Source organism: Modicisalibacter sp. (genome assembly GCF_055145905.1).
In genome coordinates, this window is record NZ_JBSREH010000016.1 from 55,597 (window position 1) to 111,223 (window position 55,627).

54 protein-coding genes (2 of these 54 running past the window's edge) are annotated in these 55,627 nt (G+C 66.8%); 31 read left to right on the top strand and 23 right to left on the bottom strand.

Annotated features, from left to right (window positions below):
* Together gcvP and gcvH are read right to left on the bottom strand one after the other, a co-directional pair.
* Nucleotides 1–1,065: the start of an aminomethyl-transferring glycine dehydrogenase gene (gene gcvP, locus ACTCB7_RS05800; RefSeq protein ID WP_463005904.1), read on the bottom strand. The gene continues 1,830 nt to the left of window position 1, outside the view; only the first 1,065 of its 2,895 coding nucleotides appear in the window; the start codon lies at nt 1,063–1,065; its stop codon lies off the left edge, out of view.
* An 89-nt stretch (nt 1,066–1,154) separates the two neighbouring features.
* Entirely contained in the window at nt 1,155–1,547 is a 393-nt protein-coding gene (gcvH, locus tag ACTCB7_RS05805; RefSeq protein WP_224414988.1) for a glycine cleavage system protein GcvH, read from the bottom strand.
* A gap of 566 nt (nt 1,548–2,113) precedes the next feature.
* Here gcvH and ACTCB7_RS05810 point away from each other — a divergent pair.
* Nucleotides 2,114–3,493, top strand: coding sequence for an alanine/glycine:cation symporter family protein (locus ACTCB7_RS05810; protein ID WP_224414987.1), 1,380 nt, complete (start codon nt 2,114–2,116; stop codon nt 3,491–3,493).
* A 37-nt stretch (nt 3,494–3,530) separates the two neighbouring features.
* Complete coding sequence (gcvT, locus tag ACTCB7_RS05815) at nt 3,531–4,643, top strand: glycine cleavage system aminomethyltransferase GcvT (protein ID WP_224414986.1); 1,113 nt, start codon at nt 3,531–3,533, stop codon at nt 4,641–4,643.
* Between the two features lie 85 nt (nt 4,644–4,728).
* On the opposite strand, the gene ACTCB7_RS05820 is transcribed toward gcvT, so the two are convergent.
* The 4 genes from ACTCB7_RS05820 to ACTCB7_RS05835 form a co-directional block, all read right to left on the bottom strand.
* Nucleotides 4,729–5,349: an alpha-ketoglutarate-dependent dioxygenase AlkB family protein gene (locus ACTCB7_RS05820; RefSeq protein ID WP_224414985.1), complete on the bottom strand. Its 621-nt coding sequence runs from the start codon at nt 5,347–5,349 to the stop codon at nt 4,729–4,731.
* Between the two features lie 3 nt (nt 5,350–5,352).
* Entirely contained in the window at nt 5,353–6,285 is a 933-nt protein-coding gene (locus ACTCB7_RS05825; protein WP_224414984.1) for a LysM peptidoglycan-binding domain-containing protein, read from the bottom strand.
* Nucleotides 6,204–7,103: an acyltransferase gene (locus ACTCB7_RS05830; RefSeq protein ID WP_224414983.1), complete on the bottom strand. Its 900-nt coding sequence runs from the start codon at nt 7,101–7,103 to the stop codon at nt 6,204–6,206. The genes ACTCB7_RS05825 and ACTCB7_RS05830 overlap by 82 nt, the downstream gene beginning before the upstream one ends.
* Before the next feature lie 96 nt (nt 7,104–7,199).
* Entirely contained in the window at nt 7,200–9,149 is a 1,950-nt protein-coding gene (locus ACTCB7_RS05835; RefSeq protein ID WP_463005905.1) for an acetoacetate--CoA ligase, read from the bottom strand.
* 190 nt (nt 9,150–9,339) lie between these two features.
* On the opposite strand from ACTCB7_RS05835, the gene nhaD reads away from it, so the two are divergent.
* The gene (gene nhaD, locus ACTCB7_RS05840) at nt 9,340–10,593 is read left to right on the top strand and encodes a sodium:proton antiporter NhaD (protein ID WP_463005906.1); all 1,254 of its coding nucleotides are present in this window, start codon (nt 9,340–9,342) and stop codon (nt 10,591–10,593) included.
* Between the two features lie 260 nt (nt 10,594–10,853).
* Entirely contained in the window at nt 10,854–12,365 is a 1,512-nt protein-coding gene (locus ACTCB7_RS05845) for an MFS transporter (protein ID WP_463005907.1), read from the top strand.
* Between the two features lie 22 nt (nt 12,366–12,387).
* On the opposite strand, the gene ACTCB7_RS05850 is transcribed toward ACTCB7_RS05845, so the two are convergent.
* The 7 genes from ACTCB7_RS05850 to ACTCB7_RS05880 all read right to left on the bottom strand — a co-directional run bounded on the left by ACTCB7_RS05850 (nt 12,388) and on the right by ACTCB7_RS05880 (nt 18,630).
* Nucleotides 12,388–13,155: a VOC family protein gene (locus ACTCB7_RS05850; protein WP_224421065.1), complete on the bottom strand. Its 768-nt coding sequence runs from the start codon at nt 13,153–13,155 to the stop codon at nt 12,388–12,390.
* 73 nt (nt 13,156–13,228) lie between these two features.
* Entirely contained in the window at nt 13,229–14,407 is a 1,179-nt protein-coding gene (locus tag ACTCB7_RS05855) for an acetate/propionate family kinase (protein ID WP_463005908.1), read from the bottom strand.
* The gene (locus tag ACTCB7_RS05860) at nt 14,404–15,354 is read right to left on the bottom strand and encodes a bifunctional enoyl-CoA hydratase/phosphate acetyltransferase (RefSeq protein ID WP_463005909.1); all 951 of its coding nucleotides are present in this window, start codon (nt 15,352–15,354) and stop codon (nt 14,404–14,406) included. The genes ACTCB7_RS05855 and ACTCB7_RS05860 overlap by 4 nt, the downstream gene beginning before the upstream one ends.
* Before the next feature lie 165 nt (nt 15,355–15,519).
* Nucleotides 15,520–15,795 carry a GrxA family glutaredoxin gene (locus ACTCB7_RS05865; RefSeq protein WP_463005910.1) on the bottom strand — a complete coding sequence of 92 codons (276 nt, stop codon included), beginning with the start codon at nt 15,793–15,795 and terminating at the stop codon, nt 15,520–15,522.
* Nucleotides 15,796–15,924: 129 nt separating this feature from the next.
* Nucleotides 15,925–16,752, bottom strand: coding sequence for an inositol monophosphatase family protein (locus tag ACTCB7_RS05870; protein ID WP_463005911.1), 828 nt, complete (start codon nt 16,750–16,752; stop codon nt 15,925–15,927).
* 36 nt (nt 16,753–16,788) lie between these two features.
* Nucleotides 16,789–17,325, bottom strand: a complete 537-nt coding sequence (locus ACTCB7_RS05875; RefSeq protein WP_463005912.1) for a response regulator transcription factor — start codon at nt 17,323–17,325, stop codon at nt 16,789–16,791.
* Nucleotides 17,326–17,358: 33 nt separating this feature from the next.
* Nucleotides 17,359–18,630 (bottom strand): ATP-binding protein, encoded by a 1,272-nt coding sequence (locus ACTCB7_RS05880; protein ID WP_463005913.1) that lies wholly within the window; start codon nt 18,628–18,630, stop codon nt 17,359–17,361.
* A gap of 193 nt (nt 18,631–18,823) precedes the next feature.
* Here ACTCB7_RS05880 and ACTCB7_RS05885 point away from each other — a divergent pair, with 193 nt between their 5' ends.
* Complete coding sequence (locus tag ACTCB7_RS05885) at nt 18,824–20,413, top strand: peptide chain release factor 3 (protein ID WP_463005914.1); 1,590 nt, start codon at nt 18,824–18,826, stop codon at nt 20,411–20,413.
* A gap of 30 nt (nt 20,414–20,443) precedes the next feature.
* On the top strand, nt 20,444–21,211 hold the full coding sequence (locus tag ACTCB7_RS05890) for a TatD family hydrolase (RefSeq protein ID WP_463005915.1): 768 nt from the start codon (nt 20,444–20,446) through the stop codon (nt 21,209–21,211).
* A gap of 23 nt (nt 21,212–21,234) precedes the next feature.
* Here the strand turns inward: ACTCB7_RS05890 and ygfZ are convergent, their stop codons facing one another.
* A complete protein-coding gene (gene ygfZ, locus ACTCB7_RS05895) occupies nt 21,235–22,284 on the bottom strand; it encodes a CAF17-like 4Fe-4S cluster assembly/insertion protein YgfZ (RefSeq protein WP_463005916.1) in 1,050 nt (349 codons plus the stop codon).
* 137 nt (nt 22,285–22,421) lie between these two features.
* Here ygfZ and ACTCB7_RS05900 point away from each other — a divergent pair, with 137 nt between their 5' ends.
* The 3 genes from ACTCB7_RS05900 to uvrB are packed head-to-tail and all read left to right on the top strand — an operon-like array spanning nt 22,422 to nt 25,107.
* A complete protein-coding gene (locus tag ACTCB7_RS05900) occupies nt 22,422–22,616 on the top strand; it encodes a hypothetical protein (RefSeq protein ID WP_463005917.1) in 195 nt (64 codons plus the stop codon).
* Between the two features lie 12 nt (nt 22,617–22,628).
* The gene (locus ACTCB7_RS05905; RefSeq protein ID WP_463005918.1) at nt 22,629–23,045 is read left to right on the top strand and encodes an OsmC family protein; all 417 of its coding nucleotides are present in this window, start codon (nt 22,629–22,631) and stop codon (nt 23,043–23,045) included.
* Between the two features lie 31 nt (nt 23,046–23,076).
* Nucleotides 23,077–25,107 (top strand): excinuclease ABC subunit UvrB, encoded by a 2,031-nt coding sequence (gene uvrB / locus ACTCB7_RS05910; protein WP_463005919.1) that lies wholly within the window; start codon nt 23,077–23,079, stop codon nt 25,105–25,107.
* 55 nt (nt 25,108–25,162) lie between these two features.
* On the opposite strand, the gene ACTCB7_RS05915 is transcribed toward uvrB, so the two are convergent.
* The gene (locus ACTCB7_RS05915) at nt 25,163–26,959 is read right to left on the bottom strand and encodes a thiamine pyrophosphate-requiring protein (RefSeq protein WP_463005920.1); all 1,797 of its coding nucleotides are present in this window, start codon (nt 26,957–26,959) and stop codon (nt 25,163–25,165) included.
* 48 nt (nt 26,960–27,007) lie between these two features.
* Nucleotides 27,008–28,585 (bottom strand): FMN-binding glutamate synthase family protein, encoded by a 1,578-nt coding sequence (locus ACTCB7_RS05920; RefSeq protein WP_463005921.1) that lies wholly within the window; start codon nt 28,583–28,585, stop codon nt 27,008–27,010.
* A 249-nt stretch (nt 28,586–28,834) separates the two neighbouring features.
* On the opposite strand from ACTCB7_RS05920, the gene ACTCB7_RS05925 reads away from it, so the two are divergent.
* The 3 genes from ACTCB7_RS05925 (at nt 28,835) to ACTCB7_RS05935 (ending at nt 33,033) form a co-directional block, all read left to right on the top strand.
* Nucleotides 28,835–30,340, top strand: a complete 1,506-nt coding sequence (locus ACTCB7_RS05925; protein WP_463005922.1) for a fumarate hydratase — start codon at nt 28,835–28,837, stop codon at nt 30,338–30,340.
* Between the two features lie 190 nt (nt 30,341–30,530).
* A complete protein-coding gene (cls, locus tag ACTCB7_RS05930; RefSeq protein ID WP_463005923.1) occupies nt 30,531–31,949 on the top strand; it encodes a cardiolipin synthase in 1,419 nt (472 codons plus the stop codon).
* 166 nt (nt 31,950–32,115) lie between these two features.
* Entirely contained in the window at nt 32,116–33,033 is a 918-nt protein-coding gene (locus ACTCB7_RS05935) for a LysR substrate-binding domain-containing protein (protein WP_463005924.1), read from the top strand.
* A gap of 22 nt (nt 33,034–33,055) precedes the next feature.
* Here ACTCB7_RS05935 and ACTCB7_RS05940 read toward each other — a convergent pair whose 3' ends face one another.
* Nucleotides 33,056–34,153 carry a bifunctional nicotinamide-nucleotide adenylyltransferase/Nudix hydroxylase gene (locus ACTCB7_RS05940; RefSeq protein WP_463005925.1) on the bottom strand — a complete coding sequence of 366 codons (1,098 nt, stop codon included), beginning with the start codon at nt 34,151–34,153 and terminating at the stop codon, nt 33,056–33,058.
* A gap of 134 nt (nt 34,154–34,287) precedes the next feature.
* Here ACTCB7_RS05940 and ACTCB7_RS05945 point away from each other — a divergent pair, with 134 nt between their 5' ends.
* Both ACTCB7_RS05945 and ACTCB7_RS05950 read left to right on the top strand, forming a co-directional pair.
* The gene (locus tag ACTCB7_RS05945; RefSeq protein ID WP_463005926.1) at nt 34,288–35,193 is read left to right on the top strand and encodes a YihY/virulence factor BrkB family protein; all 906 of its coding nucleotides are present in this window, start codon (nt 34,288–34,290) and stop codon (nt 35,191–35,193) included.
* A 51-nt stretch (nt 35,194–35,244) separates the two neighbouring features.
* Entirely contained in the window at nt 35,245–35,517 is a 273-nt protein-coding gene (locus tag ACTCB7_RS05950; protein ID WP_463005927.1) for an acylphosphatase, read from the top strand.
* Between the two features lie 7 nt (nt 35,518–35,524).
* On the opposite strand, the gene ACTCB7_RS05955 is transcribed toward ACTCB7_RS05950, so the two are convergent.
* The 3 genes from ACTCB7_RS05955 to ACTCB7_RS05965 form a co-directional block, all read right to left on the bottom strand.
* Entirely contained in the window at nt 35,525–36,469 is a 945-nt protein-coding gene (locus ACTCB7_RS05955; protein WP_463005928.1) for a nucleoside hydrolase, read from the bottom strand.
* Between the two features lie 35 nt (nt 36,470–36,504).
* The gene (locus ACTCB7_RS05960; RefSeq protein ID WP_463005929.1) at nt 36,505–37,425 is read right to left on the bottom strand and encodes a ribokinase; all 921 of its coding nucleotides are present in this window, start codon (nt 37,423–37,425) and stop codon (nt 36,505–36,507) included.
* A gap of 109 nt (nt 37,426–37,534) precedes the next feature.
* The gene (locus ACTCB7_RS05965) at nt 37,535–38,479 is read right to left on the bottom strand and encodes a D-2-hydroxyacid dehydrogenase (protein WP_463005930.1); all 945 of its coding nucleotides are present in this window, start codon (nt 38,477–38,479) and stop codon (nt 37,535–37,537) included.
* A 192-nt stretch (nt 38,480–38,671) separates the two neighbouring features.
* On the opposite strand from ACTCB7_RS05965, the gene ACTCB7_RS05970 reads away from it, so the two are divergent.
* The 14 genes from ACTCB7_RS05970 (at nt 38,672) to ACTCB7_RS06035 (ending at nt 50,090) form a co-directional block, all read left to right on the top strand.
* Nucleotides 38,672–38,932, top strand: a complete 261-nt coding sequence (locus ACTCB7_RS05970; RefSeq protein ID WP_463005931.1) for an FmdB family zinc ribbon protein — start codon at nt 38,672–38,674, stop codon at nt 38,930–38,932.
* A 76-nt stretch (nt 38,933–39,008) separates the two neighbouring features.
* The gene (gene aspS / locus ACTCB7_RS05975) at nt 39,009–40,790 is read left to right on the top strand and encodes an aspartate--tRNA ligase (RefSeq protein WP_463005932.1); all 1,782 of its coding nucleotides are present in this window, start codon (nt 39,009–39,011) and stop codon (nt 40,788–40,790) included.
* A gap of 97 nt (nt 40,791–40,887) precedes the next feature.
* Nucleotides 40,888–41,637 carry a YebC/PmpR family DNA-binding transcriptional regulator gene (locus ACTCB7_RS05980; RefSeq protein WP_463005933.1) on the top strand — a complete coding sequence of 250 codons (750 nt, stop codon included), beginning with the start codon at nt 40,888–40,890 and terminating at the stop codon, nt 41,635–41,637.
* 42 nt (nt 41,638–41,679) lie between these two features.
* Nucleotides 41,680–42,219: a crossover junction endodeoxyribonuclease RuvC gene (gene ruvC / locus ACTCB7_RS05985; RefSeq protein ID WP_163648682.1), complete on the top strand. Its 540-nt coding sequence runs from the start codon at nt 41,680–41,682 to the stop codon at nt 42,217–42,219.
* Nucleotides 42,220–42,292: 73 nt separating this feature from the next.
* Complete coding sequence (gene ruvA / locus ACTCB7_RS05990; protein ID WP_163648680.1) at nt 42,293–42,898, top strand: Holliday junction branch migration protein RuvA; 606 nt, start codon at nt 42,293–42,295, stop codon at nt 42,896–42,898.
* A gap of 6 nt (nt 42,899–42,904) precedes the next feature.
* Entirely contained in the window at nt 42,905–43,942 is a 1,038-nt protein-coding gene (gene ruvB / locus ACTCB7_RS05995; RefSeq protein WP_163648678.1) for a Holliday junction branch migration DNA helicase RuvB, read from the top strand.
* Entirely contained in the window at nt 43,939–44,358 is a 420-nt protein-coding gene (gene ybgC, locus ACTCB7_RS06000) for a tol-pal system-associated acyl-CoA thioesterase (protein ID WP_263479148.1), read from the top strand. Before ruvB ends, ybgC begins: the two co-directional genes overlap by 4 nt.
* Complete coding sequence (gene tolQ, locus ACTCB7_RS06005; protein WP_224414954.1) at nt 44,355–45,044, top strand: protein TolQ; 690 nt, start codon at nt 44,355–44,357, stop codon at nt 45,042–45,044. Before ybgC ends, tolQ begins: the two co-directional genes overlap by 4 nt.
* A gap of 13 nt (nt 45,045–45,057) precedes the next feature.
* Nucleotides 45,058–45,498 carry a protein TolR gene (gene tolR / locus ACTCB7_RS06010; RefSeq protein ID WP_224416782.1) on the top strand — a complete coding sequence of 147 codons (441 nt, stop codon included), beginning with the start codon at nt 45,058–45,060 and terminating at the stop codon, nt 45,496–45,498.
* 9 nt (nt 45,499–45,507) lie between these two features.
* A complete protein-coding gene (tolA, locus tag ACTCB7_RS06015) occupies nt 45,508–46,539 on the top strand; it encodes a cell envelope integrity protein TolA (RefSeq protein WP_463005934.1) in 1,032 nt (343 codons plus the stop codon).
* Nucleotides 46,539–47,825 (top strand): Tol-Pal system beta propeller repeat protein TolB, encoded by a 1,287-nt coding sequence (gene tolB, locus ACTCB7_RS06020; protein WP_163648674.1) that lies wholly within the window; start codon nt 46,539–46,541, stop codon nt 47,823–47,825. The genes tolA and tolB overlap by 1 nt, the downstream gene beginning before the upstream one ends.
* Nucleotides 47,826–47,883: 58 nt before the next feature.
* Nucleotides 47,884–48,432: a peptidoglycan-associated lipoprotein Pal gene (gene pal / locus ACTCB7_RS06025; RefSeq protein ID WP_163648673.1), complete on the top strand. Its 549-nt coding sequence runs from the start codon at nt 47,884–47,886 to the stop codon at nt 48,430–48,432.
* Between the two features lie 61 nt (nt 48,433–48,493).
* Nucleotides 48,494–49,297 (top strand): tol-pal system protein YbgF, encoded by an 804-nt coding sequence (gene ybgF, locus ACTCB7_RS06030; protein WP_224414952.1) that lies wholly within the window; start codon nt 48,494–48,496, stop codon nt 49,295–49,297.
* A 31-nt stretch (nt 49,298–49,328) separates the two neighbouring features.
* On the top strand, nt 49,329–50,090 hold the full coding sequence (locus ACTCB7_RS06035; protein WP_463005935.1) for a YciK family oxidoreductase: 762 nt from the start codon (nt 49,329–49,331) through the stop codon (nt 50,088–50,090).
* 22 nt (nt 50,091–50,112) lie between these two features.
* Here ACTCB7_RS06035 and ACTCB7_RS06040 read toward each other — a convergent pair whose 3' ends face one another.
* Together ACTCB7_RS06040 and ubiG are read right to left on the bottom strand one after the other, a co-directional pair.
* A complete protein-coding gene (locus tag ACTCB7_RS06040; protein WP_463005936.1) occupies nt 50,113–50,784 on the bottom strand; it encodes an HAD family hydrolase in 672 nt (223 codons plus the stop codon).
* Nucleotides 50,781–51,512, bottom strand: coding sequence for a bifunctional 2-polyprenyl-6-hydroxyphenol methylase/3-demethylubiquinol 3-O-methyltransferase UbiG (gene ubiG / locus ACTCB7_RS06045; protein ID WP_463005937.1), 732 nt, complete (start codon nt 51,510–51,512; stop codon nt 50,781–50,783). The genes ACTCB7_RS06040 and ubiG overlap by 4 nt, the downstream gene beginning before the upstream one ends.
* A 342-nt stretch (nt 51,513–51,854) precedes the next feature.
* Between ubiG and galU the strand changes: the two genes are divergently transcribed.
* Nucleotides 51,855–52,742, top strand: a complete 888-nt coding sequence (gene galU / locus ACTCB7_RS06050) for a UTP--glucose-1-phosphate uridylyltransferase GalU (RefSeq protein ID WP_463005938.1) — start codon at nt 51,855–51,857, stop codon at nt 52,740–52,742.
* 3 nt (nt 52,743–52,745) lie between these two features.
* Nucleotides 52,746–54,032: a nucleotide sugar dehydrogenase gene (locus ACTCB7_RS06055; RefSeq protein ID WP_163648667.1), complete on the top strand. Its 1,287-nt coding sequence runs from the start codon at nt 52,746–52,748 to the stop codon at nt 54,030–54,032.
* Nucleotides 54,033–54,137: 105 nt separating this feature from the next.
* Here the strand turns inward: ACTCB7_RS06055 and ACTCB7_RS06060 are convergent, their stop codons facing one another.
* Nucleotides 54,138–54,716 carry a superoxide dismutase gene (locus ACTCB7_RS06060; RefSeq protein WP_224414946.1) on the bottom strand — a complete coding sequence of 193 codons (579 nt, stop codon included), beginning with the start codon at nt 54,714–54,716 and terminating at the stop codon, nt 54,138–54,140.
* Nucleotides 54,717–54,911: 195 nt separating this feature from the next.
* Between ACTCB7_RS06060 and ACTCB7_RS06065 the strand changes: the two genes are divergently transcribed.
* Nucleotides 54,912–55,627, top strand: the 5' portion of a protein-coding gene (locus ACTCB7_RS06065) for a hypothetical protein (RefSeq protein WP_463005939.1). 76 nt of this gene lie beyond the right edge of the window; only the first 716 of its 792 coding nucleotides appear in the window; its start codon is at nt 54,912–54,914; its stop codon lies beyond the right edge, outside the window.

Here is a 55,627-nt window from a genome sequence, read left to right on the forward strand (position 1 = left end):
GCCGTGATAGACCGCATAGAAGCCGGCGATGTTGGCCAGCAGGGCCTGGGCGGTGCAGATGTTGGAGGTCGCCTTCTCGCGGCGGATGTGCTGTTCGCGGGTCTGCATCGCCATGCGCAGCGCCGTGTTGCCGCGGCTGTCCTTGGAGACACCGATGATGCGGCCGGGAATCGAGCGCTTGAGCTTGTCGGTGGTGGCGAAGAAGGCGGCGTGCGGTCCGCCGAAGCCCATCGGCACCCCGAAACGCTGGGAGTTGCCGAGCACGATGTCGGCACCCAGGGCACCCGGCTCCTTGAGCAGGGCCAGGCTCATCAGGTCCGCCGCCACGCAGGTCATGGCACGCCGCTCGGTCGCCTGGCCAATCAGTCGGCCAAGGTCGTGAACGCGACCGGTGTTGCCCGGGTACTGGAACAGGGCGCCGAACACGTCATGGTCGGCGACACGTTCGGCGGCGTCGACCACCAGCTCGATATCCAGATAGGCGGCGCGGGTGCGCAGCACGTCGAGCGTCTGCGGGAAGACGTCGTCGGCGACGAAGAAACGATCGCTCTTGACCTTCTTGTTGGCGCGGTGACACAGCGCCATGGCTTCCGCGGCGGCGGTGGCCTCGTCGAGCAGCGACGCATTGGCCAGGGCCATGCCGGTGAGGTCCATGACCATCTGCTGGAAGTTCAGCAGCCCCTCCAGACGACCCTGGGCGATCTCGGGCTGATAGGGCGTGTAGGCGGTGTACCAGCCCGGATTCTCGAGCACATTGCGCAGGATGACCGCCGGCGTGTGCGTGTTGTAGTAGCCCTGGCCGATGTAGGTCTTGAAGACCTTGTTCTGGCGTGCCAGGCGCTTGAGGTAATCGAGTGCCTCGGCCTCGCCGCGTGGCGGGTCCAGGTCGAGCTCGCGTCCCAGGCGGATGCCGGCCGGAATGGTCTTGTCGATCAGCGCCTGCATGGTGTCGGCACCGAGGGTTGCCAGCATGGCTTCGACGTCGGTGGCGTCGGGGCCGTTGTGACGATGGACGAACGCATCATGGCCGGCCAGTTCGGCCAGGCGACGATTGTCTGTAGACATGGAACACCCTGGAAGTGACGGGGCGGTCAGGCCCGTGTGGAATCGGTCGGTGGCGCCGGCGGCACGTGCCGCCGGCATGCCGGTACTGCTCAGTCTTCGGCGTCGGCGATGGCCGCGTAGGCGTCGGCGTCCAGCAGCGACTCGAGCGAGGTGGCGTCGCTGGGCTTGATCCTGGCGATCCAGCCGTCCTCGTAGGGGGACTCGTTGACGGTTTCCGGGGCGTCCTCGAGGGCCTCGTTGACGGCCAGGACTTCGCCGGCGAGCGGGGCATACAGGTCGGAGGCGGCCTTGACCGACTCGATCACGCCGAACTCCTCGTCGGCTTCCAGCTCGCGACCGACTTCCGGCAGTTCCACGAAGACCACGTCGCCGAGCGCTTCCTGGGCGTGATCGGTGATGCCGATGGTGACAGTGCCGTCACCGTTGTCGAGGATCCATTCGTGGCTCTTGGTGTAGCGCAGGTTGGCGGGAATGTTGCTCATGATTTTTCCTATACGAAAAAAGGTTTTCTCTCGGGGAAATCGTAGCGCGATTCTGCCTCAATGACGACCGTCTTGCCATCCTTGAGCGTCAACGCAGTGAGACAGGAGGCGCGCATCAGCCTGACCGTGGAAACAGAGTGGCCAGAAACGCGGGCGCCGTCCAGTCCGCGTGCGCCCCTAACGCGATCCTGCGCGGGACGGGCGGCAGCGGGTCTCGGGCTTTCGGCGATTTTACGGGCTATCCTGCCACTTGAGTGGCGCAGAGAACGTGCTCTCGTGCTTGAGTTGAGGCGGTCGTCTGGGTATGGTGGCGCGAGTTTCGTAAAAGAAACAAGTTTCTCCGCGGGCATGGCAGCATGCCATGCTGATCCCGGGCGCGATATCACGGCTTTTTCGTTCAAGCGGATTCGAGGGCAGTTTTTCCTAAGGTCTACTGGAGCCGGCATGGTGGGTTCCGCTAAGGTACGCGGTTCGACGCCATCCGACGGTGGTCCGGTTCGAGAGTCGGGTGGTACGAATCCATGCACCTGGGTGCATAACAACAATCCGCAAGTGGGAGACAAGACGTGGAAACGTTGACGAATCTATTGAGCGCAATCGAGGGGGTCGTCTGGGGGCCCCTGATGCTGGTGCTGTTGCTTGGCGTGGGGCTCTATCTCCAGGCCGGCCTCAAGGTAATGCCGATCCGCAAGCTGGGTACCGGCTTCAAGCTGCTCTGGCAGGGACGCAGCACGGCCAAGGGCGAGGAAAGCGAGGGTGAGGTTTCACCGTTCAACGCCCTGATGACCTCGCTGTCGGCGACCATCGGCACGGGCAACATCGCCGGTGTGGCCACGGCGATCTTCCTGGGCGGCCCGGGCGCGGTCTTCTGGATGTGGATCACTGCCCTGGTCGGGATGGCCACCAAGTTTTCCGAGGCCGTGCTGGCGGTGCGCTACCGTGAAGTCGATGAGGCCGGTGACCACGTCGGTGGTCCGATGTATTACATCCGCAACGGCCTGGGCAAGAAGTGGGCCTGGCTGGGTGGTCTGTTCGCGTTCTTCGGCGCCGTGGCCGCCTTCGGCATCGGCAACACCGTGCAGTCCAACTCGGTGGCCGACGGCCTGGGCGAATCGATCAACATGCCGCACTGGCTGACCGGCATCGTGATCATGGTGCTGGCCGGCGCGGTGATTCTCGGCGGTATCAAGCGTATCGCCAAGGTGGCGGGCAAGCTGGTGCCGATCATGGCGATCGCCTATTTCGCCTGCGGCGTGCTGGTGCTGATCATCAATGCCGACCAGATCGGCTCGGCGCTCGGCCTGATCTTCGGTCATGCCTTCTCGCCGGCATCCGCGGCGGGCGGCTTCGCCGGTGCAGCCGTGGCCAAGGCCATCCAGTTCGGTGTCGCGCGCGGGGTCTTCTCCAACGAGGCCGGCCTGGGCAGCGCGCCGATCGCGCATGCCGCTGCGCAGACCAAGAACCCGGTACGCCAGGGCCTGGTGGCGATGCTCGGCACCTTCCTGGATACCATCGTGGTGTGCTCGATCACCGCGCTGGCGATTCTCACCACCAACGACTGGACATCCGGCGAAACCGGTGCGGCCCTGACCTCCATGGCCTTCGACAGCACCCTGCCCGGCGTGGGTCAGTACGTGGTGTCGTTCGCCCTGGCGGTGTTCGCCTTCACCACCATTCTCGGTTGGGCGTTCTACGGCGAGAAGTGCTTCGAGTACCTTTTCGGCGTGCGCTCGATCAAGCTGTATCGCGTCGTCTATATCCTCGCCATCCTGGCGGGTGCCGTGGCGCCGCTCAACTTCGTCTGGCTGATGGCCAGCGTCTTCAATGCCATGATGGCGATTCCCAACCTGATTGCACTGGCCCTGCTGTCTCCGGTGGTCTTCAAGCTCACCAAGGACTACTTCGAGGGCAAGACGGTGCTGCCGGGTGAGGATCTGAATCGCTGATGTCTTTCGTTCCGATGACTCAGGGTGGAGCAACCCCATGACCGAACTCAATCGTACCCCCTTGCACGATCTGCACCTCGAACTGGGCGGCAAGATGGTCGAATTCGCCGGCTATCACATGCCCGTTCAGTACCCGCTCGGGGTGAAGAAGGAACACGAACATACCCGTGCCGAGTGCGGCTTGTTCGATGTCTCGCACATGGGGCAGGTCGTGGTGCGTGGGCCGGAACCGGCCCGTGCTCTTGAAAGCCTGGTGTGTGCCGATATCGTCGGCCTCGAGGCGGGGGCACAGCGCTACGCCCTGTTCACCGGAACCGAAGGCGGCATTCTCGACGACCTGATGGTGGTCAACGCGGGCGACCATCTCTATCTGGTGGTCAACGCGGCCTGCAAGGCGCAGGACATCGCGCACCTGCGTACCGGACTGGGTGGCGAGTACAGCGTCGAGGAGCTCGACCGCGGCCTGCTGGCCCTGCAGGGGCCGAAGGCCGCGGCGGTGATGGCGCGGCTGTGCCCGGCCGCCTGCGAACTGGTCTTCATGCAGCATGGCCGTTTCGAGATCGACGGCATGTCGGTATGGGTCAGCCGCAGCGGTTACACCGGCGAGGATGGGTTCGAGATCTCGGTGGCCGCCGAGGACGCCGACCGCCTGGCGCGGCAGCTACTGGCGGAAGCCGAGGTCGAGCCCATCGGTCTCGGTGCCCGGGACTCGCTGCGTCTCGAGGCGGGGCTGTGCCTGTACGGCCACGACATCGACCAGACCACCACGCCCATCGAGGCCGGTCTGATCTGGGCGATCGGCAAGGCACGCCGCACGGGCGGGGAGCGCGAGGCCGGCTTCATTGGCGCCGATATCATCCTGCACCAGCTCCAGGCACGGGATCATCGCCGCAAGCGGGTCGGCCTGCTGGGCGAAGGGCGTGCCCCGGTGCGCGAAGGCGTCGAGCTGTTCGACGAGGCCGGTCATTCCTTCGGCCACGTCACCTCGGGCGGCTTCGGGCCCAGCGTGGGCAAGCCCGTGGCCATGGGCTATGTCGCCATCGAGGCCGCGGAGGTCGGCAATGTGGTCTATGCCGAGGTGCGTGGCAAGCGTCTGCCGATGACCGTCAGCAAGATGCCTTTCGTGACGCCCGGCTACTATCGGGGGTAACGGGATTATACCGTTATCTTGTCTGTCGACAAGACAGTGAGATACGAGGCCGCTTCCCTGGAAGCGGCCTTTTTCTGTCGAGTGTTCAGGACTCGTTCAGCATCACATGCCGGAAGGTCAGGCTGATGCGAAGACCGGGAATGGCGCGTGGCAGCAGGGCGTGCTGAAGTCGGGACTGGAGCCCGGCACCCATCATCAGCAGGCTGCCGTGGGGCAGCGCCACATTGAAGGGCGCGTGCGCTCCATCGCGCCAGCGAAAGCGCAGCGGGCGTTCGGCACCCAGGCTGACGGCGGCAATCACCGGGTCCGGGCCCAGTTCGGGCTCGTCGTCGGCGTGCCAGCCCATGCGCTGTCGGCCGTCCCGATAGCGGTTGAGCAGCACGCTGTTGAAGGTGACGCCGGGCAGCTGCCGGGAAACCAGAGACGCCACGTGATCGCGCAGGGTCAGCACGGCCGGGTGCCAGGGGGCCGGAGAGAAACGCCGGCCGGAATAGCGATAGCGGGCTTCGGCGTCGCCCATCCAGCACTGGGCGCGGGGGATCGGGTGGCGACGCCCGTACAGGGTCAGCGTCGGCGTCTCCCAGGGAATCTCGCGATCGAGCTGGTCGAGCAGGCTGTCGCGGCGGGGCGCTTCCAGTGCTTCATCGAGGCGCCACAGTGGTGGCGAGGCGAGCAGGGTCTGCCAGACGGGCGTTGCTGGAGACATGAATCAGCGCAGCACCTTGTCAGGGTTGATGGGCTTGCCGCCGTGGCGCACGTCGAATAGCAGGTCGTAGCGGCCGGTGACGTCGTTGTGGCTGACGGTGCAGATGGGGGAGCCCTGCTTGACCGCCTGGCCTTCCTTGACACGCAGCTTGCCGCACAGGGCGTAGACGCTCTGCAGATTGCCGGCGTGGTGGACGATCACTACCTTGCCCAGCTGGCGCATGCTGTTGGCGAAGCGCACGTCGCCGTCGGCGACCGCATGCGCGGTTTCCCCCTGACGCGCCGCCAGCAGCATGGGCTGCAGGGTGCCGCGCTTGTCGCGGCCGAAGCGGCGGACGATACGATAGTCATCCAGTGGCCAGGGCCAGGCCTGGCGCTGCTTGATTGGTCCCGGATCAGGCAGCGAGCGAGCGGGAGTCGATTTCTTGTGGGTGACCCGAGGCGGCGTCCGGCGAGGGGCGCTCCCTTTCAAGGGGACCTTGACGACCTGGCCGACACGCAGATCGCTGGGGTGAAGACCGGGGTTGGCGGCGTCGATGCGGCCGGCGGTGGTGCCGAAGTAGCGGGCGATACCGACATAGGTATCCCCGGGGCGCACCTGGTAACGGTAGGGCCCGCCGCCGGGGGCGCGCTCGCGATGGCTGGGTACCAGGATGCGCTGGCCGACGCGCAGGTTGCGGGCCTGGACCCCCGGATTGAAACGCTCCAGGCGTACCAGCGGCACGCCGGCCTGACGGGCGATGGCCCCCAGCGTGTCGCCGGGGCGGATGGTGACCCAGTTGCCGGCCATGACCCTGCTGTAGCCGTTGCTGACGTACGGCGAACCGGCACAGCCGGCCAGCAGCAGGAGCAGTATCAGGGGGCCGAGGTGGCGCAGGCCGGTGGTGCCGACGGCTCCAGCCGACGATCCTTTTCCTGCCACAGTGCATTCAGCCATCGTTGGAAGCGTTCCTTGTACTCCGGATCCTGATGGTAGTCTCCCTCGCGCATCCAGTCGGGCAGGGAGCGACGCTGGACATCCAGTCTGACCGGCCCTTCGCGGCCGCACAGGAAGTCCCAGAAGGTCGGACGCTCCCGGGCGTAGGCCAGGGTCACGTCGAGAATCCCGCTGAGCCGGTTGCCCAGCAGGTTGACCACCTGGGCACAGCCGCCGGCCTTGGGGCGCAGCAGATGGGCATAGGGGCTTTGCTGGGCACGCTGTTTCCTGGCCGTGAAGCGGGTGCCCTCGACGAAGTTGTAGATCGCCATGGGCATCTGCCGGGCCTGTTCGCACAGCCGCTGTGTTGCCTCGCGATCCCGCCGCGCCAGCGCCGGGTTGCGGGCGAGGGCGTCACGGGAATAACGGCGCATGAAGGGGAACTCGAGCGCCCACCAGGCCAGGCCGATCACCGGTACCCAGATCAGTTCACGCTTGAGGAAGAAGCGTGGCATGGGGATGCGGCGATGCAGCGCCATCTGCAGCAGGAAGATGTCCGTCCAGCTGCGATGATTGGCGATGACCAGCCACCATTGATCGGGCGACAGGCCCTCGGGCAGGTGGACCTCCAGGGACGGGCGCAGCCAGCGACGCATCCACCAGAGGTTGGTGCCGATCCAGGCCAGGGCGATGCGGTTCAATCCCCCCAGCACGCGCCGCCGCAGACGCCGCGAGGGGGTGACGAGCTTGACCAGCGCCAGGGCATAGAGCGGCACGCACCAGAAGAGCGTGCCGGTGATGAGCAGCAAGAGGCTGACGAGTCCCTTGAGGGTCGACATGCCATTCTCCGTCAATGACTTGCCGACCATGCTACTGGAACCGGGAAAGCCTGCCCAGCGCCGGTGACTCACGCCGCGACACCGGGCGGGCGAGGATCAGTGCTGCAGTTCGGGCAGGTTCTCGTAGAGCTCGAGAGCCTCGGGGTTGGCCAGGGCGTCCTGGTTCTTGACCGGCCGGCCGTGGACCACGTTGCGCACCGCCAGCTCGACGATCTTGCCGGACAGCGTGCGCGGAATGTCGCTGACCTGGATGATCCGCGCGGGCACATGGCGCGGCGTGGTGTTGGCGCGAATCGTGCGCTTGATGGTGTCGCGCAGGGCGTCGTCGAGCGTCAGGCCGTCGCGCAGGCGCACGAACAGCACCACGCGGATGTCGTCCTGCCATTCCTGGCCGATGCACAGCGACTCCAGCACGCCGTCGACCTTTTCCACCTGGCGGTAGATCTCCGCCGTGCCGATGCGCACGCCGCCGGGGTTGAGCACCGCATCCGAGCGGCCGTGGATGATCAGGCCGTCTTCCGGCGTGATCTCGGCATAGTCGCCGTGGGCCCAGATCCCCGGGAAGGTCGCGAAATAGGCCTCATGGTAGCGCTGGCCGTCCGGATCGTTCCAGAAGCCGATGGGCATCGAGGGGAACGGCCGGGTGCAGACCAGCTCGCCCTTCTCGCCGCGCACGGGATGGCCCTGGTCATCGAACACGTCGACCGCCATGCCCAGACCACGGCACTGCAGCTGGCCGCGATAGACCGGCCGGATCGGGCAGCCCAGGGCGAAGCAGGAGACGATGTCGGTGCCGCCCGAGATCGAGGCCAGCAGCAGATCGCTCTTGATGTCGCGGTAGACATAGTCGAACGATTCGTGGGCCAGCGCGGAGCCCGTGGAGAGAATCGCCCGCAGAGCGCCGAGGTCATGCTCCCGGCCGGGAATCAGGTCGTGCTTCTCGCAGGCGGCGATGTACTTGGCACTGGTGCCGAACACGCTGACGCGCTCCTCGGCGGCCATGCGCCACAGCGAGCGCGGGTCCGGCGCGAACGGCGAGCCGTCGTAGAGTACCAGGGTGGCTTCGCAGGCCAGTCCCGACACCAGCCAGTTCCACATCATCCAGCCGCAGGTGGTGTAGTAGAAGAGCACGTCATCACGACTCAGGTCGGTGTGCAGCCGGTGTTCCTTGATGTGCTGGAGCAGGCTGCCGCCGGCCGAGTGGACGATGCACTTGGGCGCTCCGGTGGTGCCCGAGGAGAACAGGATGTAGAGCGGATGATCGAAGGGCAGTGCCTCGAACTCCAGGGTGCATGCTTCGTTGTCGAGGTAGTTCTCCCAGGTCACGGCCTTGTCGATGCCGCGGGTGTCCGGCGTGTCATTCAGGAACGGGAAAACCACCACTTGATTGAGGGAGTCGATCGCCCGGCTGATCTCGCCGACCCGTTCACGGGTATCGATGTGCTTGCCGTTCCACGTGTAGCCGTCGGTGGCGATCAGTACCTTGGGCTGGATCTGGCCGAAGCGGTCGAGCACGCCGTTGAAGCCGAAGTCGGGGGAGCAGGAGGACCAGACGGCCCCCAGACTGGCCGCGGCGAGCATGCCGATGATCGCATGTTCGCTGTTGGGCACGAAGCCGGCGACCCGGTCCCCGGGAGTGACACCGCTGGCGCGCAGGGCATGGGCTAGTCGTGCAACCTGCTCGTACAGTTCGGCGTAGCTCAGCACACGGCGGCGTTCCCGCTCGTCGCGCATGACCAGGGCCGGCTTGTCGTCGCGGCGGCGCAGCAGATTCTCGGCGAAATTGAGCCGTGCCTCGGGAAACCAGCGTGCCCCGGGCATGGCGTCCGGGCGCGACAGAACGGTATTGCCGCGCTGCTCGGCGATGACCTCACCGAGTTCCCAGACCATCGGCCAGAAGGTCTCGAGGTGATCGACGCTCCAGGTGTGCAGATCGGCATAGTCGTCCAGTGACTGGCCGTGTTCGCGGTTGATGCGCTGCATCAGGGCATGCATCTGCGTCGCTTCGATGGCCGCTCGAGAAGGCTGCCAGAGTGGCGTGGACATGCTCCCCTCCTTTTTCTTGTCCGGGATGGTTATGATGACGCGCCTTGGGGTCGGGCCGTGGCCGATCCCGCTTTGCCGGGGCGCGGGCCCGGCGCGTCCGGCTGTCTTTGTGCAGCGCAAAACAATAGCATTCAAAACCGGTACCGGGAATTGTCGCGGTGGCCCGGGCCGGTAACAAGGAGCCTTTTGGATGACGTGGTTGTCGGTAGTTCTGGTGGCATTGGCCCTGCTGGCCTTTCTTCTCGTGGCGCTCGAGGACGTCATTCATCTCAACAAGGCCAAGTCGACGCTCCTTCTGGGGACTCTGAGCTGGCTGCTGTTGTTCATCTTTTCCGGACGCGACAGCGGGTTGACCCTGGAGGCGCTCAACGAAAATCTGCTCGAGATCGCCACCCTGTGGCTGTTCCTGATGGCGGCGATGACCTTCGTCGCCTATCTCAATGCCAAGGGCATGATCGCCAACCTGATCTATCGAGTGCTGCCGCAACGCATCGGCGAGCGGGCTCTGCTGCTGCTGACCGCGGCCTTTGCCTTTGTGTTTTCCTCACTGGCCGACAACATCACGGCCTCCCTGGTATCGCTGACACTGGTGCTGTCATTGCAGCTGCCACCGGAAAAGACACGGCGCTTCGCGGTGATGACGGTCTTTGCCGTCAATTCCGGCGGGGTGGCGCTGATCACCGGCGACGTCACCACGTTGATGATCTTCATCAGTGACAAGGTCGCCATTCCCGACCTGATGCTGCTGGCGCTGCCGTCGCTCATCGCCGTGCTGGCGCTGGCCCTGATGCTGATGCCCGGCCTGGGCGGCACGGTGACGATCCCGCGGGAGCGGCGGCAAACCCGGCGTTCCGATCGCCTGATCGCGGCCATCTTTCTGGTCACCATCCTGGCCACCCTCAGCGGCAACGTGCTGTTCGGCATTCCGCCGCTGCTGACCTTCCTGTTCGGGCTGTCGGTCATGTTTCTGATCGGCCATTTCGTCGAGCGGCGTTCCGAGGCCGAGGAGCGCCGCGTGCTCGATTACATTCGCGTCATCGAGTACGACACCCTGCTGTTCTTTCTCGGCATTCTGCTGCTGGTGGGGATGCTCAAGGAGATCGGCGTCCTCGATGTGCTGACCCAGGGGTATCGGGTGCTGCCGGTGGAAGGCGCCAACTACGTGATGGGGCTACTGTCGGCACTGGTCGACAACGTGCCGTTGACCGCGGCGCTGTTGAAGTCGGGCATCGTCATGGCGCGGCCGGACTGGATGGCGCTGACCTACGCGGCCGGCGTGGGCGGCTCGCTGCTGGTGATCGGCTCGGCGGCCGGCATCATCGCCCTGGCCAAGGTGCGTGTGCTATCGTTCACGGGATATCTGCGTTTTCTGCCGGCCCTGCTGGTAGCCTACAGTCTGGGCTTCGGTGGGGCCTACGCCATCGCCTTGGCAACCGGGGGTTGAACAAATCCTGATCAGCCGTGCCGATTGCCGTCCTGGCGGCACCGGCGCGGCCTGTCCCCTCATCGCACACAGGGTTATGCACAGTTTCTGTGCATAACCCGAGCCGGCGAAAGCGGACGGATGCGGCTGGTCGTCGCGCCGTCCAGCGACTAGAATCTAGCCACACCTGAAGCCTGTTGAATTACCGCCTGGCCGAATCGCGAGATTCGGCCAGGCGGTTTTCCTGTTTGCCCTGCCGATAGTGAATGGAGGAGACGGCGTTGCGCAGTCTGCCGGCGACCCTGCCGATACTTTTCGTGTGCGAGATCAGCTTCCTGCTGGGCCATGGTCTGATCATGACCCTGCTCGGGGTACGGATGTCCCTGGAAGGCTTTCCATCGCAGATGGCCGGTCTGCTGATGTCGAGCTTCTCGCTGGGCTTCGTGCTGGGCAGTTACTTCCTGGAAAAGCGCATTCGCTCGGTGGGGCACATCCGTGTCTTCGCCGCCTGTGCCGCCATGCTGGCGGTCACCGCCATGCTGCACGGGCTGTGGGTCAACCCCTGGGCGTGGCTGGTCTGGCGCGTGGCGGGCGGGGCCTCCACGGCGGGACTGTTGATGGTGATGGAGTCGTGGGTCTCCGGGGAGTCGACCAACGACAACCGCGGCAAGGTGCTGGGCTGGTATCTGGTGATCTCCACGCTGTCGCTGGCCGGCGGGCAGTGGATGCTCAACCTGGCCGACCCGGCGACGATGGTGCTCTTCTCGGTCTCGGGGATGCTGTTCGCGCTGTCGCTGGTGCCGCTGTCGATCCACCGTATTCACGGGCCGACGCACTCGAGCCATGACACCGCCCACAAGATTCGCTTCAAGGAGCTCTACCGGCGCGCGCCGGTGGGGCTGGTGGGGGCCTTCACCGCGGGGCTGATGGTCCAGGCCTTCTTCGCCATGACGCCCTATTTCGGCCAGGAGATCGGCCTGTCCACGGCGCAGACGGCCCAGTTCATGGCCACCACCACGCTGGTGGCGCTGTTCGCCCAGTGGTTCCTGGGGCGTGTCTCCGACCGGCTCGACCGGCGCAAGGTGATTCTCTGCATGGCCGGGGTGATGGCCATCACCGGGGCCTTCATCTCGGCGGCGGCAGGACACAGCTATCTCGTCCTGCTGGTGGTGGCCTGCTTCCACACTGCCATGCTGCATACGCTCTATTCGCTGAGTCTGGCGCATACCAACGACTGGCTGGAGCCGTCCGAGATCATCGCCGCGAACTCCAAGCTGATGATCTGGTACGGGGTCGGGTCGATTGTCGGGCCGTTCAGCGCGTCGCTGGTGATGCAGGTCGTGGGGCCCGAGGGGCTGTGGCTCTTCCTCGGCTCGGCCGCGCTGGCGCTGGCGATGTTCGTCATGGTGCGCCTGCACGGCACGCAGACCGACAAGGCGCCCGAGGTCGAGCAGGAGCCCTACGCGCCCATGCCGATGATGGAAACGCCGCACTATCACAGCGAACTCGACACCCGCTATGACCCCCAGCAGCTCGAGTTCGACTTCGAGTTCTACGAGTATGAGCTGGAGGATGTGCCTGACGCCGAGGTGGAGACCACGGCGTCAGCCGACGAGGCCGAGTCGGCTGACGCGGCGGACGAGACCGGCACGTCGGAGGACGAGTCGATGGGCGAGGAGCCGGCCCACGAGGACGAGGAAGGCGACGAGGCGATTCAGCAGCGCGGCGAGTCGTGGCACGAGAACGAACACGAGCCGGCCTCGGCGGCGCCTTCGGCACCCCGGGCGGGGTGACCGGGGACGCGTCGAGCGTGGCTCAGGCGATCTCGCAGCGGGTATGCTCGGGCAGCAGCAGTTCGGCGGCCCTTTCCTGGTGTCCCGGCAGGCTGCGCTGGACCAGTGCCAGGCCGCCAGGCACGATTCGATGCTCGTCACCCTCGGCGAAGGCCAGGCGTCGCGAGGCGGCGGTATAGTAGCGGTAGTCCAGCAGCGGCGAGACCGGAAAGAGCCCGTGGCGCCGGTCGTCGCTGCCCGGCAGGCCGGCCTGCCGCAGCTGCCGGTCGAGTCCCGCCAGCGGCTGGCCGAGCCGTTCGCAGTCGAGCCCGGCGTGATGCAGGCGTGGGCCGAGCGCCGCGATCCAGGCGGCCAGCGGATGGGCTCGGAGCAGTTGCTGGTAGGTGGCCCAGTCGGGCATCGGCCAGGGGCGGCCGCGGCACAGCAGGTTCTGGCCTCGGCAGTCGGCGGGGTGGGCGGCACCGATCAGGGCTTCCAGCTGGCGGCGCGGCTCCCGGGTCAGGGCGCCGGGCTGCAGCTCCACCAGCAGCAGCCAGGCGCCGTCGTCGTCCGGCGTCAGGCAGGAGACCAGCACGCCGCGATCGGCCATGGCGTACTGGCCGGCCCGCCGGTAGCCGAAATGCGCGAGCGTGGGCAGCAATGCCTCGGAACTGAAGGGGCCGTGGTTGAGTGTCACGATCGCCAGGTATTCGGCGCTCGGTACCCGTGACCAGAGGTCCAGGGCGGCCAGGTCCGGGTTCAGGTGAACGTAGTCCAGCCACAGCTGCTGCAGAAACTCTTCGCGTTGCATGATCGGAGGTCTCCCTGTGATGCCTCCGAAGTATAGGCAGTGCCGCCCGGGGGCCATTCAACGCCCCGCCTCGTCAGGCGGGGGCGGCGGGAGAGGCCGGCAGGCAGGCCAGCGTTGAACGTCGAATTTCCGCTTCCTCGTCGGCCGCGACGATGCCGATGGCCGGCCCGCCGCCGCGGTCCAGCCGTGGCGCATGACGCGCATTGGCCGCGTCGTCGAGCTTGATGCCCAGCCAGGCGAGGTCGTGGCACACGGCCTGGCGGATCGGCGCGGCATGCTCGCCGATGCCGGCGGTGAAGATCAGGGCGTCCAGGCCGCCGAGCAGGGCGACCAGCCCGCCGATTTCCCGGACCACCCGACGCACGAAGAGCGCGACCGCCTCCGCGGCGGCCGGGGCGTCACTGGCCAGCAGATCACGCATGTCATCGGACAGTCCCGAGACCCCGTAGAGCCCGCTGTCATGGTAGAGCAGGTGCTCGATCTCGTCGGCGCGCCAGCCCTTCTGCTGCAGCAGGTAGAGAATCACGCCGGGGTCGAGGTTGCCCGCCCGGCGCCCCATCATCAGCCCGTCGAGCGCGGTGAAGCCCATGGTGGTGGCCTGACTTTGCCCATCCGCGAGGGCGCACAGGCTGCAGCCGTGACCCAGGTGGGCGATGATCACGCGGCCCCGATGGCGCTCGCCGATCAGCTCGGGCAGCTGGCGCACGGCGTGGGCGTAGGACAGTCCGTGAAAACCGTAGCGCAGAATGCCCTCCTCGGTCAGCCGGCGCGGCAGCGCGAAGCACTGGTTCAGCCAGGGCTGGCTGCGATGGAAGGCGGTGTCGAAGCAGGCCACCTGCGGCAGGGTGGGCCAGTGAGCGTGCAGGGCGTCGATCAGCGCCAGCGCCGGTGGCTGATGCAGGGGCGCCAGCGGGATCAGTTCGCGCAGCTCGTCGACCACGGCCGGTTCCAGCAGGCAGGGCGCGGCGTGGTGGCGACCGCCGTGCACGACGCGATGTCCCACGGCGCTCAGCGGCACGTCGCCGAACTGCGCCTCGAGCCAGTCAAGCAGCGGCGCAATCACGGCGGCGTGCCCGGTTCCCGTCAGGCGGGGCAAGGCGTCACTGGGCGTCGTGGCGCCGTCGAGCACCAGATGCGGCGCCTCGTTGATGCGCTCGATGGTACCGCGGACCCGGCAGCGCTCGTCATGGAAGAGCGCGACCTTCAGCGACGACGAGCCGGCGTTGAGGGCGAGAACGGCGCGCGAGGTCATGGTGTGCGCCCCCGATGCACCACCAGGCAGGCCAGCGCGGCGGAGGCCAGCCGGCTGGCAGTGGTGTCGCTGCGGCTGGTCAGCATGATCGGTACCCGCGCGCCCATGACCAGCCCCGCCGCCTGGGCACCGGCCAGGTGGATGAGCAGCTTGGCGATCATGTTGGCGGATTCGAGGTCGGGGCACATCAGGATGTCGGCATGGCCGGCGACCGCCGAGGTCAGGCCCTTGGTGCGGGCGGCCTGCTCGGAGACCGCATTGTCGATGGCCAGCGGGCCGTCGAGATCGCCGCCGGTGATCTGGCCGCGCTGGCTCATCTTGCACAGGGCGGCGGCGTCGAGGGTCGAGGGTATGCGTGGATTGACGGTTTCCACGGCGGACAGGATCGCTACCCGCGGGCAGTCGAGCCCGAGGGCATGGGCGAGGTCGATGGCATTCTGGATGATATCCCGCTTGGCGGTGAGGTCGGGCTGGATGTGCAGGGCGCCGTCGGTGATCAGCAACGGCCGTGGATAGCTGGCGACGTCGAGTGCGTAGATGTGGCTCATCTGGCGTTCGGTGCGCAGCCCGGCCTCGGTGGCGAGGACGGCGCTCATCAGCTCGTCGGTATGCAGCGCCCCTTTCATCAGGGCGTGAACCTCGTTGCGGGCGGCGAGCGACACGCCGGTGTCGGCGGAGGCGTGACTGTGGGGAGTGTCGACGATGGTCAGATTCGACAGCGATTCGCCGAGGGTCCGCGCGGTCTCGAGAATGCGTGCCCTGGGGCCGACCAGCAGCGGCTCGATCAACCCCTGGCGCCAGGCTGCCAGCGCGCCACCCAGGGAGAGCGCATCGCAGGGGTGCACCACGGCGGTGCGGATGGGGGGGTAGCCACGGGTCGCGTCGATCAGTTGCCGGTGGCGATCACCGACGGCAGGGCCGTGAGGCAGTGTGCCTTGATCCGCCATGCTCGAGTCTCCGTCATGCCGGGCGTCGCCCGGGAATGCCACGACTCTAGGCGGGAATCGGCGCGCCGACCAGCACAGATGCGCCTCTGTTGACCTGGGTCACATGCAGGGGGCGCGAATCAAGAACGCCGGCTCGAGGCCGGCGCAGGAAGGGCAGGCGGCAGCTCAGTTGACCGGGGTTTCCGGCATCAGCTGATTGTCGCGCACGTACTGGTCGAACTCGGTGAAGCCGCCGATGTGGGTCTGGTCGACGAAGATCTGCGGCACGGTCTCCACCGGCTTGCCGATGGTCTTCTCCATGTCGGCCTTGGTAATGCCTTCTTCATGGATGTCGATGTAGCGATAGTTGAAATCATCGCGGGCGTTGGTAAGTTGCTCGGCCAGTTCCTTGGCGCGTACGCAGAACGGGCAGCCGGCGCGTCCGAAGATGACTGTCAGCATGGGATCTCCTTTATGACGAGAAGCCTGGGTGTTGGATCATTGAATCTGGGGCGCATTGTTTCGCATTCGGCGCGCGAGGACCAATAGAGTCTCGCTACGCCGATTATTGCATGCCTTTATGGGGCCGGGTCATTCCGCGTCGGGCGACAGGCGGCCTTCGTCGGCACGCTGCAGCAGATTGCGAAGGGCAACATAGATATCCGGCGCCGCGGCGACGATATGCTCGCCGTAAAGCTCGTCGGGGATGCCCTCGGGAGCCGGGTAGACATGGCCGGTGCGGGCGCCGGCCTCACGGGCGATCAGCAGCCCGGCGGCGAAATCCCAGGGCGAGACGCTTTCATAGTAGGCATCGAGCCGTCCGCAGGCCACGTTGCACAGGTCGAGGGCGGCGGAGCCGCAGCGCCGTACGTCCTGACAGTGCTGCATGACCGCCGAGAAGCGGCGCAGCAGCGGCTGGCGGCCGTCGCGGCGATAGGGAAAGCCGGTGGCAATCAGGCTGCTCTCGAGCCGGCTGGCCAGGCTGGTGCGGATGCGGGCCTGGTTGCGCCAGGCGCCTTCGCCGCGGATGGCCACGAAGGTCTCGCCCAGGAAGGGCGCGTGTACCACGCCGATCTGCACGCGGCCGTCCACCGCCCAGGCAATCGACACCGCGACATGGGGAAATCCCCGGGCGAAGTTCACCGTGCCGTCGATCGGGTCGACGACCCACAGCGGCCCCTTGCGCCCCAGGGCTTCGCGGTCGGGAGCGATTTCCTCGCTGAGCCGGGCGTCGTCGGGAAAGTGCTGCTGCAGGCGTTCGCTGATCCACTCGTCGACCGCCACATCGGTGTCGGTGACCAGTTCCGTGCCTTTCTTGTAGCGCTGTGAGAAGCGCTGGCTATCACGAGCGGCCAGGATCTCCTGGCCGGCGCCTTCGGCGATCTCGGTCGCGATGGCGAGCCGCTCGGCTAGCTGCATGAAACCTCCTGGGGTTGGTGGCGATACGGGAAGCCGTCAGCGTCGCACCGGGCGCTTCTGCAGCTTGCGCTGCAGGGTGCGGCGATGCATGCCCAGCGCCCGGGCCGTGGCGGAGATGTTGCCGTCGTGTTCCTGCAGCACCTTCTGGATGTGTTCCCAGGTGACGCGGTTGATCGACGGCGGATTGTCGGCGATGTCGATGTCGGGGTCGCCGGTCTCGCGGTTGAAGGCGGTCAGCACCTCGTCGGCGTCGACGGGCTTGCACAGGTAGTTCACCGCGCCGAGCTTGATGGCTTCCACGGCGGTGGCGATGCTCGAGTAGCCGGTCAGCACTACCACGCGGCACTGCGGGGCCACGGCCAGCAACTCCGGCAGCAGCTTGAGCCCCGAGCCGTGCTCGAGCTTGAGATCCAGGGTGGCGAGCTGCGGCGGCGAGCGCCGGGCCAGCTCCAGCGCCTGCTCCTCATCCGTGGCCACCAGCACCTCGAAGCCACGCCGGCTGAAGGCACGTTCCATGACATGGCAGAACATCTCGTCGTCATCGACGATCATCAGGCGTTCGGCAGTTTGCATAGCAGCGTTCCGTGTCGTAGGGCAATGCCGGCGTCATTCGCCGGCAATCAGGCGGGGCAGCTTGACCTCGGTCAGGGTGCCGCCCTCTTCGTGATTGTAAAGACTCACGCCGCCGCCGAAGCGGTTGATGGTGGCGTGGGTCAGGAACAGGCCGATCCCCATCCCCTTGCTCTTGGTGGAGACGAACGTGTCGCCGAGCTGGTCGGCAATCGACATCGCCACGCCCGGGCCGTGGTCGCGGATGTCGATGATCACTTCCTCCTTGGTCCAGTCGAGGCTGATGACAATATCCTCGGGATTGGCGTCGGCGGCGTTGTTGAGCAGGTTCATCAATGCCTGCTCCAGGGTGGTGTCGACCGCCAGCACCGGGGTGCCGCGCTTGCCGAGGATCTCGATATGGTGAGTGACGTCCGGGCGCAGCACCAGCCAGCGCTGCACGACGTCCTCGAGCCAGGCCTGGGCCGGCAGCGAGGCGGGCTGGGCCAGGCGCCGGCGGTCGGCATTGGCGACCAGGTTCTGCAGCCGCGACTTGCAGGTATCGACCTGGCGGCGCAGCAGGTCGATGTCGGCCTCGAGAGTCGGCTGGCCGGCGGCATCCTCGCGCATTTCCTTGAGCAGCACCGCCATGGTGGAGAGCGGCGTGCCCAGTTCATGGGCGGTACCGGCCGCCTGGGTGGCCACCGCCAGCACCTGCTCGTTGCGCAGGGCCGCCTCGCGGGTCCGCGACAGGGCCAGGTCGCGGCGCCGCAGGGCGTGGGCCATCTTGAAGATGAAATAGGTGACCAGCCCCGCCGAGAGGCCGAAATTCAGCCACATGCCCAGCACATGCAGGCTGATGCCGGGGCCGATCATGCCATGGCTGAGCTGCGGCACCGGGTCGTAGAACAGCATCAGGAAGGTGTAGGCGGCCATTGCCGAGCTGGCGACGAGCCAGGCGTAGCGCCAGGGCAGGGTGGCCGCGGCGATGGTCACCGGCACCAGGTAGTAGGTGATGAAGGGGTTGGTGGAGCCGCCGGTGTAGAAGAACAGCAGGCTCAGCCCGGTAATGTCCGCCATCAGGTGAAGAAGGTATTCGAGATCGGTAACCGCGCGAGGGCGCCCCAGTCGCCACCAGCTGGCGATGTTGATGAAGCCCATGGCGATGATCACGCTGATGACCGGTACCACGCGCAGCTGGAAGCCGAGCACCTCGATGCCGAAGATGATCGCCGCCAGGAAGCCGGTCCAGGTGATGCCGCGCACGAACGTCAGCCGCACCAGGTTGCGGTTGGGGGTCGACAACGGCAGGGGGGTGGGTTGTTGCATGGTGACTCCGGCTGTCTGGCTATGCGCATGATAACCGATGACGGCACCGGGCTCAGTCCCCTTGAGCAAGCGCGTGCGTGCTGACGACATTCCGCGCCTGTCACGCTACAATCGCGGCCATTCTGCAAGCCATGCCATCCGGGTGCGCCACCGAAGCGCACCGGGCCGAGCACCAATCAGCGATACCTCATTCATGACAGATACCCAGATAGCGCGTGAAGCCGAGCTGCGCCGCACGTTTGCGATAATCTCGCACCCCGACGCGGGGAAGACCACCATCACCGAGAAGCTGCTGCTGTTCGGCAATGCCATCCAGCTGGCCGGCTCGGTGAAGAGCAAGCGCAACGACCGCCATGCCACCTCCGACTGGATGAAGATGGAGCAGGAGCGCGGCATCTCGGTGACCACCTCGGTGATGCAGTTCCCCTACAAGGGGCGCATCGTCAACCTGCTCGACACCCCCGGGCACGAGGACTTCTCCGAGGACACCTACCGCACGCTGACCGCGGTGGATTCGGCGCTGATGGTGATCGACGGCGCCAAGGGTGTCGAGGATCGCACCATCAAGCTGATGGAGGTGTGCCGGCTGCGTACCACGCCGATCCTCACCTTCATCAACAAGATGGACCGCGACATCCGCGACCCCATCGAGGTGATGGACGAGGTCGAGACGGTGCTCAACATCCAGTGTGCCCCGATGACCTGGCCGATCGGCATGGGCCGGCACTTCAGGGGCGTCTACCATCTCTACGACGACGTCATCCACCTCTACAAGCAGGGCCAGGGCAACCGCATCCCCGATGATGTGCGCATCGAGGGGCTCGATAGCCCCGAGGTCGACGAGGTGCTGGGCGCCGACCAGGCCGAGGAACTGCGCATGGAGGTCGAGCTGGTGCGCGGCGCTTCCCACACCTTCGATCTCGAGGCCTATCGGCGTGGCGAGCTGACGCCGGTCTACTTCGGTACCGCCATGGGCAACTTCGGGGTGCGCGAGATGCTCGACGGCTTCGTCGAGTACGCCCCCATGCCGCAGCCCCGCGAGACCGACACCCGCGAGGTGGCGGCGGGCGACGAGCGCTTCACCGGGTTCGTCTTCAAGATCCAGGCCAACATGGACCCCAAGCATCGCGACCGGGTGGCCTTCCTGCGCGTCTGTTCGGGCAAGTACGAGAAGAATATGAAGATGCGTCATGTGCGCATCGGCAAGGACGTCAAGATCGCCGATGCCCTGACCTTCATGGCCTCGGACCGCGAACATGTGGAGGAGGCCTGGCCGGGTGACATCATCGGGCTGCACAATCACGGCACCATCCAGATCGGCGATACCTTCACGCTCGGCGAGGATATGCGCTTCACCGGCATCCCGCACTTCGCGCCGGAGTTGTTCAAGCGCGTCCGGCTCCGGGACCCGTTGAAGATGAAGGCGCTGCAGAAGGGCCTGCAGCAGCTCTCGGAGGAGGGCGCGACCCAGGTCTTCATGCCGCTGGACAACAATGACCTGATCGTTGGTGCGGTCGGGGCGCTGCAGTTCGACGTGGTCGCTCATCGCCTCAAGGAGGAGTACAAGGTCGACTGTATCTACGAGGGGGTCAACGTCCAGACCGCGCGCTGGGTCTACTGCGACGATGCCAAGAAACTCGACGAGTTCCGGCGCAAGGCGAGCACCAACCTGGCGCTCGACGGCGGCGGCTACCTGACCTATCTGGCGCCGACCCGGGTCAACCTGCAGATGACCCAGGAGCGCTGGCCGGAGGTGCGCTTCAACGCCACCCGCGAGCACTGAGCGGGCATCGTCCGGAGCCCTTGAAAGCGTATGCTGATCGACGCCCATTGCCATCTCGACTTCGCGGCCTTCGACGAGGATCGCGACGACGTCTTCACGCGGGCCCGCGAGGCCGGCGTTGGTCACTTCGTTGTCCCGGGCACCACGCGTGCCGCCTGGGATGACGTGTTGGCGCTCGGCACCCGGGAGGACGTCAGTGTCTGCCTCGGCCTGCACCCCTATTTCACGGAGCGGCATGGCGAGGGGGATGTCGAAGCGCTGGCGCAGGCTCTCGACGCACATCCCGAGGTGGTGGCGGTGGGTGAATGCGGCATCGACGCGCGTTTCACGGACAGCCTGGACGCCCAGTGGCGGCTGTTCGATGCTCAGGTGCGACTGGCCAGGGATCGGCGCCTGCCGCTGGTGATTCACTGCGTACAGTGCAACGACAAGCTCGCCAAGCGACTGCGCCAGCTGGCACCGCCGGCCGGCGGGCTGATCCATGCCTTTGCCGGCAGCCCCGAGCAGGCCCGGGCGTTCCTCGATCTGGGCTTCGTTGTGGGGCTGGGCGGGGCGGTGACCTATCCGCGTGCCCGGCGGCTGGCCCGCATGGTCGCGGCATTGCCGGATGATGGCTATGTGCTTGAAACCGACAGCCCCGACATGCCGCTGTGCGGCTTTCAGGGGCAACGCAACGAGCCGGCCCGGGTCGCTCGGGTGGCCGAGCGCGTCGCATCGCTGCGCCGCCAGGAGGTGGCGGAGATCGCCGCGCGGAGTTCGGCCACCGCGCGGCGCCTCTTCGGTCTGGGTGGTGGCTGAGTCCGAGGCTGAAGGCCGGGGAGTCAGCCGGCGTCCGCCGCCAGGCTTTCCGGGTCGAGGCGTTCCAGCGCATAGGGCAGCTTGAGCCGCTGCAGCGGCTGCCCCGCCACGCTCAGCGGCTCGGGTACCTCGCGGGTGGTCAATACGGCGAGAATCTCGGCCTTGTCGTGGGCGTCCAGCGCCGCGGCGACCACCTCACCCCGGGGCTTGCCGTCGGCATCGGTCACCTCGTCGCCGATTGTCGGCAGCGTGGCGCCGCCGAGCTGGGCACGAACCAGGCGCTTCTTGACCTGACCGCGAAAGTGCGCGCGGGCGACGACCTCCTGGCCGGTGTAGCAGCCCTTCTTGAAGCTCACCCCGCCGAGCGCCTCCCAGTTGAACATCTGCGGCAGATAGGCGTCCTGCTGGCCGGCGTCCAGCCAGGCCAGACCGGCCTGGACGTCCTGCCATTGCCAGACGGCGTTGCCCATCGCCACGGCATTGCGGGCGAGGGCCTCCCAGGCTTCGCGGGCCGCCGCCGTGGGCAGGCACAGCAGCAGGCGCGGCAGACTGCCGGGATGACGCAGCACCACCCCCTCGCCGAGCCGAGCCTGATGCCAGACGGCCGGCGGGCGCACGTCCAGGCGTGTCTCTAGCAGCGCCGGGGCATCGCGGCCGCTAAGGCCGATCAGCGCCAGGTCGTCGCGGGCATGCAACGTGACCTGATAGAAGGGGGCAAACTTGCCCAGATGGGCGCGCAGCGGCTCGACCAGTCCGGCCGTCATCACCAGCCAGTAGGTGTCCGGGGCAGGGTGCAGCAGCTGCGCATTGGCCAGCATGCGCCCCTTGGGCGTGCAGAAGGCCGTGGGCGCGGCGAGGTCGCCGTCGGCCAGGTCGAGCTGGGCGCTGGTCTGGCCCTGCAGGAAGCGCCTGGCGTCGCTGCCGCTGACTTCCAGTACCCCGAGGTGGACGAGCGGCATCAGGGCCGTCGCCTCCTGGGCCTGATGTGCCTGGTGTGGATCGCCGAAATCGCGATGGCGGTCGTCGACGCGACGCGCGCCCAGGCCGTCGAGGTAAGCGTTCCAGTCGGTCATTCTCTCTCCCTTGCCAGGCCGTCGATTCACTGACTGCAATGTGGGGGCGCCGCGCGAAAATGCAAGACGCTCGATGCCGCGGGCGGCGTGCTAGACTGGGCGTTCCACGCGCGGCTCGAGCAACGAGGAGAGAACCCATGGCGCAGGGCATTTCACTGACCTTCACCAATGTCGATGATGCGGACACCGTCAACCGGCTGACCACGGCGCTGATGATGGTCGACGGGGTCGAGAGTGCCGAGGTGGGCCGCCACGGCGCGGAAGTCGAGGGCCGGGTGACACGCGAGGCGCTGCTGCGTGCCGTGCGCAAGCTGGGCGTCGAGGCACGCTGAGAGGAGAGGGCAATGAGCATTACCGTCAGCAGTGTCGATGCGCAGGGGCTGCGCCAGCGTGTCGTGGTCGACTCCTTCGAGGAACTGTTCGCCGACGCCCCCGTGGTGGTCGGTGGCGACGAGACGGCGCCGGACCCCCACGACTATTTCGACCTGGCGCTGGGCACCTGCAAGGCGATCACCGCGCGGATGTACGCGCGGCGCAAGGGCTGGCCGCTCGAGGCGGTCGAGGTGCAGGTGACCCGCAACGATCGCGAGGAGCGCCACGGCCGCTACGACCTCGACGTGGCGCTCAGCTTCACGGGGCCGCTGGATGCCGACCAGCGCCGGCGGCTCGCCGAGATCAGCGATCGCTGCCCGATCCATCGCCTCATGACCGACGCCACGGTCACCATCCGCACGACGCTGGAGGAGGCCGCGGGCGCTTGAAGTTGTCCCCGGGCGCCTGCATCTCACCGTCATGAGCAAACCATTCCGCATCCAGTCGCAGTATCGCCCGGCCGGTGACCAGCCGACGGCCATCGACGGCCTGGTCAGGGGGCTCGAGGCCGGCCTGGCCTACCAGACCCTGCTGGGCGTGACCGGCTCGGGCAAGACCTTCACCATGGCCAACGTGGTCGAACGCCTGCAGCGCCCGACCATCGTGCTGGCGCCCAACAAGACCCTGGCCGCCCAGCTCTACGGCGAGTTCAAGTCGTTCCTTCCCGACAACGCCGTGGAGTATTTCGTCTCCTACTACGACTACTATCAGCCGGAAGCCTATGTGCCGTCGTCGGACACCTTCATCGAGAAGGATGCCTCGATCAACGACCATATCGAGCAGATGCGGCTGTCGGCCACCAAGGCGCTGCTCGAGCGCCGTGATGCGCTGATCGTTGCCTCGGTGTCGGCGATCTATGGTCTCGGCGATCCGGACCAGTACCTGAAGATGCGGCTGCACTTCAACCGCGGGGAGCTGATCGACCAGCGCTCCTTCCTGCGGCGGCTCGCCGAGCTGCAGTACACCCGCAACGACATGGACTTCCGGCGCGGCACCTACCGGGTGCGTGGCGACGTGATCGACATCTTCCCCGCGGATGCCGAGGAAGAGGCGGTGCGCGTCGAACTGTTCGACGACGAGATCGAGTCGATCCGGCTGTTCGATCCGCTGACCGGCGAGCTGCGCGACAAGGTACCGCGCATGACCATCTACCCCAAGAGCCACTACGTGACGCCGCGCGAGACGATCCTCGAGGCAACCGAGCATATCAAGGCGGAACTCGCCGAGCGTCTCGAGTGGCTGCGCAGCAACGACCGGCTGGTCGAGGCCCAGCGTCTCGAGCAGCGCACCCTCTACGATATCGAGATGATGCTCGAGCTGGGCTACTGCAACGGCATCGAAAACTACTCGCGCTATCTGTCCGGGCGGGCGCCGGGCGAGCCACCGCCGACCTTCTTCGACTACCTGCCCGACGATGCCATCCTGTTCATCGACGAGTCCCACGTCAGCGTTCCCCAGGTGGGCGGCATGTACAAGGGCGACCGCTCGCGCAAGGAGACGCTGGTGGAATATGGCTTCCGTCTGCCCTCGGCACTGGACAACCGGCCGATGACGTTCGAGGAGTGGGAGCGCATCTGCCCGCAGACGGTGTTCGTCTCGGCCACGCCGGGCCCCTACGAGGCCGAGCATGCCGGCCAGGTGGTCGAGCAGGTGGTGCGTCCCACCGGGCTGCTCGACCCCGAGGTCGAGGTGCGTCCGGCCTCCACCCAGGTCGACGACCTGCTCTCGGAGATCCGCTTGCGCAACGAGGTCGGCGAGCGGGTGCTGGTCACCACCCTGACCAAGCGCATGGCCGAGGACCTGACCGAATACCTCGACGAGCACGATGTCCGTGTCCGCTACCTGCACTCGGATATCGACACCGTCGAACGGGTGGAGATCATTCGTGACCTGCGGCTGGGCAAGTTCGACGTGCTGGTGGGGATCAACCTGCTGCGCGAGGGGCTCGACATTCCCGAGGTGTCGCTGGTGGCGATTCTCGATGCCGACAAGGAAGGCTTCCTGCGCGCCGAGCGTTCGCTGATCCAGACCATCGGCCGTGCCGCCCGCAACGCCAACGGCAAGGCGATCCTCTACGGCGACCGGGTCACCGACTCGATGCGCCGGGCGATCGACGAGACCGAGCGGCGTCGCGCCAAGCAGATCGCCCACAACGAAACACATGGCATCGTGCCGCGGACCGTCACCAAGTCGGTCGCCGACATCATGGAAGGCGCCCAGACCCCGGGCAAGAAGGGCGCGCGCCGCAAGGGCGAGCGCAAGGTGGCCGAGCCGGCCGGCGAGTATGGCCTGGAAACCCTGCGCACGCTGTCGGTGCCCGAACTGACCCGCGAGATCGCCAGGCTCGAGGACGCCATGCACGAGGCGGCCCAGAACCTCGAGTTCGAGGAGGCGGCGCGCCTGCGCGATCAGGCCCAGGCGCTCAATGCGCGGCTGCTCGAACTGAAATGACCCGGTGTCGAGGCGGCGGCCCTGCGGGGCCGCCGCCTCGCTCGGGCTCTGCCGGCTAGTCCTTGTCCTTGTGACGACCCAGCAGGGTGCGGCCCAGCTGCTTGGCGGAGAGCCGGGCATGATGCGTGGCCGAGTCGTCGCCCTTGAGCATCGAGGCCAGGTAGTGCCTGGCCTGCTCGAGCTTGATATGCGGCGGCAGCGGCGCCACGTCGCCATCGGTGTAGGCATTGATCACCACCGGCCGGTCGGCGGCGAAGGCCTGATCCCAGACCTGGTCGATCTCCTCGGCGCGTTCCAGGCGCAACCCTTCCAGCCCCAGCAGGCGGGCGTACTCGTCGAAGGCGAAGTCGGGCAGGTCCTGCGAGGTGGTGAAGCGCGGGTCGCCCTCCATGACCCGCTGCTCCCAGGTCACCTGGCTGAGGTCGCGGTTGTTGAGCACCAGCACGATGCAGCGCGGGTTCTCCCACTCGCGCCAGTACTTGGCCAGGGTGATCAGGGCCTGGTTGCCGAGCATCTGCATGGCGCCGTCGCCGACCATGGCCACCGCCGGGCGCTGCGGGTGGGCGAACTTGGCGGCCAGCAGGTAGGGAATGCCATTGCCCATCGAGGCCAGACCGCCGGACACCGAGCCGAGCATGCCGCGGCGGACCTTGATGTAGCGGGCGTACCAGTTGGTGGCGCTGCCCACGTCACAGGCGAGCATCGCGTCATCCGGCAGGCGCGGCGAGAGGGCCTGGAACAGCCGCTGCGGGTTGATGGGGCTGGCGTCGGTGGCGGCGCGCTCGTCGGTGATCCGCCACCAGTCGTCGATCCACTCCTGGACGCGCCCGTGCCATGTCCGGTCGTCCTTGTAGGCGACCCGCTCGGTCAGGGCGGCCAGGGTGCCGCGGGCATCGCCATGCAGGTTGATCTCGGTGGGATAGCGCAGCCCCAGGGCCGCGGGGGCGACATCGATCTGCACGGCGCGCGCCTGGCCCGACTTGGGCAGGAACTCGGCATAGGGAAAGCGGGTGCCGACCAGCAGCAGGGTGTCGCACTCCTCCATCATCTTCTCGCTGGCCTCGGTACCCAGCAGGCCGATGGTGCCGGTCACCCCGGGCGCGTCGTCGGGGATCATGGTCTTGGCCAGGATCGCCTTGGCGATACCGGCGCCGAGACGATCGGCGAGGGTCAGCAGTTCATCGACGGCGTGCTTGACGCCGGCGCCGGCGAGGATCGCCACCTTCTCGCCCTGGTCGAGCAGGGCGGCCGCGGCGTCGAGATCGGCCGGCTCGGGGAGGCGTTGCGGGCGGCGGTAGCCGACCCCCGAGAAGACCGCGCCGTGAGTGGCGGGCGGGTCGGCCATGGGCAGGTCCTGCACGTCGTTGGGCAGGATCACGCAGGTCACGGTGCGTTCGGCGATGGCGATGCGCAGCGCCTGGTCGATGACGTGCCGGGCCTGGGCGGGCTCGGTGACCATCTGCACATAGTCGCCGGCGACGTCCTTGTAGAGCGCGATCAGGTCGAGCTCTTGCTGGTAGTCGGTGCCCAGGCTCATGCGCGCCTGCTGACCGACGATCGCCACCGCCGGCATGTGGTCCTTGCGCGCGTCGTACAGGCCGTTGAGCAGATGCACCGCCCCCGGGCCCGAGGTCGCCACGCACACCCCCACCTCGTCGCTGAACTTGGCATGGCCGCTGGCCATGAAGGCGGCGACTTCCTCGTGGCGCGGCTGGATCAGGCGCGGCCCGTCCTCGGCGCGGCGCAGGGCGGCCATGAAGCCGTTGATGCCGTCGCCGGAATAGCCGTACAGGCGCCCGACGCCCCACTCCTTGAGACGCGAGACGATGAAGTCGCTGACCGTGTCTGACATGCTTTCCCTCCTCTGGATGTGCGTGAAGCCGTTCGGCATCGTGCCGGGTCAGAAGCGCTCGGCCCGGGCGGCTTCCCAGTACGGGGCATAGGCCTCGGGGATCTCGCCGTCCTCGAGCAGCTGGCCCGGCCTGAGCGGGACGATGCTGGTCCGATAGGGGTGGGCCGGCGTGTAGTCGTTGCGGTGGTAGATCATGTCCGGCGTGAGCCGGTCGGGATGATCGACCCCCAGGGCCCCGGCGAGTTCGCGAAACGCCTTGAGGGTGCCGTGGTGGTAGTTGGCGACCCGCCAGGCCTTCTCGTCGACGTTGATGGCGCGGCTGCGCCGGGGGTCCTGGGTGGTGACACCGGTGGGGCACTTGTTGGTGTGACAGCGCCGTGCCTGGATGCAGCCCACCGAGAACATGAAGGGGCGTGCGGCGTTGCACATGTCGGCGCCCAGCGCCATCTTCACCACCATGTCGAAGCCCAGGGCGACCTTGCCGCTGGCGATCAGCTTCATGTCGTCGCGCAATCCGGTGCCGACCAGGCACTGGTGGACGAAGGGCAGCGCCTCGTTGATGTAGTTGCCCAGCCGGTCGGAGAACTCCTGGGGAGCGGCGCCGGTGCCGCCTTCGGCGCCGTCGATGGTGATGAAGTCGGGGCGGATGCCCGTCTCGAGCATGGCCTTGCAGATGCTCAGGAACTCGCTGCGCTTGCCCAGGCACATCTTCATGCCCACCGGCTTGCCGCCCGAGAGCTCGCGCAACCGCTCGATGAACTCCAGAAGGCCGATCGGCGTGTCGAATTCCGGGTGCGAGGCCGGCGACTGGCAGTCCTCGCCCTCCGCGATCTGGCGCGTCTCGGCGATCTCGCGGTTGACCTTGGCGGCGGGGAGCAGGCCGCCGTGCGAGGGCTTGGCGCCCTGGGACAGCTTGAGCTCGATCATCTTGACCTGGTCCTCGCGGGCCTTTTCGCGAAAGGTCTCGGCGTCGAAACGGCCCTCCTGGGTCCGGCAGCCGAAGTAGGCGGTGCCCAGCTCCCAGATCAGGTCGCCGCCGTGGCGCTGATGATAGGGGCTGATGGCGCCCTCGCCGGTGTTGTGGGCGAAGCCGCCGCGCTTGGCGCCCAGGTTCATGGCGAGAATCGCCGTCGACGACAGCGAACCGAAGCTCATGGCCGAGATGTTCAGGCGTGAGGCTCGGTAGGGTTGCGTGCACTGCGGGCCGCCGACGGTCAAACAGGTGACGTCCTTCGGCACGTCCTTGGGGACCAGCGAGTGTTCGGCAAACTCGTAGCCGGCGGCCTCGAAATCCCGCAGGGTGCCGAACGGCGAGGCGTCCGAGCTGCCGTCCGCCCGGGCATTGATCAGGGTGCGCTGGGCACGGCTGAAGGGTCGGCCGCTCTGCTCGGATTCGAAGAAGTACTGGCGCAGTTCGGGGCGAACGAACTCCAGCATGTAGCGAAGATGGCCGATGACGGGGTAATTGTTGAGCACGTTGTGCCGCGAGCGCAGGTCGTAAAGGCCGAGGGCGGCGAAGACCGCCCAGGCGATGAGCAGATAGCCTGCCGGGGGCCAGAACGGCCACCAGAGCAGGATGACGACGAGCGCGGCGAACAGCGCCGTGGCGAAGTGTCGACGGTACATGGGCATCCTTGCGCGTTGGGGTTTCGGGTATCGTGCGGGCGGCAGTGCCGGCGCCGAGGATACCTTGGCAAGTCTGGTAACAATCCCGGCGACTTGCAAAGTTCCTCCTTCCCGGGAGGTGGCCTCCCGGCGTCGGGGCGCTGCCGTGCCCGGGCCGGATGCGGTATACTGCGCTCCCCCGGAGGCTTGTCGCCGCGCGTCCCGCATCGGGCGGCGAGCCGCTTGTCACCCGCAAGGAGTCCCTGCTTCATGACCGTGATTCGCCAGGACGATCTGATCCAGAGCGTTGCCGACGCCCTGCAGTACATTTCCTACTACCACCCCAAGGATTTCATCGAGGCCATGCATGCGGCCTACGAGCGTGAGGAAAACCCGGCGGCCCGGGACGCCATCGCGCAGATCCTCATCAACTCGCGCATGTGTGCGACCGGCCATCGGCCGATCTGTCAGGACACCGGCATCGTCACCGTCTTCGTGCATGTGGGCATGAACGTTCGCTTCGAGACCGACATGAGCCTCGACGACATGATCAACGAGGGTGTGCGCCGCGCCTACACGCTGCCCGACAACGTGCTGCGGGCCTCGGTGCTGGCCGATCCGGACGGCAAGCGCCAGAACACCCGCGACAACACCCCGGCGGTGATCCATCACAAGCTGGTACCGGGCGACACCGTCGAGGTGCACGTCGCCGCCAAGGGCGGCGGCAGCGAGGCCAAGTCCAAGTTCGCCATGCTCAACCCCTCCGACAGCGTGGTCGACTGGGTGCTCGAGCAGCTGCCGAAGATGGGCGCCGGCTGGTGCCCGCCGGGCATGCTGGGCATCGGCATCGGCGGTACCGCCGAGAAGGCCATGGAGCTGGCCAAGGAGTCGCTGCTCGACCCGATCGACATTCAGGAACTCCAGGCGCGCGGTGCCGCCAATCGCGCCGAGGAGCTGCGCCTCGAGCTTTACGACAAGGTCAACAAGACCGGCATCGGTGCCCAGGGGCTGGGCGGGCTGACCACGGTGCTCGACATCAAGGTCAAGGATTACCCGACCCACGCCGCCAACAAGCCGGTGGCGATCATCCCCAACTGCGCGGCCACTCGGCACGTGCATTTCACCCTCGACGGCAGCGGTGCCGCCGAACTTCCGGCGCCGAAGCTCGAGGACTGGCCGGAAATCACCCGCGAGGCCGGCGGCGATGTCAAGCGCGTCAACCTCGACGACGTGACGCCGGAAGAAGTACGGAGCTGGCAGCCCGGCGACACCCTGCTGCTCAACGGCAAGCTGCTGACCGGTCGCGATGCCGCTCACAAGCGCATGGTCGACATGCTGGCGAAGGGCGAAGCGCTGCCTGTCGACCTCAAGGGCCGTTTCATCTACTACGTCGGCCCGGTCGACCCGGTAGGCGACGAGGTCGTGGGCCCGGCCGGTCCGACCACCGCCACGCGCATGGACAAGTTCACGCGCACTATGCTCGAACAGACCGGCCTGCAGGGCATGGTCGGCAAGGCCGAGCGCGGTCCGGTGGCGATCGAGGCGATCCGCGACAACAAGGCCGTCTACCTGATGGCCGTGGGCGGTGCCGCCTATCTGGTCGCCCAGGCGATCAAGAAGGCCCGCGTGGTGGGCTTCGAGGATCTGGGCATGGAAGCGATCTACGAGTTCGAGGTCGAGGACATGCCGGTCACCGTGGCCGTGGACAGTGAAGGCACCTCGGTCCACCAGACCGGCCCGACCAAGTGGAAGGCGATCATCGCCGAGCGCGCCTGAACCGCGTGATCGAACGCCGCCCGGCCGGGCCGGGCGGCCGTTCATCTATCCCTCCGCCTCGCCATCCGCTACCGTGGGCGCTCATCGTGACAACGAGGCCCGTGATGACCTGCCTGGCATCCATCCGTAACCCTGGCCACAGTCGCCGCCGCTGCGACAGTCGTGCCTTTCGTCGTGGGGAGTCCCGATCATGACGTCCGGGCTGCTGGGGCTCATTCTTTTTCTGTTCCATGCCGTGGGCACGGCGTCGGCCGTCGTGGCGCTGATGTCCAGCCGCACCTCACAGGGGGCGGTGGCCTGGATCATTTCGCTGGTGACCTTTCCCTACCTGGCCCTGCCAGCCTACTGGGTCTTCGGGCGCCCGCGCTTCTACGGGTATGTCTCCGCCCGCGGCGAGCGCGACACGGTGCTGCGCCGGGTACTGTTGCGCTATCGGCCGCTGATCGAGCCGTATCTCGCCGATGCCCGGCAGGGCAACGTGCGGGCCGTCGAGAAACTGGCGATGATGCCCCTGACTAGCGGCAATCGCGCCGAGCTGCTCGTCGACGGTCAGGCCACCTTCGACAGCGTGTTCGCCGGCATCGATTCGGCACGCCACTACGTGCTGGTACAGTTCTTCATCATTCGCCGCGACCGGCTGGGCCGGATGCTCAAGGAACGGCTCGAGAACAAGGCGCAGCAGGGCGTGCGGGTCTATCTGCTCTACGACGAGATCGGCAGCCACGCGCTTGACGACGGCTATCTCGAGGACCTGCGCCGCGCCGGCGTCGAGGTCAGTGCCTTCAACTCCTCGCGCGGGCTGCGCCACCGCTTCCAGCTGAATTTCCGCAACCATCGCAAGATCGTGGTGGTCGACGGTGCCCAGGGCTGGACCGGCGGGCTCAACGTGGGCGTCGAGTATCTGGGCGAGAACCCGCGCCACGGCCCCTGGCGGGACACCCATCTGCGGCTGACGGGGCCCAGCGTGCTGGGGCTGCAGGAGGCATTCTGGGAAGACTGGCACTGGGCCACCGGGCGGGTGATCGACCTGACCTGGACACCGCAGGTGACCTGCGAGGAGTGTCAGAACGTGGTGGTGGTGCCTTCCGGCCCGGCCGACGGCCAGGAGACTGCCAGCCTGTTCGTGCAGCACAACATCAACAGTGCCCAGCACCGGTTGTGGGTCACCAGTCCCTATTTCGTGCCTGACCAGGGCGTGCAGGATGCGTTGCGTCTGGCGGCGATGCGTGGCGTCGACGTGCGGGTGATGATGCCCGAGCGCCCCGACCATCTGCTGGTCTTTCTCTCGGCGTTCTCCTTCCTGCCCGACATGATCCGTGCCGGCGTCAAGATATACCGTTATCAGCCCGGTTTTCTGCATCAGAAGGTGATGCTTGTCGACGATCACAGTGCCGCCGTGGGTACCGTCAATCTCGACAATCGCTCGTTCCGCCTCAACTTCGAGATTATGGCGTTCATCCCCGATGACGCCTTTGCCGACGAGGTGCGGCAGATGCTGGAGCGCGACTTTACCCGCTGTCGCGAGGTGACGCTCGAGGAGCTGCAGCAGCGCCCCCTCTGGCGCAAGCTGGTTTCCCGGGCCGCCTATCTGATGGCCCCGATCCAGTAAGCCGGCGGTGCGTCGAGGCAGTCGGGAGGCAGGACAGTTACCCGCGGCGGGACGGGTTGTTGCAAAACCTCGACAGGAGCCGTGGAGCCCCGGCGTGCGCTTGAGTAAACTCGCGGGCTGGTGTGATTGATCTCGCTCGTTCTTCTCATCGGCAAGTGGAGTCGCGGTGAACCTCGAAACCAAGTGGCTGGAAGACTTCGTGGCCCTGGCCAACACGCGCAGCTTCTCGGCGTCGGCCCGTCAGCGCCATGTCACCCAGCCGGCCTTCAGCCGGCGGATTCGTTCCCTGGAGCAGGCGGTCGGCGCGACGCTGGTGGATCGCTCGACCACGCCGGTGGGACTGACGCCGGAGGGCCAGCTGTTTCTGGTCACTGCGCGCAACCTGGTCGAGCAGCTCAGCGAGTGCCTGGGCCATCTGCGCGGCCTGGCCATGGCCAACGAGGCGCTGGACATCGTCGCCGCCCATTCGCTGGCGCTGGCGTTCTATCCGCGCTGGATTTCGCGCCTGCAACAGGGTGTCGGCGAACTGCCGACGCGCCTGGTGGCCATGAACGTGGGGGACGCCATCCATGTGCTGCGCGAGGGCAATTGCGACCTGATGCTCGGCTATCACGATTCCTATGCCACCATGCAGCTCGATGCCGAGGTCTTCCCCTCGTTCTCCATCGGCAAGGCGATGATGATACCGGTGTGCGTTCCCGACGACGCGGGGCGGCCGCGCTTTCCGCTGGAGGGGGAGGCGGCGATTCCCTTCCTTTCCTATACCCAGGGCGCCTTTCTCGGGCGCAGCGTGCGCATGCTGCTCAAGAACGACCCGACCCGGTTGCGTCTCAAGACCGTCTACGAAACCGCCATGGCCGAGGGGCTCAAGGGCATGGCCCTGCAGGGCGTGGGCATGGCCTGGATTCCCGATTTCTGCATTCGCGACGAGCTGGCCGACGGCCGTCTGGTGCGCGCCGGCGACAGCGTATGGGATATCCCGCTGGAAGTCCGCCTCTACCGCTGCTCGCTGGTTCACAAGCCGGGCGTGGAGCGTCTCTGGCGGCAGATGACCAAGCTGCCGAGTGATTTTCTGCGCGCCTGATCGTGGCCGTTGGCCGGAATGCTCAGGGGCTGGCCCAGCCGGCGGGCAGGCCGAGAAAGTTCTGGATAATGAAGAAGTGATCCTCGAACAGGGTTTCCGGTTCGAGATCGGCCAGCGCCACCCAGCGGGCCTGATCGCCGCCGCGGGCGGGCTTGAGCCGGGGTAGCTGCTGCTCCGGACGCAGGGCGAAGTAGAAGGCTTCGGCCAGGGTGCGCCCCCGCCAGCTGCGGTGTGGGTCATCGAACAGGCGCTGATCGCGCAGGGACCCCTTGAGTACCGGCTCGGGCACCTTGAGTCGCACGCGCTCCCGCAGTTCCCGCAGGCAGGCGTCGAGCAGGCGCTCCTGCGGGTGGATGAACCCGCCGGGCAGCGCGAAAAGCCCCTTGCCCGGGGCCGCATTGCGTCGCACCAGCAGCACGTGACCGGACTGTACCACCACGGCATTGACGGTGACGAAGATCGGCGGATAGGGCGCCTGGGCCCAGGCCCGCTGGTACTGTTCCAGCAGGTGCTGCTCCTCCAGCAGCTGGGCGCATGACGACGTGGCCATGAAGGCATTCAGCGCCTGGTGCACCGGACGTGGCAGGTCGTGCGCGGCATCGCCGTCCAGATAGGCGTCGCCGGAGGCCCGCGAATGGAAGAGCTGCTCGCGGATGTGGCTGGCGGAAATCCCCTCCACCAGTGGCACGCTGACCGACTCCCATTGCGGGAACAGGCTCAGGTAATAGCTCGACTGGCCGCGGCTGGCGCCGATCAGCCCGATACGCGGCAGCTTGCCATGGCTGGGACGGGCCACGTCGCGCACCTTGCGCTGCACGTCGCGGACCCAGACGTCGTCGTTGTAGAGCGCATCGAGCAGTGGCTCGATCTCCAGACGGCCGTTGTCGGTGGCGTCGAAGGCGCTGCGCAGCATGTCGCGGCGCTCCTCGAAGCGCCAGGGGTTGCGAAGCGAACGGGCCTGCCAGGCGGAGCCGATCAGCACGATGACCTGTCTCGCCCGCTTCAGGGCCTCCCGGATCACCGCCAGATGCCCCAGGTGCGGCGGCTGAAAGCGACCGATGAACACCAGGCAGTCGAAGTCGGGATAGGCTGGCGGTGTCTGTGCGGGGGTGGGCACCATCGGGTCTCCGGTCGAAAGGGCGCGGCCATTATGGTGGCCGACCTCGGGGGCTGCAAGGTGGCCTCGTGACACGCGACTTGTCGTCGGTGCGACGTCGGTTATGCTGGGAATTCTTCATGGACCGGGAGCCCGTCGTGCCTGTCGAGAGTCTGCGCCGAGGCGTACACATTCTGCGTTCCGCGGTGCTGTCGTGGCTGGCCTGCAATGCCTTCAGCTTTGCGGGGTCGCTGGCCTTCTATACGCTGTTTTCGCTGGCGCCCACGGTGATTATCGCGGTTGCGGTGCTGGGTGTGGTGCTCGGCGAGCCGGCCGCCCAGGCACAGATCGTCGCCCATCTGCAGACACTGGTCGGCCCCGAGGCGGCAGATGCGGTTCGCCGTGCCGTGGTGGCGGCTCGGCCCGCGATGTCGGCTCGGTTGCCGGCGCTGGTGGGTGCCGGGGTGCTGCTGATCGGGGCGACCACGGTCTTCGCCCAGCTGCAGTATTCGTTCAACGTGCTGTGGGGCGTCACCGCCAACCCGCATCGCAGCAGCCTGCTGATCTGGGCCAAGCAGCGTCTGCTGTCCCTGGCGGTGGTGCTGTCGATCGGTTTCGTGCTACTGGTCTCGCTGGTGCTGGGGGTGGTGCTGCGCAGCACCTTCCATTTTCTGGGCGACTGGCTGCCCTGGAGCGAGCGGCTGCTGAGTGGCGGGGAGCTGGCGGTTTCGCTGCTCGTCGCGGCGCTGTTCTTCGCGGCACTGTTCAAGGTTCTGCCCGACGTGGTGCTCGGCTGGCGGGATGTGTTGCCCGGGGCGGCCATTACAGCCGTGCTCTTTTCCCTGGGACGTTACGCGATTGCCGCCTATCTGGCGTATACCGCCACCGCTTCGACCTACGGCGCCGCGGCGTCACTGGTGTTGCTGCTGTTATGGGTTTACTACAGTTCCCTTATCGTCCTGTTCGGCGTGGCCCTGACCCGGGCGCATTACGAGTCCCGGGGGCGAACGATCCAGCCGCGTGGCGTGGCCGTGCGCGTGCGGCGCGAACTGCTGGAGGGATGATGTCGCGCTACGCCTGGGGCGATCGGCAGCAGGATTATCAGGAGGTGACTAATGAGCCAGCGTTGTGTACAGGCGCGGGTGACCGGCAAGGTCCAGGGCGTATGGTTTCGGGCTGCCACCCAGTCCCAGGCCCGGGAAGCCGGGGTGACGGGCTACGCGGCGAACTGTGAGGATGGCAGCGTCGAGGTGGTCCTGTGTGGCCATCGCGAGGCCGTGGACAGCGTCGTGGATTGGCTGTGGCAGGGGCCACCGGCAGCGCAGGTGACCCATGTCGAGGCGGTCGATATCGTCTGGCAGCCTCACGACGACTTCACGACACTTTAGGCGGGAATCAGCCGCCCAGGGTCTCGACGATCCAGTCGATCACGGCCGGTCCGTCGGCATTCAGGCAAACCTCGGCCAGTGGGGTGGTGGACCACTGTTCGGTGATGAACTGACGCCCTTCGGGGGCGAAGACGGTTTGCCCCATGGCGGGGCCCTCGGTCACCACAGTCAGGTGGCCGCGCTGGGTCGTGAACAGCTCCGGCTTCATCAGCCAGGCCAGCGAGCAGCTGTCGTGTGGGCAGCAGCCATCGATGCCCAGGAACTGCTGGTAGAAGGCCTTGTAGAAGGTATAGCTCTCGGCGAGTACGCGTCCCAGTTCGCCCTGGGCGGCGGCGATTCGTGCCATGGCGTCGGGGTCGAGAACGCAGCGATGCGTGGCATCGAGCCCCACCAGGGTGAGCGGCCAGCCGGCGGTGAGCACGCGAGCGCCGGCGTGAGGGTCGTTGTACAGGTTGGCCTCGGCCACCGGCGTCACGTTCCCGCCCTCGCGAATCGAGCCCCCCATGATCACCACCCGTCTGACCCGGTCGACGATACCGGGATCGAGCTGCAGGGCAGCCGCGAGATTGCCCAGCGGCCCCACGGCGACCAGGGTGACCTCGCCGGGGCGCGCGTTCACGGTGTCGACGATGAACTGGGCGGCGCTCACCGGCTGCGGTTTGCCCGAGACGGCCGGCAGGTCGATGTTGCCCAGGCCGTCGGCGCCATGGATGTGTGCGGGCGCCGGTGCCTTGGGCTTGACCAGCGGTGCCGCGGCCCCCTGCGCGACGGGGATCGACTGGCCGGCCAGCTCGCCGAGCAGCAGGGCGTTGTGAGTCGCCGTCTCGACCTCGACGTTGCCGAAGGTGGTGGTCAATCCCAGCAGCTCGATGTCGGGGTGGGCGAGGGCGATGGCAATCGCCTGGGCGTCATCCACGCCGGGGTCGGTGTCGAAGATGATGGGGGTTGCCATGCAGGCCTCCTTGCGTTGATGCGATGAAAGAACGCTCAGCTTTCGTCGAGCGTCAGCGCGTCCCAGTCGCGGGTGACGTCGGCCACCTCACTGGCGACCGGAATGCTGGGGGCCGCTCCTTCGCGCTGGACGCAGAGCGCGGCCGCGGCGCTGGCCAGGCGCAGGGCCGGGACGACTTCCTGCCCCTGCTGGCGCGCTGCCATGAAGTAGCCGATGAAGGTGTCACCGGCGGCCGTGGTATCGACTGCCTCGACCGGGTGGGCCGGTAGACGCAGCCGCCGTGTATCGTCCTGATAGCAGACACCATCGCCTCCCAGGGTCAGCACTACCTCGCAGCCGGGAAGGCGCCGACGCAGCGCTGCCAGCAGGACGTCCAGAGCGTCGTTCTCGCTGTAGCCGACGAGGGTGGCGGCTTCGCCGCGATTCAGGAACAGCAGTCGGCACTGCTCGAGCGGCAGGCGCAGGACGTTGGCCGCCATCGGTGCCGGATTGAAGGCGATATTGACCCCCTGGGCGACGGCACGGTTCATCAGGCGGTCCAGTGCATTGCACTCGTTCTGCATCAGCAGCCAGTCGCCCGGCTGAACGGAGGTCATCAGGGCATCGAGGCGGCTATCGGTGAAGCCGTGATTGGCGCCGGGGTGGAGGATGATGGCGTTTTCGCCGCGATCGTCGACCTGAATCAGGGCGTGGCCACTGGGCTCGGCGGTCAGTTCGATATGCACGGTATTGACGCCGGCGCTGGCCAGCGTCTCCAGCGCCCAGCGATCATGCTGGCCGAGTCGACCCCAATGCGTGACCTGGCCACCGGCGCGGGCCACCGCCAGCGACTGGTTGGCGCCCTTGCCGCCCAGCACCTGGCGATAGCCGTGACTGGTCAGGGTCTCGCCGGGCCTGACCAGGTGCGGAACCCGGTAGACGTGATCGATGTTCACCGAACCATAGTTGAAAAGCATGTGGCCTCCGCGGGCACCTTGGCCTCGCCACGCGCTACAGCGTAGCGAGTGCCTCGATAAGTGAGCAAGTCAGGTTCTTTTTATACCGTTATCTTAAGTTACTACCACCTCACCATTGATTTGATTGCCGATAAGTCTTCAGGTTTTCCACCGTAAGGGCGATAACGTTCGCCCGCGCTTCGGGGCTGATCCAGGCATTGTGCGGTGTGACGATCAGGTTGATCGGCTCGCTCAATGCAGCCAGCAGCGGGTGGCCTTCACGCGGGGGCTCCTTGGGCAGCACATCGACGGCCAGGCCGCCCAGTCGGTCTTCGCGCAGGGCGCTGAGGGCGGCTTCTTCGTCGATGATGCCGCCGCGCGCGCAGTTGACCAGCAGAGCGTCCGGCTTGAGGCGGGCGATCAGGGCATCGTCGACCAGGTGGCGGGTGGCCTCGGTCAGGGGGCAGTGGAGGCTGATGATGTCGGCCTCGGGGGCCAGGTCGGCCAGCGACGGGCGAGTGTCATGCACCTCGTTGCCGGGGCGGGCGGCGAAGCGCACGTCCATGCCGAAGGCCTCGGCGAGCCGGGCCACGGCGCGGCCGAGCTCACCGCTGCCGACAATGACCAGGCGCTTGCCGTCGAGCTGCAGAGTGCGATGGTCGAGTAGACAGAAGATCGGGGCACGCTGCCAGGCGCCGTTGCGTAAATCGTGCTGATAGCAGGGCAGCCGGTTGGCGAGGCTGAGCATCAGCATCAGGGTGTGCTGGGCGACGCTGGCCGTGCCGTAGGCGGTGACATTGCGTACGGTGATGCCATGGCGTTCGGCGGCGGCCATGTCGATGTTGTTGGTGCCCGTCGCCAGTACACAGATCAGCCGCAGGTCGGGCAGTTCGGAAAGGAGGGTGTCGTCGAGCACGACCTTGTTGACCAGGGCGACCTCGGCGCCGGCCAGCCGCTCGCGACACTGGTCGGGGCGGGTGAGCTCATGTACATCGAGACTGTCGACTTGGCGGCGGATCGGTTCGAGGTCGATATCGTCACCGAGAGTGGCGGCGTCCAGCAGTACGGCTTTCATGCGGTTCCCTTGTCTTGGCAGGTCGTGGGTGACGGCCCCGGCAGCACAACTTGCCCGCCGGGGGCCGCAACACGCTATAATATGCGGCTTTCGCGGCAGGCTTGGAAAGCACGGCGAGCGGCCACATATCGGGAATCGCCGGGCCCGTGTCGGGGCCTGCGGTCAAGATTCCGTCACAGAGTGATTAGAACGATGCCCATCTACGAATATGAGTGCAAGGCCTGTGGCCATCGTCTGGAAAAGCTGCAGAAGATCAGCGCGCCGGCGCTGACGGACTGTCCGGCCTGCGAGGCCAGCGAGCTGTCGCGGCTGGTGTCCGCGGCCGGCTTCCGGCTGGCGGGCGGCGGCTGGTACGAGACCGACTTCAAGTCGGGCGGCACCAAGCGCAACCTGGCCGGCGAGTCCGGCAAGGGCGGCGATGCCACGTCGTCGGGGGCCGCGACGAACGGCTAGGCCTCGGCCTGACAACAACCCCGCCGGCGGCGGCCGGCGGTGGCACACCTTACCTAGCAACGAAACAGGATTTGACATGCGCAGCCATTATTGCGGCCAGTTGAACGAGACTCTGGTGGATCAGGAGGTCACGCTCTGCGGGTGGGTCCACCGCCGCCGTGACCACGGCGGGGTCATCTTCCTCGACATGCGCGATCGCGACGGCATCGCCCAGGTCGTGGTCGATCCCGACACCCCCGAGGCGTTCGCCAGCGCTGACCGTGCCCGCAGCGAGTTCGTGCTGCGCATTCGCGGGCGCGTGCGTATGCGCCCGGAGGGCACCCAGAACCCGGGCATGCCCACCGGCCTGATCGAGGTGCTGGCCAAGGATGTCGAGGTGCTCAACACCGCCGCGACACCGCCGTTCCAGCTCGACGAGCACGGCAAGGTCGGCGAGGAGGTGCGTCTCAAGCACCGCTACATCGACCTGCGTCGTCCGGAGATGATCGACAAGCTGCGGCTGCGCTCGCGGATCACCCACAGCGTGCGCGCCTACCTCGAGGGCGAGGGCTTCCTCGACATCGAGACGCCGATTCTCACCCGCGCCACGCCGGAGGGCGCCCGTGACTACCTGGTGCCCAGCCGTACCCACGAGGGGCAGTTCTTTGCCCTGCCGCAGTCGCCGCAGCTGTTCAAGCAGCTGCTGATGGTGTCCGGGCTGGACCGCTACTACCAGATTGCCAAGTGCTTCCGCGACGAGGACCTGCGCGCCGACCGTCAGCCGGAATTCACCCAGATCGACCTCGAGGCCTCGTTCGTCGACGAGGATGCGATCATGGGCATCACCGAGCGCATGATCCGCCAGCTGTTCAAGGATGTACTCGACGTCGAGCTGCCCGAGTTCCCGCGCATGCCCTATGCCGAGGCCATGCGTCGCTTCGGTTCCGACAAGCCGGACCTGCGCATTCCGCTGGAGCTGGTGGATGTCGATGACCTGATGAAGGATGTCGACTTCAAGGTGTTCTCCGGCCCGGCCCGGGCCGACGACGGCCGCGTGGCGGCGCTCCGGGTGCCGGGCGGCGCCCGCCTGACCCGCAAGGAAATCGACGAGTACACCCGCTTCGTGGGTATCTACGGCGCCAAGGGGCTGGCCTGGATCAAGGTCAACGAGCGCGCCAAGGGCCTCGAAGGACTGCAGTCGCCGATCGTCAAGTTCATGGACGGCATCATCGAGACGCTGCTCGATCGCGTGGGTGCCGAGGACGGCGACATCATCTTCTTCGGTGCCGACACGGCACGCGTCGTCAGTGAGGCGATCGGCGCGCTGCGCGTCAAGCTGGGCGAGGATCTCGAGCTCTACACGCAGGCGTGGGCGCCGCTGTGGGTGGTCGACTTCCCGATGTTCGAGGATGACGGCAGCGCTCGCCTGCAGGCGTTGCACCATCCGTTCACGGCGCCGTCCTGTGATGTCGAGACGCTGCGCGCCAACCCGGCCGAGGCGCTGTCGCAGGCCTATGACATGGTGCTCAACGGCACCGAGCTGGGAGGCGGCTCGATCCGTATCCACGACCAGGCCATGCAGCGCGCGGTTCTCGACGTGCTGGGCATCGGCGAGGAAGAGGCCAACGAGAAGTTCGGCTTCCTGCTCGACGCCTTGAAGTTCGGTGCACCGCCCCATGGCGGTCTGGCGTTCGGCCTTGACCGTCTGGTGATGCTGATGACCGGCGCCCGCACCATCCGCGAAGTGATCGCCTTCCCGAAGACCCAGAGCGCGGCGTGCCTGATGACCGATGCGCCGGGCGAGGTCAGCGCCGAGCAGCTCAAGGAGCTCAACATTCGGCTGCGCCACAAGCCCAAGGTCGGCGACGACGCCTCGTGAGCCCGAGCGGCTAGCGTCGGCGACGACGTTTCTCTCCCATCCACACCGGCGCCCCTGACTCCAGCGGCGCCGGTCTTGTTGATCAGGAGGCTATTTCATGGCTGGCCACAGCAAATGGTCGAACATCAAGCACCGCAAGGCGGCCCAGGATGCCCGGAAGGGCAAGATCTTCACCAAGCTGATTCGTGAGCTGACGGTGGCGGCGCGCGAAGGCGGCGGCGAGCCTGCGGACAACCCGCGGCTGCGGGCGGCCATCGACAAGGCGCTGGCCAACAACATGACCAAGGACACCATCCAGCGTGCGGTCGATCGGGGCGCCGGCACCGGCGACGACGACACCATGGAGGAGGCCGTCTACGAAGGTTACGGGCCGGACGGGGTGGCCATTTACGTCGAGTGCCTGACCGACAACCGCAATCGCACGGTGTCCGACGTGCGCCACGCCTTCAACAAGCACGGTGGCAACCTGGGCACGACCGGGTCGGTGGCGTTTCTGTTCAGCAAGCAGGGGCGCTTGAGCTTTCCCGCCGGCAGCGACGAGGAGGCGATCATGGAGGCGGCGCTGGAAGGCGGCGCCGAGGACGTGACTACTCACGATGACGGGGCCATCGAGGTCATCACCACGCCGAAGGCTTTCGGCGAGGTGAAGGATGCGCTCGCGACTGCAGGGCTGGATCCCGAGCGCAGCGAGGTGGGCATGTTCCCCGAGAGCTACTCGACCATTGCCGATGGCGAGGTGGCACGCCAGGTGATCAAGCTGTTCGAGCGTCTCGAGGATCTCGACGACGTGCAGAACGTCTATTCCAATGCGGACTTTACCGATGACGTGCTCGCCGAGCTGGAGTGACCCGGATCCCGGTTCGCCGGCCGCCGGACCGGGGAGGGGGCGATGATCGTGCTGGGGATCGACCCGGGCTCGCGAATTACCGGCTACGGCGTGCTGGATGTCTCGGGCGCACGCCCGGCCTATGTGGCCAGTGGCTGCATTCGCATCCAGCCCGGCGAGCTGGCCCAGAAGCTGGCCCAGGTCTACGCCGGGGTCGCCGAGCTGATCGCGTGGCATGCCCCCGCGGTATTCGCCATCGAGCAGGTCTTTCTCGCGCGCAACCCGGACTCGGCGCTCAAGCTGGGGCAGGCCCGGGGCACGGCGATCGTGTGTGCCGCCAACCACGGTCTGCCGGTCCACGAGTACGCCGCCCGCCAGGTGAAACAGGCGGTGACCGGCACCGGCGCGGCGGACAAGGCGCAGGTCCAGCACATGGTGATGGCACTGCTGTCGCTCAATGCTACGCCCCCGGAGGACGCCGCCGATGCCCTGGCCATCGCCCTGACACACGCCTATGCCAGCCGCGGGCTGTTGCCGGAAGCACGCCGTGGACGTCGGCGCGGCGGTCGACAGGCGTGGCGCGAGTTCACGCCCGATACCTGATCCGGACGCTGCTGGCCAGCCGCGGGGGCGATCAGTATAGTGATTCCCCAGTCATACCAAGGGACGCAAGTGCATGATTGGACGCCTGCGAGGCACCGTGCTGGAAAAACAGCCCCCCTGGCTGGTCATCGATGTCCAGGGCGTCGGTTACGAACTGGAAGCCTCGATGAACACGCTGCTGGCCTTGCCCGGGATCGGCGAGACCGTTCAGCTCCATACCCACCTCAGCATTCGTGACGATGCGCACCTGCTTTACGGCTTCATCAATGAGCCCGAGCGGGCCCTGTTTCGCGCTCTGATAAAGGTCAACGGGGTCGGCCCCAGGCTGGCGCTGGCGATCCTGTCCGGCATGGAACAGGATCAGTTCATTCGTTGCGTCATGGACAACGACGTCAAGGCGCTGACCCGGCTGCCGGGCGTCGGCAAGAAGACGGCCGAGCGGCTGATCGTCGAGATGCAGGATCGCTTTCCGCACTGGACCGGCGGTGACGAGGCATTGCCACTCGGCGAGGCGCCGTCTCCGGTACCGGCGAGCGACCCACGCGCCGATGCGGAGGCGGCGCTGGTATCGCTGGGCTACAAGCCCACCGAAGCGGCCCGCCTGCTCTCCGGGCTGGAGGAAGACCTCTCCACCGAGGCGCTGATCAAGGCGGCCCTGTCGCGCCAGTTCACGGGATGACGCATCATGATCGAAAGTGATCGCCTGATAGCCGCCGCGCCACAGGCCGGTGAAGTGCGCCACGATTACGCCATTCGACCGCGTCAGCTGGCCGACTATATCGGCCAGCCGCGGGTGCGTGAACAGCTCGATATCTTCATCAGTGCGGCCCGACGCCGGGGCGACAGCCTCGACCACACTCTGGTGTTCGGCCCGCCGGGCCTGGGCAAGACGACCCTGGCCAACATCATCGCCTCGGAAATGGAGGTCGACATCAAGTCCACCTCCGGTCCGGTGCTGGAGCGGGCGGGTGACCTGGCGGCAATGCTCACCAACCTTCAGCCTGGCGACGTGCTGTTCATCGACGAGATCCATCGGCTGCCGGCGGCCGTCGAGGAGGTGCTCTATCCGGCGATGGAGGACTTCCAGCTCGATATCATGATCGGCGAGGGGCCGGCGGCACGTTCCATCAAGCTGGACCTGCCGCGCTTCACCCTGGTGGGCGCGACGACGCGTGCCGGACTGCTGACGTCGCCACTGCGCGACCGCTTCGGCATCGTCCAGCGTCTCGAGTTCTACGGCATCGATGAACTGACCGAGATCGTGGCGCGGTCGGCGCGCCTGCTGGGCATCGAGGCGGAAGGTGATGGCGCGGCCGAGGTGGCACGCCGTGCCCGCGGCACGCCGCGCATCGCCAACCGCCTACTGCGCCGGGTCCGCGACTTCGCCGAGATCCGCGGCGACGGGCGGCTGACCGCCGACATTGCGGATCAGGCGTTGAACATGCTGCATGTCGACAGTCACGGTCTCGATCACATGGACCGTCGTTTGCTGCTGGCGATGATCGAGAAGTTCGACGGAGGGCCGGTGGGTGTCGACAGTCTTGCTGCGGCGATCAGCGAGGAGCGGGACACCATCGAGGACGTCATCGAGCCCTATCTGATCCAGCAGGGCTTCATGCTGCGCACCGCCCGCGGGCGGATGGTCACCGGCCAGGCCTATCGCCACTTCGGCCTGGAAGCCCTGGGCAGCACGCCCGACGGCGGCAGCGAGGCGCGCGCATGAGCTTTGCGATCCCGGTCACGGTCTATATCGAGGATACCGACGCCGGCGGTATCGTCTATTACGTCAACTATCTCAAGTACATGGAGCGGGCACGCAGCGAATGGCTGCGCGCGGCGGGACTGACCCAGCGCGAACTGTTCGACGACGGCGTCCAGCTGGTAGTGCACCGGCTGACCTGCCGTTATGCCAAGCCCGCCCGGCTCGACGACCGGCTGCAGGTCACGGCGGCGGTCGTCGAGGCCACGTCATGTCGCGTGCGCTTTCATCAGCAGGTACTGGCGGGCGGGGAACCCCTGTGCGACGCCGACGTCGATATTGCGTGTGTCGACGCGACGCGACTTCGCCCCACGCGCTGGCCGGCGGCCTTGGCCGCGGCCCTGAATGAACAACCGCAATCACCGACGAGGACGCCGTGAACGACTCTCTCTCCATCCCTCACCTGATACTCAACGCCAGCCTGGTGGTTCAGCTGGTGATGCTGCTGCTGATCGTGGGTTCCATCGCCTCCTGGGCGGTGATCTTCCAGCGCGGCTTCGTGCTGCGCCGGGCCCGCAAGGCCCATCGCACCTTCGAGGACCGTTTCTGGTCCGGGGTCGATCTCAATGAACTCTATCGCGAGACCCCCGCCGAGCAGGAGGTGCACGGCGCCGAGCACCTCTTTCGCGCCGGCTTTCGCGAATTCAACCGGCTGCTGCCCAAGACGCGCAGCAGCCAGGCGATCCTCGACGGCGTACAGCGTGCGATGCGCGTGGCCTGGTCGCGGGAGGAGGAGCGCCTCAATCTGCACCTGACCTTCCTGGCCACGGTGGCTTCCGCCAGCCCCTACATCGGCCTGTTCGGCACCGTGTGGGGCATCATGGGCTCCTTCATGGGGCTGTCGATGGCGCAGCAGGCCACGCTCTCCACGGTGGCGCCGTGGATCGCCGAGGCGCTCATCGCCACGGCAATGGGGCTGTTCGCGGCGATCCCGGCGGTGATCTTCTACAATCGCCTGTCCGCTCAGGCCAGCCGCCTGCTGGGCCAGTACGAGGACTTCGCCGAGGAGTTCCACTCCATCCTGCATCGCAATCTGCAGGGACGTGACGAGCGCGACGCCGCTTGAGGAGCCCGTCATGATGCATGGACCTTTCAACCGCGGCCCGCGCCGCAAGCCCATGGGCGAGATCAACGTCGTCCCGTTCATCGACGTGATGCTGGTGCTGCTGGTGATCTTCATGATCACCGCACCGATGATGACGCAGGGCGTTCAGGTGGAGCTGCCCAAGGTGGCCTCCAAGCCGATCGAGACGGACGAGAACAGCGAGCCCCTGGTGGTGTCGGTCAACCGTGACGGCGAATACTTCCTGTCGCTGGGCGATGGCGAGACGGCGCTGACCCTCGACGAGCTCAGCACCAAGGTGGTGGCCGTTCTCAAGCGCAAGCCGCAGACCCCGGTCATGGTCAAGGGCGACCAGAACGTGGCCTACGGTCAGGTAGTGACCTTGATGAGTGCACTGCAGTCGGCCGGGGTCCCCAATGTGGGGCTGATCTCCGATCCTCCTCCGGCCGAGCAGTGAGGCACCGCCATGGCTAGACCGAAGAACCGGGTGGGGTACGGCCTGCCCGTGATCCTGGCGATCGTCCTGCATGTCGGGGTGCTGGCGATCACCCTGTTGCGCTGGCCGACCAGCGACCCCGAGCCGACCTCATCGGCGATCGTCAAGGCGACCCTGGTGCGTACCGAGACGGCGACCGACAAGGCCCAGCGGGCTCAGGAAGCCCAGGCGAGTGCGGCCGAAGCCAAAAAGCAACAGAAGGCCGACCAGGCCGAACAGGCGGCCAGAAAGGCGGAAGCCGAGAAGCAGCAACAGGCGGAGGCGGTAGCTCGCAAGAAGGCCGAGGCCGACAAGCAGCGTGAAGCCGAGCTGCAGGCCTTGAAGCAGGCTCGTGAGCAGGCGAAGGAAGCCGCTCGTCGGCGTGCCGAAGAAGCCGCACGCGCCGCACGCCAGAAGGCGGAAGCCGAGAAACAGCGTCAGGCGGAGGAAGCGGCCCGCAAGAAGGCCGAAGCCGAGAAACAGCGCCAGGCGGAGGAAGCGGCTCGCAAGAAGGCCGAAGCCGAGAAACAGCGTCAGGCAGAGGAAGCGGCTCGCAAGAAGGCCGAAGCCGAAAAACAGCGCCAGGCAGAGGAGGCCGCCCGCAAGAAGGCCGAAGCCGAGGCGCAGGCCAAACGGGCCGCTGAAGCGGCGCGACAGGCTTCCGAACAGGCACTGGCCCAGTCCATTGCCGGCGAGGAGCAGGCGATCGCCAATGCCCGCCAGGCGAGCGAGGCCGCCAATGGCTTCAAGAACCTGGTCAAGCGAGCCGTCGAGCAGGCCTGGATCATTCCCTCGTCCGCCGGCAATCAGCAGCGTGCCGTGGTTCGTATTACCCTGTTACCCACCGGCGAGCTGGTCGATGCCAGCATTCGCGAGAGCAGCGGAAACGCGGCCTTCGACCGGTCGGTGCTGCAGGCCGTGGAGCGGGCGGCGCCATTCCGCGAGATGCAGTCGCTGCCGACGTCCGCCCAACGCCAGTTCCGCGAGTTCAATCTCGACTTCAACCCTGAGGATGTGCGCTGATGAAACGACTGACTCCCCTCCTGTTCGGCTGGCTGCTGTTGTTCAGCAGCCTGGCCAGCGCCGACCTGACCATCCAGATTACCAAGGGCAGCGATCAGGCGATTCCCATCGCCATCGTGCCGTTCGCGACCGACGGTGCCCAGCTTCCCGAGGACCTGTCGGGTATCGTCGAGAGCGACCTGTCGCGCAGCGGCCAGTTTGCGCCGTTGCCCCGGGATACGCTGGTCGCCACGCCCCACAGCGCGGACGAGGTCTACTTTCGTGACTGGCGCTCGGTGGACAGCAATTATGTGCTCGTCGGTCGGGTCTCGCCGCAGGGGGATCAGTATCGCATCCGCTTCGAGCTGATGGACGTCTACGGCGAGAAGCGCATGCTTGGCGAGGCGCTGACGGTCTCGGCCGACCAGCTGCGTGCCGGGGCTCACTACATCAGTGACAAGGTCTACGAGGCGATTACCGGAACGCGCGGGGCCTTCTCGACCCGCATCGCTTACGTCACGGCGCAGGGAGCCGGTGACAAGCGGCAGTTTGCGCTGCACGTCGCGGATGCCGACGGCCACAACGGCCACCAGATCCTGAGCTCGGACGATCCCATCATGTCACCGTCCTGGTCGCCGGATGGCGGCAAGCTGGCCTATGTGTCCTTCGAAACCGGCAACTCGGCCATCTATGTACAGAACCTGGCGACCGGTCAGCGTGTTCAGCTGACCGACTTCAAGGGCATCAACGGCGCTCCGGTATGGTCGCCTGACGGCCGGCGCCTGGCCATGTCGCTGTCCAAGGACGGCCAGCCGGAGATCTACATCATGGATATCGCCACGCGCAAGCTTACCCGCATCACGCGCAACGGCGCCATCGACACCGAGCCCGCCTGGGCGCCGGACGGCCGCAGCCTGATCTTCACCTCGGACCGCAGCGGCGGACCGCAGCTGTATCGTCGCGACCTGAACAGCGACCGCACCCAGCGCGTGACCTATACCGGGGACTACAACTCGCGGGGGCGTTTCGCACCGGACGGCAAGAGCCTGTTCCTGGTCCACCGTGACAGCCGCGGGTTTCATGTCGCCAGACAGAATCTGGACACCGGCCGCCTGACGGTACTCACCGACACCCAGTGGGACGAGTCGCCGAGTGTTGCGCCCAATGGGGCCATGGTAATCTTCGCTACCCAGCGGGGAAATCAGGGGATCCTGGGGGTCGTCTCGGCGGACGGCAAGGCGTCCTACCGCCTGCCTTCAGCCCAGGGCGATGTCCGCGAGCCCGCCTGGTCGCCGTTTCTGAACTGATGGAACCCTGTTTCATGCCCGAGGGTGTATCTTTCGTATCCCGAGCAAGGAGATGACAATGAAGTTCGTTCCGTATGCCAAGAGCCTGGCCGTGGCCCTGTCGCTTGCCGTCATGGCGGGTTGCTCCAGTACCGGCGGCACCCAGGATGGCAGCTTCGACACCGGCAGCGGTGCCGCCGGCGGTGCCGGTATGGGTGGCACCAACGGCCAGGGGGTGAGCAGCGGTCAGGTCAGCGGCAGCCAGCTGGGTGGCGAGGGCTCGCAGCAGCAGGCCGGTATCCCCGATGTGCGCACCATCTATTTCGGCTTCGACCAGGACACCATTCGTCCCGAATTCGAGTCGGTGCTGAATGCCCATGCTCAGTATCTGCGCAATCATCCCGATGCTCACGTGGTGCTGCAGGGCCATGCCGACGAGCGGGGCACGCGGGAATACAACCTGGGGCTGGGCGAGCGTCGTGCCCAGGCGGTCGAGCAGTTCCTGAGCGTGCAGGGCGTGTCGCCGTCGCAGATCGACGTGGTGAGCTATGGTGAGGAACGTCCGGCGGTCGAGGGGCATTCCGAGCAGAGCTATGCCAAGAACCGTCGCGTGGTAGTGGCTTACTGATCACGGTATGCCGGGCCCGGAGCGGTAGGCGCCCCGGGCCGGTACCCGAGCGGAGACGAACATGAAACGCACCCTGCAGGGACTAGGCGGTGTCGGTATCCTGCTGCTTCCGCTGATGGCATCGGCCGCGCCGGTCGTCGAGGACCTTTCGGCCGGGAAGGGCAACTTCTATCAGCAGACCCAGGCCCGCGAGGAGCCCGGCGGCAATCTGGTACTGTTCAACCAGCTCAAGGAAAATCAGCGCACGATCCGGGAGCTGCGTGGTCAGCTCGAGGAACTGCGCTATCAGCTCGAACAGCAGAAGAGCCTGTCGCAGGAGCGCTATCTGGATCTCGAGAAGCGTCTCGATGCCCTGGGTGGCAGCGGCAACGCCGGTGGAACATCCGGCGAGGGCGGCGCCCAATCCCCCGATGCCGGGAATGGCGCAAACGGCGCATCGGCGCAGCCGGAAAATACGGCTTCCGGTGGTGCCGCGAGCAAATCCAGCCCGGCGGGTCGGCAGGCCTATCAGGCGGCCTTTGCCAAGGTTCAGGCGCGGGATTTCAAGGCGGCCATTCAGGCCTTCGAGGCATTTGTCGCCGATTATCCGGATTCCCCGCTGCGCCCCAACGGCTACTACTGGCTGGGTGAACTCTACTCGGCGCGCTCCGAGCTTGATCCGGCGGCCAAGGCGTTCAATACGGTGATCGAGTCCTACCCGCAGAGCAGCAAGGTGCCGGATGCGCTCTACAAGCTGGGCTTGCTCAAGGCACGCCAAGGGCAACCGGATGCCGGCAAGGAGCTGCTGACCCGGGTGATTCAGGATTACCCCGACAGCAACGCGGCCGGCATGGCTCAGGATTTCCTCAACCAGTCCGGGTTGTAGTGATCATTCATCGAGCGGAGGGCAAGGCGTCATGTCCTGCAAGATCGACTATCAGGCTCCCGACGGGCTGCTGGCGGGTCGGGTGATCCTGGTTACCGGGGCCGGCGACGGCATCGGTCGGGCCGCCGCCCTGAGCTATGCGGCCCATGGGGCGACCGTGGTGCTGCTCGGGCGTACTCTGGGCAAGCTCGAGACCGTCTATGACGAGATCGAGGCGCTGGGCGGTCCGCAGCCGGCGATCTTCCCCCTCAACTTCGAGGGTGCGACTCACAAGGATTACCAGGAGCTCGCCGACCGGATCGGCAGCGAATTCGGCCGGCTGGACGGCGTGTTGCACAATGCCGGCCTGCTTGGCGGGCTGAGACGCTTCGTCGACTACGACCCCGAGCTGTGGGAGCGCGTCATGCAGGTCAACTTCAACGGCCCGATCTGGATGACCCGGGCCCTGTTGCCGCTGCTCGAGGCCTCGCCGGATGCGTCGGTGATCTTCACCTCATCCGGCGTGGGGCGCACGGGTCGCGCGCTCTGGGGCGCCTATTCGGTGTCCAAGTTCGCTACCGAGGGGTTCGTGCAGGTGCTGGCCGCCGAGCTCGAGGCCGAGACGGCCATCCGCGTCAACAGTCTCAACCCGGGGCGCACGCGCACCGCCATGCGCGCTGCGGCGGCGCCGGACGAGGATCCCGCGACGCTGCGCACTCCAGAGGCGATCATGCCCACCTACCTGTGGCTGATGGGGCCGGACAGTCGCGGCCACACCGGCGAGCGTTTCGACGCTCAGCCCCCCGCCCGGTGAGGCGCCAGGGCGTCGGCCGGCCTCAGTCCAGCAGCGCCGACGCCAGGGCCGCCGGGGTCTCGAACCAGTAGTCGGCCCGCCAGCTCTCGCGATCCTCGGTTTCATCGAGGTAGCCGTAACCCACGGCCACTGCGGTCATCCCGGCGGCACGCGCCGCCTGCATGTCACGGGCATGGTCGCCGATGTACCAGCAGGTCTCGGCACCCAGGCCCAGCTGATGTGCCGCGGTATGCAACGGTGCCGGGTCGGGTTTCTTGACCGGCAGGTCGTCCGCGCACAGCAACGCGCCGGGTTTCAGACCCAGAGCGTCGATCAACGGCGCTGCATAGGCGCGGGGCTTGTTGGTGACGATGCCCCAGGCGAGTGCTGGTCGCGACCAGGCGTCCAGTACGGCCTCCAGCCCGGGAAAGACGCGGCTGTCCACGGCGACGGCCTCGGCATAGCGGTCGAGCAGGAACCGGCGTGCCTCGGCATGCCCCGGGTGGGCCGCCTCGAGCCCCAGCGCCAGCTGCACCAACGCACTGCCGCCGTTGGACACCTGGGCGCGAATCACGCCATAGGGCAGCTCGGGCAGCCCGTGATAGGTGCGCAGGGCGTTGGTGGCCCGCGCCAGGTCGGGGGCCGTGTCGACCAGGGTGCCGTCGAGATCGAACAGCAGCCCTGCGGGACTGCCGGGGCGCCGTGAGCCGCTCATGGCGTGTCCATCGTGCAGTGCATCAGGTAGTTGACCGAGACGTCGCGCGGCGCCAGCCGATAGCGGCGCGTTATCGGATTGTAGGTCAGCCCGCTTTGCTCGCGGACCCGCAGGCCGGTGGCACGACACCAGTTCGACAGCTCCGAGGGGCGGATGAACTTGCGGTACTCGTGGGTGCCCTTGGGCAACAGGCCCAGCACGTACTCGGCCCCCAGGATGGCGAAGGCATAGGCCTTGGGGTTGCGGTTGATGGTGGAGAAGAAGACATGACCGCCCGGGCGGACCAGGGTGGCGCAGGCGCGTACCACCGCCGCCGGGTCCGGCACGTGCTCGAGCATCTCCAGGCAGGTGACGATATCGAAGGCGCCGGGGTGGGCCTGGGCCATCTCCTCGGCGCTGGCGTGACGGTAGTCGACCTCGACGCCGCTTTCCTGCTGATGCAGGCGGGCGACCGCCAGCGGTGCCTCGCCGAGGTCGATGCCGGTCACGGTGGCGCCGCGATGTGCCATGGCTTCGCTGAGGATGCCGCCGCCGCAGCCGACGTCGATGGCCGTCTTGCCGGCCAGGCCGGCGCGCGCGTCGATGAAGTCCAGACGCAGTGGGTTGATCTCGTGCAGTGGCTTGAACTCGCTGTCCGGATCCCACCAGCGACTGGCCAGTGCCTCGAACTTGGCGATTTCCTGATGGTCGACATTGTGACGGTGCGGGTCGGTCTGCCCCTGGGTCATTGCGCCTCTCCCGGTTGGCTGGTGACGGCCTGGATGCCTGGCGGGCCGGGGCGTGAGTTGCCGGATCCCGGAGCGCCATGCAGAATGCGGTGCGCAGGCAGGCATCGTCTGCCATTGCGGGCCGCCTGCGTTGCGTGCCCGCATTCTACTCGTTATCGACCGGCTTTGGGGATGCCGGGTGGCGAATGAGGCTGCCCATCCCCATCCGGGCGCAACGATGTTATCGTTCGTGAACGAAGCGCGACGGGGTTACGCCCGTGCGCTTCCCGCGGCTCTTGCAGGACGCAGCGAGCTGCATGCCGCTCTGGCATAATCGCTATTGATATCCATGAGGAGGGACCCATGATCCGCAAGGCAGTTCTCCCCGTCGCCGGTCTCGGCACCCGTTGTCTCCCGGCCTCCAAGGCCATCCCCAAGGAAATGATCACCATCGTCGACAAGCCGGTGATCCAGTACGTCGTCGAGGAGGCGGTCAAGGCCGGCATCAAGGAGATCGTCCTGGTGACGCACTCCAGCAAGGGGGCGATCGAGAACCACTTCGACAAGCACTTCGAGCTGGAGTCGATGCTCGAGGCCAAGGGCAAGGACGAGCTCCTGGCCGAGGTGCGTGCCATCGTGCCGGACGACGTGAGCATCATCGCCGTTCGTCAGCCCGAGGCGCTGGGGCTGGGCCATGCCGTGCTGTGTGCCCGTCCGGTAATCGGCGACGAGCCGTTTGCGGTCCTGTTGCCCGACGTGCTGGTGGACGACGAGGGCATGGCGCGCAACGACCTGGCCGGCATGATCGACGCCTACGAGAGCAGCGGTGCCGCCCAGATCATGGTCGAGAACGTGCCCCGCGACATGACCCACAAGTACGGCATCGTGGCGCTCGATGGCGACGCCCCGGCCCCGGGCGCCAGCGGGCCGATCACCGGCATGGTGGAAAAGCCCAGTGTCGAGGAGGCGCCCTCCACGCTGGCGGTCATCGGCCGCTACCTGCTGCCCGGCGATATCTTTGCGCTGCTGGCCGAAACGCCGCCCGGCGCCGGCAACGAGATCCAGCTGACCGACGCCATCGACCGCCTGCGCGAGTCTCAGCCCGTGGCCGCCTACCGTATGCAGGGCGCCACCTACGACTGCGGACACCAGCTCGGGTATCTCGAGGCGACGCTGGTGTTCGCCAAGCGCCACCCCAAGTTCGGAGAGGGGTTCCGGGCGCTGCTCACGCGCTACGCCGGCGAGGAGTAAGCCATGCGAATCCTTCTGCACGGAAGCGAACTCGCCGCGGCCACCGCCGCCGCGGCACTCTCCTCGGTGGGTCATCAGGTCACCTGGTTGCCGCATCCGGATGCTCCCTGGCAGCAGCTGGCCGAAGCCGACTGGCTGGCCCGCGAGCCCCAGGTGGGCGAGCAGCTGGAGATCAGCCGCCGATCGGGAGCGCTGCGCGTGGTCGAGATGCTGCCGGCCGAGGAAGAGGTGGATATCGTCTGGCTGGCCCTGGCCCCGGATCAGCGCGAGGCGGCCGAACGCTTCGTCGATACCGTGGCCGGCCAGCAGCCTGCGCCGCTGGTGGTGATCAACAACTCCACCTTCCCGGTCGGCCAGACCGAGTCGCTCGAGGGGCTGTTGCGTCATGCCTCGCAGGTGGCGGTGGTGCTGCCCGACATGCTCGAGGAAGGGCGGGCCTGGCAGGTCTTCACGCGTCCCACGCGCTGGTTGCTCGGCTGTGAGGACGACTGGGCGGGCGACCAGGTCCGCGAGCTGCTGCGGGCCTTCAATCGCCGTGCCGAGGTGTTCCAGCGCATGCCGCGCCGCGCCGCCGAACTGACCAAGTTGGCGATCAACGGCATGCTGGCGACGCGCATCAGTTACATGAACGAGGTTGCCGGTCTGGCCGATTCGCTGGGCGTGGACGTGGAACATGTTCGTCAGGGCATGGGGGCGGACACGCGTATCGGCTACGAGTATCTTTATCCGGGCTGCGGCTTCGGCGGGCCCAACTTCTCGCGCGACCTGATGCGTCTGGCGGATGTCCAGCACGAGACGGGACGTGAATCCCAGCTGCTCGAGCAGGTGCTCGATATCAACGAGCACAAGAAGGAGACGCTGTTCCGCAAGCTGTGGACCCACTTTCACGGCCAGTTGCAGGGTCGCACCGTGGCGATCTGGGGGGCGGCGTTCAAGCCGGGCACCACCCGTATCGATCACGCACCGGTACTGACCCTGCTGCGGGCATTGTGGGCCCAGGGCGTGCACGTGCGTCTGCATGACCCGGCGGCTCTGCCGGCATTGCGTCAGGTGGTCGGCGATCATCCGCTGCTGACCCTGCTCGATCAGGACCCCTACGAGGCCTGTGAGGGCGCCGACGCGCTGATGCTGGTCACGGAGTGGAAGTGCTACTGGAATCCGGACTGGCGGCGGCTCGGCGAGACGCTATCGGCAAAGCTGGTGCTCGATGGGCGCAACATCTATGACCCGGTCTATGTGGCCGCACGCGGCCTCGTCTATCGGGGAATCGGCCGACGTGCCGATCCGTGAAGCGAGCCGGCCACCGAACGCCCCAACGAACAGCGCCCCGCATTGCGGGGCGCTGCTGGTTTCGGGGCCCGGCCGCGATGGCCGGGCGGGGCCGATGCGTCGTGATCAGCCGAAGTTCTGGGCGACGAAGTCCCAGTTGAGGATGTTCCACACGGCGTCGAGGTACTTCGGACGCGCGTTGCGGTAGTCGATGTAGTAGGCGTGCTCCCAGACATCGATGGTCAGCAGCGGCGTCTGGCCGTGGGCGATCGGGGTGTCGGCGTCGTCGGTGTTGACGATGTCGACACCGCCGTCGGCGGTCTTGATCAGCCAAGTCCAGCCGGAACCGAAGTTGCCGGCCGCCTTGGTGTTGAACGCTTCCTTGAACTTGTCGAAGGAGCCGAACTTGGCGTTGATGGCCTCGGCCAGGGCGCCGCTCGGCTCACCGCCGCCGTTTGGAGACAGGCAGTGCCAGTAGAAGGTGTGGTTCCACACCTGGGCCGCCTGGTTGAACAGACCGCCGGAGGCAGACTTGACGATCTCCTCGAGCGACTTGTTCTCGTCATCGGTGCCCTTGGTCATGTCGTTCAGCTTGGTGACATAGGCCTGATGGTGCTTGCCGTAGTGGTACTCGAGGGTTTCCGCGGAGATGTGCGGTTCCAGCGCGTTCTTCTCGTAAGGCAGAGCGGGAAGTTCGAATGCCATGGTCAACTCCTTTCTTGAATCACCGTGGAATACAGACCTTGATAAAAAACCTTACAATACCAAGCATCTGCGTTAAGTGTTGTCGCATCATATTAGCAGCCTGGGGTATGCTCGCCAATTCCGATGACGCCACTCGGGATTGACGGACACCGGCGCCGGCCATGGTGGCGCGCCCCCAACCGACGAGGAGACCGCATGGCGGATCATGATCAAGAACCCCGTCTGACCGCCCCCATCGTGCCGGGTCCGGAAGATGAGCTCAGCCCCCGTCATCGCGCCGCCGTCGGCCGCCGGGCCCGGACCTGGCCGTTGTGGCTGCTGTGCCTGCTGCTGCTGGTCGGGCTGGCGGCCCTGGCCGGCCGCTACTGGCTGGATCGTCAGGCCTGGCAGGCGAGTCAGCGTGAACTGGGCGGCCAGGTGTCCAATCTGCATGCGCGCCTCGACAGCCTCGATGACAGTCAGGGCGTGTCCACTGCCACCTTCGAGAAACGCATGGCATCGATCGACGACGGGCGCGCCAAGCTGCGTGACCGGCTGGATGAAATGACGTCGACCCTGAAGAGTCTAGATGAACGCACGCCGGACCGCGCTTCTCTGGACGCCGTGAACCGGCGTCTCGACGACGCCGACCAGCAGCGCGCGACGCTGGCCGATACCCTGAATGCCGTGCAGCGCTCGATGACCGCGCTGGAACAGCAGAGCGGCACCGCGCGCCAGGCCCTGGCCACACGGCTGTCCAGCCTGGAGACGGCACGCCAGACCGTGGCCGAGCGCCTGGACACCCTGAAGCGCTCCCAGGACAGCGCCGCGGGCCGGCTCGATACCCTGGCCGGGCGCCTGGATTCGCTGGCCCAGTCGGCACAGGCCCGGCAATCCCGGCTCGACAAGCTGGCCTCGCAGATGGATGACCT

Coding starts and splice junctions, on each gene's coding strand:
- gcvH (WP_224414988.1), bottom strand. CDS start 1,547: ATGAGCAACATTCCCGCCAACCTGCGCTACACCAAGAGCCACGAATGG.
- gcvT (WP_224414986.1), top strand. CDS start 3,531: ATGACCGAACTCAATCGTACCCCCTTGCACGATCTGCACCTCGAACTG.
- ACTCB7_RS05820 (WP_224414985.1), bottom strand. CDS start 5,349: ATGTCTCCAGCAACGCCCGTCTGGCAGACCCTGCTCGCCTCGCCACCA.
- ACTCB7_RS05825 (WP_224414984.1), bottom strand. CDS start 6,285: ATGGCTGAATGCACTGTGGCAGGAAAAGGATCGTCGGCTGGAGCCGTC.
- ACTCB7_RS05830 (WP_224414983.1), bottom strand. CDS start 7,103: ATGTCGACCCTCAAGGGACTCGTCAGCCTCTTGCTGCTCATCACCGGC.
- ACTCB7_RS05835 (WP_463005905.1), bottom strand. CDS start 9,149: ATGTCCACGCCACTCTGGCAGCCTTCTCGAGCGGCCATCGAAGCGACG.
- nhaD (WP_463005906.1), top strand. CDS start 9,340: ATGACGTGGTTGTCGGTAGTTCTGGTGGCATTGGCCCTGCTGGCCTTT.
- ACTCB7_RS05850 (WP_224421065.1), bottom strand. CDS start 13,155: ATGCAACGCGAAGAGTTTCTGCAGCAGCTGTGGCTGGACTACGTTCAC.
- ACTCB7_RS05855 (WP_463005908.1), bottom strand. CDS start 14,407: ATGACCTCGCGCGCCGTTCTCGCCCTCAACGCCGGCTCGTCGTCGCTG.
- ACTCB7_RS05860 (WP_463005909.1), bottom strand. CDS start 15,354: ATGGCGGATCAAGGCACACTGCCTCACGGCCCTGCCGTCGGTGATCGC.
- ACTCB7_RS05865 (WP_463005910.1), bottom strand. CDS start 15,795: ATGCTGACAGTCATCTTCGGACGCGCCGGCTGCCCGTTCTGCGTACGC.
- ACTCB7_RS05870 (WP_463005911.1), bottom strand. CDS start 16,752: ATGCAGCTAGCCGAGCGGCTCGCCATCGCGACCGAGATCGCCGAAGGC.
- ACTCB7_RS05875 (WP_463005912.1), bottom strand. CDS start 17,325: ATGCAAACTGCCGAACGCCTGATGATCGTCGATGACGACGAGATGTTC.
- ACTCB7_RS05880 (WP_463005913.1), bottom strand. CDS start 18,630: ATGCAACAACCCACCCCCCTGCCGTTGTCGACCCCCAACCGCAACCTG.
- ACTCB7_RS05885 (WP_463005914.1), top strand. CDS start 18,824: ATGACAGATACCCAGATAGCGCGTGAAGCCGAGCTGCGCCGCACGTTT.
- ACTCB7_RS05890 (WP_463005915.1), top strand. CDS start 20,444: ATGCTGATCGACGCCCATTGCCATCTCGACTTCGCGGCCTTCGACGAG.
- ygfZ (WP_463005916.1), bottom strand. CDS start 22,284: ATGACCGACTGGAACGCTTACCTCGACGGCCTGGGCGCGCGTCGCGTC.
- ACTCB7_RS05900 (WP_463005917.1), top strand. CDS start 22,422: ATGGCGCAGGGCATTTCACTGACCTTCACCAATGTCGATGATGCGGAC.
- ACTCB7_RS05905 (WP_463005918.1), top strand. CDS start 22,629: ATGAGCATTACCGTCAGCAGTGTCGATGCGCAGGGGCTGCGCCAGCGT.
- uvrB (WP_463005919.1), top strand. CDS start 23,077: ATGAGCAAACCATTCCGCATCCAGTCGCAGTATCGCCCGGCCGGTGAC.
- ACTCB7_RS05915 (WP_463005920.1), bottom strand. CDS start 26,959: ATGTCAGACACGGTCAGCGACTTCATCGTCTCGCGTCTCAAGGAGTGG.
- ACTCB7_RS05920 (WP_463005921.1), bottom strand. CDS start 28,585: ATGTACCGTCGACACTTCGCCACGGCGCTGTTCGCCGCGCTCGTCGTC.
- ACTCB7_RS05925 (WP_463005922.1), top strand. CDS start 28,835: ATGACCGTGATTCGCCAGGACGATCTGATCCAGAGCGTTGCCGACGCC.
- cls (WP_463005923.1), top strand. CDS start 30,531: ATGACGTCCGGGCTGCTGGGGCTCATTCTTTTTCTGTTCCATGCCGTG.
- ACTCB7_RS05940 (WP_463005925.1), bottom strand. CDS start 34,153: ATGGTGCCCACCCCCGCACAGACACCGCCAGCCTATCCCGACTTCGAC.
- ACTCB7_RS05950 (WP_463005927.1), top strand. CDS start 35,245: ATGAGCCAGCGTTGTGTACAGGCGCGGGTGACCGGCAAGGTCCAGGGC.
- ACTCB7_RS05955 (WP_463005928.1), bottom strand. CDS start 36,469: ATGGCAACCCCCATCATCTTCGACACCGACCCCGGCGTGGATGACGCC.
- ACTCB7_RS05960 (WP_463005929.1), bottom strand. CDS start 37,425: ATGCTTTTCAACTATGGTTCGGTGAACATCGATCACGTCTACCGGGTT.
- ACTCB7_RS05965 (WP_463005930.1), bottom strand. CDS start 38,479: ATGAAAGCCGTACTGCTGGACGCCGCCACTCTCGGTGACGATATCGAC.
- ACTCB7_RS05970 (WP_463005931.1), top strand. CDS start 38,672: ATGCCCATCTACGAATATGAGTGCAAGGCCTGTGGCCATCGTCTGGAA.
- aspS (WP_463005932.1), top strand. CDS start 39,009: ATGCGCAGCCATTATTGCGGCCAGTTGAACGAGACTCTGGTGGATCAG.
- ACTCB7_RS05980 (WP_463005933.1), top strand. CDS start 40,888: ATGGCTGGCCACAGCAAATGGTCGAACATCAAGCACCGCAAGGCGGCC.
- ruvC (WP_163648682.1), top strand. CDS start 41,680: ATGATCGTGCTGGGGATCGACCCGGGCTCGCGAATTACCGGCTACGGC.
- ruvA (WP_163648680.1), top strand. CDS start 42,293: ATGATTGGACGCCTGCGAGGCACCGTGCTGGAAAAACAGCCCCCCTGG.
- ruvB (WP_163648678.1), top strand. CDS start 42,905: ATGATCGAAAGTGATCGCCTGATAGCCGCCGCGCCACAGGCCGGTGAA.
- ybgC (WP_263479148.1), top strand. CDS start 43,939: ATGAGCTTTGCGATCCCGGTCACGGTCTATATCGAGGATACCGACGCC.
- tolR (WP_224416782.1), top strand. CDS start 45,058: ATGCATGGACCTTTCAACCGCGGCCCGCGCCGCAAGCCCATGGGCGAG.
- tolA (WP_463005934.1), top strand. CDS start 45,508: ATGGCTAGACCGAAGAACCGGGTGGGGTACGGCCTGCCCGTGATCCTG.
- tolB (WP_163648674.1), top strand. CDS start 46,539: ATGAAACGACTGACTCCCCTCCTGTTCGGCTGGCTGCTGTTGTTCAGC.
- pal (WP_163648673.1), top strand. CDS start 47,884: ATGAAGTTCGTTCCGTATGCCAAGAGCCTGGCCGTGGCCCTGTCGCTT.
- ybgF (WP_224414952.1), top strand. CDS start 48,494: ATGAAACGCACCCTGCAGGGACTAGGCGGTGTCGGTATCCTGCTGCTT.
- ACTCB7_RS06035 (WP_463005935.1), top strand. CDS start 49,329: ATGTCCTGCAAGATCGACTATCAGGCTCCCGACGGGCTGCTGGCGGGT.
- ACTCB7_RS06040 (WP_463005936.1), bottom strand. CDS start 50,784: ATGAGCGGCTCACGGCGCCCCGGCAGTCCCGCAGGGCTGCTGTTCGAT.
- ubiG (WP_463005937.1), bottom strand. CDS start 51,512: ATGACCCAGGGGCAGACCGACCCGCACCGTCACAATGTCGACCATCAG.
- galU (WP_463005938.1), top strand. CDS start 51,855: ATGATCCGCAAGGCAGTTCTCCCCGTCGCCGGTCTCGGCACCCGTTGT.
- ACTCB7_RS06055 (WP_163648667.1), top strand. CDS start 52,746: ATGCGAATCCTTCTGCACGGAAGCGAACTCGCCGCGGCCACCGCCGCC.
- ACTCB7_RS06060 (WP_224414946.1), bottom strand. CDS start 54,716: ATGGCATTCGAACTTCCCGCTCTGCCTTACGAGAAGAACGCGCTGGAA.